63 protein-coding genes (2 of these 63 cut by a window edge) are annotated in these 54,499 nt (G+C 70.7%); 54 read left to right on the top strand and 9 right to left on the bottom strand.

Features of this window, described 5'->3' with window-relative positions:
- From rplW to truA, 31 genes are all read left to right on the top strand, one after another.
- Positions 1-140, top strand: the 3' end of a protein-coding gene (gene rplW / locus AB0M80_RS02530; RefSeq protein WP_003102087.1) for a 50S ribosomal protein L23. Its footprint begins 172 nt before the window's first position; the window shows 140 of its 312 coding nt (coding positions 173-312); its start codon lies beyond the left edge, outside the window; it ends in the stop codon at positions 138-140.
- A gap of 15 nt (positions 141-155) precedes the next feature.
- Entirely contained in the window at positions 156-992 is an 837-nt protein-coding gene (gene rplB / locus AB0M80_RS02525) for a 50S ribosomal protein L2 (RefSeq protein WP_364514463.1), read from the top strand.
- Between the two features lie 18 nt (positions 993-1,010).
- The gene (gene rpsS / locus AB0M80_RS02520; protein WP_003102083.1) at positions 1,011-1,292 is read left to right on the top strand and encodes a 30S ribosomal protein S19; all 282 of its coding nucleotides are present in this window, start codon (positions 1,011-1,013) and stop codon (positions 1,290-1,292) included.
- Between the two features lie 31 nt (positions 1,293-1,323).
- Positions 1,324-1,743, top strand: a complete 420-nt coding sequence (rplV, locus tag AB0M80_RS02515) for a 50S ribosomal protein L22 (protein ID WP_364557769.1) — start codon at positions 1,324-1,326, stop codon at positions 1,741-1,743.
- The gene (gene rpsC / locus AB0M80_RS02510) at positions 1,743-2,567 is read left to right on the top strand and encodes a 30S ribosomal protein S3 (RefSeq protein ID WP_364557768.1); all 825 of its coding nucleotides are present in this window, start codon (positions 1,743-1,745) and stop codon (positions 2,565-2,567) included. Before rplV ends, rpsC begins: the two co-directional genes overlap by 1 nt.
- A 3-nt stretch (positions 2,568-2,570) precedes the next feature.
- A complete protein-coding gene (rplP, locus tag AB0M80_RS02505) occupies positions 2,571-2,990 on the top strand; it encodes a 50S ribosomal protein L16 (RefSeq protein WP_004558864.1) in 420 nt (139 codons plus the stop codon).
- Positions 2,990-3,238, top strand: a complete 249-nt coding sequence (gene rpmC / locus AB0M80_RS02500; RefSeq protein ID WP_013222608.1) for a 50S ribosomal protein L29 — start codon at positions 2,990-2,992, stop codon at positions 3,236-3,238. The genes rplP and rpmC overlap by 1 nt, the downstream gene beginning before the upstream one ends.
- Positions 3,235-3,513, top strand: a complete 279-nt coding sequence (rpsQ, locus tag AB0M80_RS02495) for a 30S ribosomal protein S17 (RefSeq protein ID WP_043781942.1) — start codon at positions 3,235-3,237, stop codon at positions 3,511-3,513. The genes rpmC and rpsQ overlap by 4 nt, the downstream gene beginning before the upstream one ends.
- 88 nt (positions 3,514-3,601) lie before the next feature.
- Complete coding sequence (gene rplN / locus AB0M80_RS02490; protein WP_004558867.1) at positions 3,602-3,970, top strand: 50S ribosomal protein L14; 369 nt, start codon at positions 3,602-3,604, stop codon at positions 3,968-3,970.
- The gene (gene rplX, locus AB0M80_RS02485) at positions 3,970-4,284 is read left to right on the top strand and encodes a 50S ribosomal protein L24 (protein WP_013222610.1); all 315 of its coding nucleotides are present in this window, start codon (positions 3,970-3,972) and stop codon (positions 4,282-4,284) included. Before rplN ends, rplX begins: the two co-directional genes overlap by 1 nt.
- Positions 4,284-4,847: a 50S ribosomal protein L5 gene (gene rplE, locus AB0M80_RS02480; protein WP_364557765.1), complete on the top strand. Its 564-nt coding sequence runs from the start codon at positions 4,284-4,286 to the stop codon at positions 4,845-4,847. The genes rplX and rplE overlap by 1 nt, the downstream gene beginning before the upstream one ends.
- A 4-nt stretch (positions 4,848-4,851) precedes the next feature.
- On the top strand, positions 4,852-5,037 hold the full coding sequence (locus tag AB0M80_RS02475) for a type Z 30S ribosomal protein S14 (protein ID WP_284745392.1): 186 nt from the start codon (positions 4,852-4,854) through the stop codon (positions 5,035-5,037).
- A gap of 89 nt (positions 5,038-5,126) precedes the next feature.
- Positions 5,127-5,525: a 30S ribosomal protein S8 gene (rpsH, locus tag AB0M80_RS02470; RefSeq protein WP_364557762.1), complete on the top strand. Its 399-nt coding sequence runs from the start codon at positions 5,127-5,129 to the stop codon at positions 5,523-5,525.
- 16 nt (positions 5,526-5,541) lie between these two features.
- Complete coding sequence (rplF, locus tag AB0M80_RS02465) at positions 5,542-6,081, top strand: 50S ribosomal protein L6 (protein ID WP_364557759.1); 540 nt, start codon at positions 5,542-5,544, stop codon at positions 6,079-6,081.
- A gap of 2 nt (positions 6,082-6,083) precedes the next feature.
- Entirely contained in the window at positions 6,084-6,482 is a 399-nt protein-coding gene (rplR, locus tag AB0M80_RS02460) for a 50S ribosomal protein L18 (RefSeq protein ID WP_167441519.1), read from the top strand.
- Positions 6,483-6,516: 34 nt separating this feature from the next.
- Entirely contained in the window at positions 6,517-7,164 is a 648-nt protein-coding gene (rpsE, locus tag AB0M80_RS02455) for a 30S ribosomal protein S5 (protein WP_328445515.1), read from the top strand.
- Between the two features lie 4 nt (positions 7,165-7,168).
- The gene (gene rpmD, locus AB0M80_RS02450) at positions 7,169-7,354 is read left to right on the top strand and encodes a 50S ribosomal protein L30 (RefSeq protein WP_013222615.1); all 186 of its coding nucleotides are present in this window, start codon (positions 7,169-7,171) and stop codon (positions 7,352-7,354) included.
- Positions 7,351-7,797: a 50S ribosomal protein L15 gene (gene rplO, locus AB0M80_RS02445; protein ID WP_364557756.1), complete on the top strand. Its 447-nt coding sequence runs from the start codon at positions 7,351-7,353 to the stop codon at positions 7,795-7,797. Before rpmD ends, rplO begins: the two co-directional genes overlap by 4 nt.
- Positions 7,798-8,154: 357 nt before the next feature.
- A complete protein-coding gene (locus AB0M80_RS02440; RefSeq protein WP_364557753.1) occupies positions 8,155-8,916 on the top strand; it encodes a hypothetical protein in 762 nt (253 codons plus the stop codon).
- Between the two features lie 499 nt (positions 8,917-9,415).
- Entirely contained in the window at positions 9,416-10,720 is a 1,305-nt protein-coding gene (secY, locus tag AB0M80_RS02435; RefSeq protein ID WP_364557751.1) for a preprotein translocase subunit SecY, read from the top strand.
- Entirely contained in the window at positions 10,717-11,271 is a 555-nt protein-coding gene (locus AB0M80_RS02430; RefSeq protein ID WP_364557748.1) for an adenylate kinase, read from the top strand. Before secY ends, AB0M80_RS02430 begins: the two co-directional genes overlap by 4 nt.
- 44 nt (positions 11,272-11,315) lie before the next feature.
- Positions 11,316-12,092 carry a type I methionyl aminopeptidase gene (gene map / locus AB0M80_RS02425; protein WP_364557746.1) on the top strand — a complete coding sequence of 259 codons (777 nt, stop codon included), beginning with the start codon at positions 11,316-11,318 and terminating at the stop codon, positions 12,090-12,092.
- A gap of 257 nt (positions 12,093-12,349) precedes the next feature.
- Entirely contained in the window at positions 12,350-12,571 is a 222-nt protein-coding gene (gene infA / locus AB0M80_RS02420) for a translation initiation factor IF-1 (RefSeq protein WP_004558881.1), read from the top strand.
- 100 nt (positions 12,572-12,671) lie between these two features.
- Entirely contained in the window at positions 12,672-12,785 is a 114-nt protein-coding gene (rpmJ, locus tag AB0M80_RS02415; protein ID WP_004558882.1) for a 50S ribosomal protein L36, read from the top strand.
- Positions 12,786-12,990: 205 nt separating this feature from the next.
- On the top strand, positions 12,991-13,371 hold the full coding sequence (gene rpsM / locus AB0M80_RS02410; RefSeq protein ID WP_364557744.1) for a 30S ribosomal protein S13: 381 nt from the start codon (positions 12,991-12,993) through the stop codon (positions 13,369-13,371).
- Positions 13,368-13,553, top strand: coding sequence for a hypothetical protein (locus AB0M80_RS02405; RefSeq protein WP_004558884.1), 186 nt, complete (start codon positions 13,368-13,370; stop codon positions 13,551-13,553). The genes rpsM and AB0M80_RS02405 overlap by 4 nt, the downstream gene beginning before the upstream one ends.
- A gap of 18 nt (positions 13,554-13,571) precedes the next feature.
- Positions 13,572-13,979 carry a 30S ribosomal protein S11 gene (rpsK, locus tag AB0M80_RS02400; protein ID WP_020643222.1) on the top strand — a complete coding sequence of 136 codons (408 nt, stop codon included), beginning with the start codon at positions 13,572-13,574 and terminating at the stop codon, positions 13,977-13,979.
- Between the two features lie 23 nt (positions 13,980-14,002).
- Positions 14,003-14,608, top strand: a complete 606-nt coding sequence (rpsD, locus tag AB0M80_RS02395) for a 30S ribosomal protein S4 (protein ID WP_329052440.1) — start codon at positions 14,003-14,005, stop codon at positions 14,606-14,608.
- 93 nt (positions 14,609-14,701) lie between these two features.
- Positions 14,702-15,772 (top strand): DNA-directed RNA polymerase subunit alpha, encoded by a 1,071-nt coding sequence (locus AB0M80_RS02390; RefSeq protein ID WP_360279801.1) that lies wholly within the window; start codon positions 14,702-14,704, stop codon positions 15,770-15,772.
- A 44-nt stretch (positions 15,773-15,816) separates the two neighbouring features.
- Entirely contained in the window at positions 15,817-16,368 is a 552-nt protein-coding gene (rplQ, locus tag AB0M80_RS02385; protein ID WP_364557740.1) for a 50S ribosomal protein L17, read from the top strand.
- A 73-nt stretch (positions 16,369-16,441) separates the two neighbouring features.
- The gene (gene truA / locus AB0M80_RS02380; protein WP_364558557.1) at positions 16,442-17,272 is read left to right on the top strand and encodes a tRNA pseudouridine(38-40) synthase TruA; all 831 of its coding nucleotides are present in this window, start codon (positions 16,442-16,444) and stop codon (positions 17,270-17,272) included.
- A gap of 58 nt (positions 17,273-17,330) precedes the next feature.
- Here the strand turns inward: truA and AB0M80_RS02375 are convergent, their stop codons facing one another.
- Genes AB0M80_RS02375 through AB0M80_RS02365 form a run of 3 tightly spaced genes read right to left on the bottom strand, consistent with a single transcriptional unit; the run spans position 17,331 to position 19,662 of the window.
- A complete protein-coding gene (locus AB0M80_RS02375) occupies positions 17,331-18,050 on the bottom strand; it encodes a hypothetical protein (RefSeq protein WP_364557737.1) in 720 nt (239 codons plus the stop codon).
- Positions 18,047-19,228, bottom strand: a complete 1,182-nt coding sequence (eccE, locus tag AB0M80_RS02370; protein ID WP_364557734.1) for a type VII secretion protein EccE — start codon at positions 19,226-19,228, stop codon at positions 18,047-18,049. Before eccE ends, AB0M80_RS02375 begins: the two co-directional genes overlap by 4 nt.
- A gap of 50 nt (positions 19,229-19,278) precedes the next feature.
- Positions 19,279-19,662, bottom strand: coding sequence for a hypothetical protein (locus AB0M80_RS02365; protein ID WP_364557731.1), 384 nt, complete (start codon positions 19,660-19,662; stop codon positions 19,279-19,281).
- 280 nt (positions 19,663-19,942) lie between these two features.
- Here AB0M80_RS02365 and eccB point away from each other — a divergent pair, with 280 nt between their 5' ends.
- From eccB to AB0M80_RS02350, 3 genes are read left to right on the top strand one after another with little or no spacing between them, the layout of a single operon-like run.
- On the top strand, positions 19,943-21,580 hold the full coding sequence (gene eccB, locus AB0M80_RS02360; protein ID WP_364557728.1) for a type VII secretion protein EccB: 1,638 nt from the start codon (positions 19,943-19,945) through the stop codon (positions 21,578-21,580).
- A gap of 49 nt (positions 21,581-21,629) precedes the next feature.
- A complete protein-coding gene (locus tag AB0M80_RS02355) occupies positions 21,630-21,962 on the top strand; it encodes a hypothetical protein (protein WP_364557725.1) in 333 nt (110 codons plus the stop codon).
- Positions 21,959-23,011: a WXG100 family type VII secretion target gene (locus tag AB0M80_RS02350; protein WP_364557722.1), complete on the top strand. Its 1,053-nt coding sequence runs from the start codon at positions 21,959-21,961 to the stop codon at positions 23,009-23,011. The genes AB0M80_RS02355 and AB0M80_RS02350 overlap by 4 nt, the downstream gene beginning before the upstream one ends.
- A 77-nt stretch (positions 23,012-23,088) precedes the next feature.
- Here AB0M80_RS02350 and AB0M80_RS02345 read toward each other — a convergent pair whose 3' ends face one another.
- Together AB0M80_RS02345 and eccD are read right to left on the bottom strand one after the other, a co-directional pair.
- On the bottom strand, positions 23,089-24,711 hold the full coding sequence (locus AB0M80_RS02345; protein ID WP_364557719.1) for a S8 family serine peptidase: 1,623 nt from the start codon (positions 24,709-24,711) through the stop codon (positions 23,089-23,091).
- Between the two features lie 20 nt (positions 24,712-24,731).
- On the bottom strand, positions 24,732-26,096 hold the full coding sequence (gene eccD / locus AB0M80_RS02340; RefSeq protein WP_364557716.1) for a type VII secretion integral membrane protein EccD: 1,365 nt from the start codon (positions 26,094-26,096) through the stop codon (positions 24,732-24,734).
- A gap of 314 nt (positions 26,097-26,410) precedes the next feature.
- Between eccD and eccCa the strand changes: the two genes are divergently transcribed.
- The 5 genes from eccCa (at position 26,411) to AB0M80_RS02315 (ending at position 33,922) form a co-directional block, all read left to right on the top strand.
- Positions 26,411-30,424, top strand: coding sequence for a type VII secretion protein EccCa (gene eccCa, locus AB0M80_RS02335; protein WP_364557713.1), 4,014 nt, complete (start codon positions 26,411-26,413; stop codon positions 30,422-30,424).
- Between the two features lie 208 nt (positions 30,425-30,632).
- Complete coding sequence (locus tag AB0M80_RS02330) at positions 30,633-32,630, top strand: type VII secretion-associated protein (RefSeq protein ID WP_364557710.1); 1,998 nt, start codon at positions 30,633-30,635, stop codon at positions 32,628-32,630.
- A gap of 14 nt (positions 32,631-32,644) precedes the next feature.
- A complete protein-coding gene (locus tag AB0M80_RS02325) occupies positions 32,645-32,992 on the top strand; it encodes a hypothetical protein (protein ID WP_364557707.1) in 348 nt (115 codons plus the stop codon).
- Positions 32,993-33,248: 256 nt separating this feature from the next.
- Entirely contained in the window at positions 33,249-33,575 is a 327-nt protein-coding gene (locus AB0M80_RS02320; RefSeq protein ID WP_364557704.1) for a WXG100 family type VII secretion target, read from the top strand.
- Between the two features lie 56 nt (positions 33,576-33,631).
- On the top strand, positions 33,632-33,922 hold the full coding sequence (locus tag AB0M80_RS02315) for a WXG100 family type VII secretion target (protein ID WP_364557701.1): 291 nt from the start codon (positions 33,632-33,634) through the stop codon (positions 33,920-33,922).
- Between the two features lie 77 nt (positions 33,923-33,999).
- Here the strand turns inward: AB0M80_RS02315 and AB0M80_RS02310 are convergent, their stop codons facing one another.
- Both AB0M80_RS02310 and AB0M80_RS02305 read right to left on the bottom strand, forming a co-directional pair.
- Positions 34,000-34,713: a DUF4333 domain-containing protein gene (locus AB0M80_RS02310; protein WP_364557699.1), complete on the bottom strand. Its 714-nt coding sequence runs from the start codon at positions 34,711-34,713 to the stop codon at positions 34,000-34,002.
- A 29-nt stretch (positions 34,714-34,742) separates the two neighbouring features.
- Complete coding sequence (locus tag AB0M80_RS02305; RefSeq protein WP_364557696.1) at positions 34,743-35,636, bottom strand: hypothetical protein; 894 nt, start codon at positions 35,634-35,636, stop codon at positions 34,743-34,745.
- Between the two features lie 263 nt (positions 35,637-35,899).
- Here AB0M80_RS02305 and rplM point away from each other — a divergent pair, with 263 nt between their 5' ends.
- The 3 genes from rplM (at position 35,900) to glmM (ending at position 38,515) form a co-directional block, all read left to right on the top strand.
- Positions 35,900-36,352: a 50S ribosomal protein L13 gene (gene rplM / locus AB0M80_RS02300; RefSeq protein WP_308669948.1), complete on the top strand. Its 453-nt coding sequence runs from the start codon at positions 35,900-35,902 to the stop codon at positions 36,350-36,352.
- Between the two features lie 14 nt (positions 36,353-36,366).
- Positions 36,367-36,972 (top strand): 30S ribosomal protein S9, encoded by a 606-nt coding sequence (gene rpsI, locus AB0M80_RS02295; protein ID WP_364557693.1) that lies wholly within the window; start codon positions 36,367-36,369, stop codon positions 36,970-36,972.
- Positions 36,973-37,180: 208 nt separating this feature from the next.
- Complete coding sequence (glmM, locus tag AB0M80_RS02290; protein ID WP_364557690.1) at positions 37,181-38,515, top strand: phosphoglucosamine mutase; 1,335 nt, start codon at positions 37,181-37,183, stop codon at positions 38,513-38,515.
- On the opposite strand, the gene AB0M80_RS02285 is transcribed toward glmM, so the two are convergent.
- Complete coding sequence (locus AB0M80_RS02285) at positions 38,501-39,388, bottom strand: cytochrome P450 (protein WP_364557687.1); 888 nt, start codon at positions 39,386-39,388, stop codon at positions 38,501-38,503. The two genes, glmM and AB0M80_RS02285, sit on opposite strands and share 15 nt — an antisense overlap.
- A gap of 29 nt (positions 39,389-39,417) precedes the next feature.
- Here AB0M80_RS02285 and AB0M80_RS02280 point away from each other — a divergent pair, with 29 nt between their 5' ends.
- The 5 genes from AB0M80_RS02280 (at position 39,418) to AB0M80_RS02260 (ending at position 44,695) form a co-directional block, all read left to right on the top strand.
- On the top strand, positions 39,418-40,965 hold the full coding sequence (locus AB0M80_RS02280) for a fatty acyl-AMP ligase (protein WP_364557684.1): 1,548 nt from the start codon (positions 39,418-39,420) through the stop codon (positions 40,963-40,965).
- Positions 40,958-41,218, top strand: coding sequence for an acyl carrier protein (locus AB0M80_RS02275; protein ID WP_364557682.1), 261 nt, complete (start codon positions 40,958-40,960; stop codon positions 41,216-41,218). The genes AB0M80_RS02280 and AB0M80_RS02275 overlap by 8 nt, the downstream gene beginning before the upstream one ends.
- 153 nt (positions 41,219-41,371) lie before the next feature.
- A complete protein-coding gene (locus tag AB0M80_RS02270; RefSeq protein ID WP_364557679.1) occupies positions 41,372-41,686 on the top strand; it encodes a hypothetical protein in 315 nt (104 codons plus the stop codon).
- The gene (locus AB0M80_RS02265) at positions 41,686-44,211 is read left to right on the top strand and encodes a WXG100 family type VII secretion target (protein WP_364557677.1); all 2,526 of its coding nucleotides are present in this window, start codon (positions 41,686-41,688) and stop codon (positions 44,209-44,211) included. Before AB0M80_RS02270 ends, AB0M80_RS02265 begins: the two co-directional genes overlap by 1 nt.
- Before the next feature lie 19 nt (positions 44,212-44,230).
- Positions 44,231-44,695, top strand: a complete 465-nt coding sequence (locus AB0M80_RS02260; RefSeq protein ID WP_364557674.1) for a hypothetical protein — start codon at positions 44,231-44,233, stop codon at positions 44,693-44,695.
- A 21-nt stretch (positions 44,696-44,716) separates the two neighbouring features.
- Here AB0M80_RS02260 and AB0M80_RS02255 read toward each other — a convergent pair whose 3' ends face one another.
- A complete protein-coding gene (locus tag AB0M80_RS02255; RefSeq protein WP_364557671.1) occupies positions 44,717-45,541 on the bottom strand; it encodes an alpha/beta hydrolase in 825 nt (274 codons plus the stop codon).
- A 339-nt stretch (positions 45,542-45,880) separates the two neighbouring features.
- On the opposite strand from AB0M80_RS02255, the gene glmS reads away from it, so the two are divergent.
- The 7 genes in view from glmS to AB0M80_RS02220 are tightly spaced (at most 56 nt apart) and all read left to right on the top strand, a layout consistent with a single transcriptional unit that may run on beyond the window.
- On the top strand, positions 45,881-47,743 hold the full coding sequence (gene glmS / locus AB0M80_RS02250; protein WP_364557668.1) for a glutamine--fructose-6-phosphate transaminase (isomerizing): 1,863 nt from the start codon (positions 45,881-45,883) through the stop codon (positions 47,741-47,743).
- 26 nt (positions 47,744-47,769) lie between these two features.
- The gene (locus AB0M80_RS02245; RefSeq protein ID WP_364557666.1) at positions 47,770-49,209 is read left to right on the top strand and encodes an NAD(P)H-hydrate dehydratase; all 1,440 of its coding nucleotides are present in this window, start codon (positions 47,770-47,772) and stop codon (positions 49,207-49,209) included.
- 56 nt (positions 49,210-49,265) lie between these two features.
- Positions 49,266-50,099: a DeoR/GlpR family DNA-binding transcription regulator gene (locus tag AB0M80_RS02240; RefSeq protein ID WP_364557663.1), complete on the top strand. Its 834-nt coding sequence runs from the start codon at positions 49,266-49,268 to the stop codon at positions 50,097-50,099.
- The gene (xylB, locus tag AB0M80_RS02235) at positions 50,089-51,534 is read left to right on the top strand and encodes a xylulokinase (protein WP_364557660.1); all 1,446 of its coding nucleotides are present in this window, start codon (positions 50,089-50,091) and stop codon (positions 51,532-51,534) included. Before AB0M80_RS02240 ends, xylB begins: the two co-directional genes overlap by 11 nt.
- A gap of 3 nt (positions 51,535-51,537) precedes the next feature.
- The gene (gene ugpC / locus AB0M80_RS02230) at positions 51,538-52,629 is read left to right on the top strand and encodes a sn-glycerol-3-phosphate ABC transporter ATP-binding protein UgpC (RefSeq protein ID WP_364557659.1); all 1,092 of its coding nucleotides are present in this window, start codon (positions 51,538-51,540) and stop codon (positions 52,627-52,629) included.
- Positions 52,630-52,658: 29 nt separating this feature from the next.
- Complete coding sequence (gene alr, locus AB0M80_RS02225) at positions 52,659-53,774, top strand: alanine racemase (protein ID WP_364557656.1); 1,116 nt, start codon at positions 52,659-52,661, stop codon at positions 53,772-53,774.
- Positions 53,771-54,499, top strand: partial view of an alpha/beta hydrolase gene (locus AB0M80_RS02220; RefSeq protein WP_364557653.1) — the 5' portion only. 462 nt of this gene lie beyond the right edge of the window; 729 of the gene's 1,191 nt are visible here — the first part of the coding sequence; it begins with the start codon at positions 53,771-53,773; its stop codon lies beyond the right edge, outside the window. The genes alr and AB0M80_RS02220 overlap by 4 nt, the downstream gene beginning before the upstream one ends.

The following is a 54,499-nucleotide window of genomic DNA, read 5'->3' as shown; positions in this document are numbered from 1 at the left end:
GTGTCAACACGGCCAACCGCCAGGGCAAGCGGAAGCGGACTCGCGCCGGCTTCGGCAAGCGCAAGGACACCAAGCGCGCCATCGTGACTCTTTCGCCCGAAAGCAAGGCGATCGAGATCTTCGGCGGACCCACCGCGTAAAGGACTGAGCTGACAATGGGCATCCGCAAGTACAAGCCGACGACCCCCGGTCGTCGCGGTTCGAGCGTCTCGGACTTCGCCGAGATCACCCGCTCCACTCCCGAGAAGTCGCTGCTTCGTCCGCTGAGCGGTTCGGGCGGTCGCAACTCGTCCGGCAAGATCACCACCCGGCACAAGGGTGGCGGCCACAAGCGTGCTTACCGCGTCATCGACTTCCGTCGCAATGACAAGGACGGCATCCCGGCCAAGGTCGCGCACATCGAGTACGACCCCAACCGGTCGGCGCGCATCGCGCTGCTGCACTACGCCGACGGCGAGAAGCGCTACATCATCGCGCCGGAGAAGCTGAAGCAGGGCGACACCGTCGAGAACGGCCCCCGGGCCGACATCAAGCCGGGTAACAACCTGCCGCTGCGCAACATCCCGGTCGGCACCGTGATCCACGCGATCGAGCTCCGCCCCGGCGGCGGCGCGAAGATGGCGCGGTCCGCGGGCGCGAAGGTGCAGCTCGTCGCCAAGGACGGTCCGTACGCCCAGCTGCGTCTCCCCTCGGGCGAGATCCGCAACGTGGACGTGCGCAACCGCGCCACGGTCGGCGAGGTCGGCAACTCCGACCACGCCAACATCAACTGGGGCAAGGCCGGCCGCAACCGCTGGCGCGGCAAGCGCCCCACGGTCCGTGGTGTCGTCATGAACCCGGTCGACCACCCGCACGGTGGTGGTGAGGGTAAGACCTCCGGTGGTCGCCACCCGGTCAACCCGAACGGTAAGCCCGAAGGTCGTACGCGTCGCCGCAAGGCATCCGACGCGATGATCGTCCGCCGTCGCCGTACTGGCAAGAACAAGCGCTGAGCAGGGAGGTAGAACAACATGCCACGTAGCCTCAAGAAGGGCCCGTTCGTGGACGACCACCTGCTCAAGAAGGTGGACGCGCTGAACGAATCGGGCAAGAAGACCGTGATCAAGACTTGGTCGCGGCGTTCCACGATCATCCCGGATTTCCTGGGTCACACGATCGCGGTGCACGACGGCCGCAAGCACGTCCCGGTGTTCGTCACCGAGGCGATGGTGGGTCACAAGCTGGGCGAGTTCGCCCCGACGCGGACCTTCAAGGGCCACATCAAGGACGACCGCAAGTCGCGCCGCCGCTGAGCGGGCACGATAAGAGACAAGGGAAGTAGCGATGAACGCCCAGAACGACGCGACGACCGAGGCTGAACTGCCTACGGCGTACGCGCGGGCTCGCTTCGTCCGGGACTCGCCCACCAAGGTGCGCCGGGTGATCGAGCTCATCAAGGGACGTAGCGCCGCCGACGCCTTGGCCGTGCTCCGGTTCGCCCCCCAGGCGGCCAGCGAGCCGGTCGCGAAGGTGCTCGCCAGCGCCGTGGCCAACGCCGAGAACAACCTTCAGCTGGACCCGGAGACGCTCTGGGTCAAGAACGCGTACGCCGACGAGGGCCCCACTCTCAAGCGCATCCGCCCGCGGGCCCAGGGCCGCGCGTACCGGATCCGCAAGCGGACCAGCCACATCACCGTCGAGGTGGAGTCGCGTCCGGCCGTCGCGCCGAAGGCTCAGAGCAAGAAGAAGGCAGGTGGCCGGTAGTGGGCCAGAAAATCAACCCGCACGGTTTCCGCCTGGGTATCACCACGGACTGGAAGTCGCGCTGGTACGCCGACAAGCAGTACGCCGAGTACGTGGCCGAGGACGTCAAGATCCGCAAGCTGCTGGCGACGGGCATGGAGCGCGCCGGCATCTCCAAGGTCGAGATCGAGCGCACTCGTGACCGCGTCCGCGTCGACATCCACACCGCCCGGCCGGGCATCGTCATCGGCCGCCGCGGCGCGGAGGCCGACCGGATCCGTGGCGCGCTGGAGAAGCTGACCAAGAAGCAGGTCCAGCTGAACATCCTCGAGGTCAAGAACCCCGAGGCCGACGCTCAGCTGGTCGCCCAGGCGGTCGCGGAGCAGCTCTCCAACCGCGTGGCGTTCCGCCGCGCGATGCGGAAGGCGATCCAGACCTCCATGCGCTCGCCGCAGGTCAAGGGCATCCGCGTGCAGTGCGGCGGTCGTCTCGGCGGTGCCGAGATGTCCCGCTCCGAGCACTACCGCGATGGCCGCGTCCCGCTGCACACGCTGCGCGCCGACATCGACTACGGCTTCTTCGAGGCCAAGACGACGTTCGGCCGCATCGGCGTCAAGGTGTGGATCTACAAGGGTGAGCTCGTCGGTGGCCTGAAGGCTCGCGAAGCCCGCGACGCCGCCGAGCGCGCGCCGCGTCGCGACCGTGACCGCAGCGACCGGCCTTCCCGCCCGCGTCGTTCCGGCGCCTCGGGCACGACCGCCACCTCGACCGAAGCCGGTCGCGCCGCCGCTGCCGCCACCGAGGCGGCCCCGGCCACCGAGACCGCAGAAAAGACGGAGGGCTGAGACGTGCTCATCCCGCGCAGGGTCAAGCACCGGAAGCAGCACTCCCCGAAGCGCCACGGCGCCGCCAAGGGTGGCACGAAGGTCAGCTTCGGCGAGTACGGCATCCAGGCGCTTGAGCACAGCTACGTGACGAACCGGCAGATCGAGTCCGCTCGTATCGCCATGACCCGTCACATCAAGCGTGGTGGCAAGGTGTGGACGACCATCTACCCGGACCGCCCGCTGACCAAGAAGCCGGCCGAGACCCGGATGGGTTCCGGTAAGGGTTCGCCCGAGTGGTGGATCGCCAACGTGAAGCCGGGCCGCGTGATGTTCGAGATCAGCTTCCCGAACGAGGAGACGGCTCGCGAGGCGCTCCGCCGCGCGATCCACAAGCTGCCCATGAAGTGCCGCATCGTGACCCGTGAAGGTGGTGAGTTCTGATGGCCAACGCAGGTGCCGCCCAGGCATCGGAACTGCGTGAGCTCACCGCGGAAGAGCTCGTCCTGCGTCTGAAGGAATACAAGGAGGAGCTGTTCAACCTCCGCTTCCAGATGGCGACCGGGCAGCTCGACAACAACCGCCGTCTGCGCACCGTCCGCACGGACATCGCGCGGATCTACACGGTCATGCGCGAGCGCGAACTCGGCCTGTCCGTTGCCCCCGACGCCGAGAGTGAAGGTGCCGCATGAGCGAGCCCACCACCGAGACGCCGGCCCGGAACGACCGCAAGGTCCGCGAGGGCTACGTCGTCTCGGACAAGATGAACAAGACGATCGTGGTCGAGCTCGAGGACCGCAAGAAGCACCCCCGCTACTCGAAGGTCGTCCGCAGCACCTCCAAGGTGAAGGTGCACGACGAGAACAACGAGGCGGGCGTGGGCGACCGGGTCACCCTGATGGAGACCCGCCCGCTGTCGGCGACGAAGCGGTGGCGCCTGGTGCAGATCGTGGAGAAGGCCAAGTAAGCAGGGCTCTTCGGAGTCTTTAGTTCCGCAAGGCTCGCCATGTGACCTCACAAGCGGGCGAGAACCGGCGCGACATACAGGAGTTGACGTGATCCAGCAGGAGTCGCGGCTTCGGGTAGCCGACAACACGGGTGCGAAGGAAATTCTCTGCATCCGCGTTCTCGGTGGCTCCGGGCGGCGCTACGCCGGCATCGGCGACATCATCGTCGCCACCGTGAAGGACGCCATCCCGGCCGCCGGGGTGAAGAAGGGCGACGTCGTCAAGGCCGTCATCGTCCGCACGGTCAAGGAGCGCCGTCGTCCGGACGGTTCCTACATCCGGTTCGACGAGAACGCCGCCGTGCTCATCAAGAACGACAACGAGCCCCGCGGCACCCGCATCTTCGGTCCGGTGGGCCGCGAGCTGCGCGACCGAAAGTTCATGAAGATCATTTCGCTCGCGCCGGAGGTGCTGTGATGAAGGTGAAGAAGGGCGACACGGTCGTCGTCATCGCCGGCAAGGACAAGGGCGCCAAGGGCAAGGTCATCCAGGCTTACCCGGAGCGCGAGCGCGTGCTGGTCGAGGGCGTGAACCGGATCAAGAAGCACACGCGGATCAGCCAGACCCAGCGCGGTGCGCAGTCCGGCGGCATCGTCACGCAGGAGGCGCCCATCCACGTCTCGAACGTGATGGTCGTCGACTCGGACGGCAAGCCGGCTCGGGTGGGTTACCGCATCGGCGAGGACGGCAAGAAGGTCCGGATCTCGCGCCGGAACGGTAAGGACATCTGATGACCACCGCAGAGAAGACCTCGCCGCGCCTCAAGGTGCGCTACCGCGAGGAAATCAAGGGCCAGCTGCAGGCTGAGTTCTCCTTCGCCAACGTCCACCAGATCCCGGGCGTCGTGAAGGTCGTCGTGAACATGGGCGTCGGTGACGCCGCCCGTGACAGCAAGCTGATCGAGGGCGCGGTCCGCGACCTCGCTTCGATCACCGGCCAGAAGCCGGAGGTCCGGAAGGCCCGCAAGTCCATCGCGCAGTTCAAGCTGCGCGAGGGTCAGCCGATCGGCGCGCGCGTCACGCTGCGCGGCGACCGGATGTGGGAGTTCCTCGACCGGCTGCTGACCATCGCGCTGCCGCGTATCCGCGACTTCCGCGGGCTTTCGCCGAAGCAGTTCGACGGCCACGGCAACTACACGTTCGGTCTCAACGAGCAGTCGATGTTCCACGAGATCGACCCCGACTCCATCGACCGCCCCCGCGGCATGGACGTCACCGTCGTCACGACCGCCACGAACGACGACGAGGGCCGGGCGCTGCTGCGCAAGCTCGGCTTCCCGTTCAAGGAGAACTGAGCCGATGGCCAAGAAAGCACTGGTCCACAAGGCCGCGAAGAAGCCGAAGTTCGCCGTGCGCGGCTACACCCGCTGCCAGCGGTGCGGCCGACCGCACGCCGTGTTCCGCAAGTTCGGGCTCTGCCGGATCTGCCTTCGCGAGATGGCGCACGCGGGCGAGCTGCCCGGCGTCCGCAAGTCCAGCTGGTAAGAGCGTTTTCTAACTCCACTTCGCCACAGGCCCCGCCGCCCGCACTCCGGGCGGCGGGGAACCAGGGCGAGAAAGGTTGACAGGTCACCATGACGATGACCGACCCGATCGCAGACTTCTTGACGCGTCTGCGTAACGCGAACTCGGCGTACCACGACGAGGTCAAGCTCCCGCACTCGAAGCTCAAGGCGAACATCGCCGAGATCCTCAAGCGTGAGGGCTACATCGCGGGTTACCGCGACGAGCCGGGCGAGAAGCACAAGAACCTCGTCGTCGAGCTCAAGTACGGCCCGAACCGCGAGCGCAGCATCGCCGGCCTTCGGCGCGTTTCCAAGCCCGGTCTGCGGGTCTACGCAAAATCGACCGAACTGCCGTCCGTTCTCGGTGGCCTCGGCGTCGCGATCATCTCGACGTCCTCCGGCCTCCAGACCGACCGTCAGGCCAAGCGCAACAGCGTGGGCGGCGAAGTCCTCGCCTACGTCTGGTAAGGAAGGGGGCACAGACATGTCACGCATCGGAAAGCTGCCGGTCGCCGTCCCCTCCGGGGTCGAGGTGACCATCGATGGTCAGCACATTCAGGTCAAGGGGCCCAAGGGCACCCTGGAGCACACCGTCGCCGAGCCGATCACCGTCGAGCGCGACGACGACGGCACGCTGCTGGTCAAGCGCCCGGATGACGAGCGCACCAGCAAGGCGCTGCACGGGCTCACCCGCACGCTGGTGAACAACCTCGTCGTCGGCGTCACCGCCGGCTACGAGAAGAAGATGGAAATCCACGGAGTGGGTTACCGCGTGCAGGCCAAGGGCTCGGACCTCGAGTTCGCCCTCGGTTACTCGCACCCGGTGAAGATCGAGGCCCCCGAGGGCATCACCTTCAAGGTGGAGACCCCGACGCGGTTCTCGGTCTCGGGCATCGACAAGCAGAAGGTCGGCCAGATCTCGGCCGTCATCCGCAAGCTGCGGCGCCCGGACCCGTACAAGGGCAAGGGCCTGCGCTACGAGGGTGAGAAGATCCGCCGCAAGGTCGGAAAGACGGGTAAGTGATCATGAGCGACACGACTACGAAGCGCAAGCCGGTGGGCAAGGACATCTCGACCCGCCGCCGCGTTGCGAAGGCCCGTCGGCACTTCCGGCTCCGCAAGAAGGTCTCGGGCACCGACCAGCGTCCGCGCTTGGTCGTCAAGCGGTCCTCGCGGCACATCGCCGTGCAGGTGATCGACGACCTCGCCGGCCACACGCTGGTGTCGGCGTCCACCCTCGAGGCGGACGTCCGAGCGGTCGACGGTGACAAGAAGGCCAAGGCCGCCAAGGTCGGGGAACTCGTCGCCGCACGGGCCAAGAACGCCGGGATCTCGGCTGTGGTGTTCGACCGTGGGGGCAACGCCTACCACGGCCGCATCGCCGCGCTCGCCGACGCCGCCCGTGAGGCGGGGTTGGAGTTCTGACGATGCAGAAGCTTGTTAACGGAAGGAAAGCCTGATGCCGGGACGTACACGGCAATTCGGCGGCGGACAGGGCGGACCCGGCGGGCAGGGCGGCAACGACCGCAATGACCGTCGCGGTGGCGGCCGGGACCGGCGCGACAGCGGCCGTGGCGGGGCCGGCCAGGACAAGACCCCGCACCTCGAGAAGGTCGTGACGATCAACCGCGTCGCCAAGGTCGTCAAGGGTGGTCGTCGCTTCAGCTTCACCGCCCTGGTGGTCGTCGGCGACGGCGACGGTCAGGTCGGCGTCGGCTACGGCAAGGCCAAGGAAGTTCCCGCGGCGATCGCCAAGGGCGTCGAGGAAGCGAAGAAGAACTTCTTCCGCGTCCCGCGCGTCGGCGGCACCATTCCCCACCCGATCACGGGTGAGGCGTCCGCCGGTGTCGTGCTGCTCCGTCCGGCGTCCGCCGGTACCGGTGTCATCGCCGGTGGCCCGGTGCGCGCCGTGCTGGAGTGCGCGGGTGTCCACGACGTGCTGTCGAAGTCGCTTGGCTCCGACAACGCGATCAACATCGTGCACGCGACCGTGGCGGCCCTGAAGGGTCTGCAGCGTCCCGAAGAGGTGGCGGCCCGCCGTGGCCTGCCGCTCGAGGACGTCGCTCCGGCCCGGATGCTGCGCCAGCGTGCCGGCCAGGGGGTCTGATCTCATGGCTCAGCTGAAGGTCACCCAGGTCAAGAGCAAGATCGGCACGAAGCACGCTCACCGCGAGTCGCTGCGCACCCTCGGGCTGCGCAAGATCCGCCAGAGCGTCGTGCGTGATGACACCCCCCAGGTGCGCGGCCTGATCCACACCGTCCGCCACCTGGTGGAGGTCGAGGAGGTCCAGGCATGACGGCCATCAAGATCCACCACCTGCGTCCGGCTCCGGGCGCCAAGCGCGACAAGATGCGCGTGGGCCGTGGTGAGGGTTCGAAGGGCAAGACGGCCGGTCGCGGTACGAAGGGCACCAAGGCCCGGAAGAACGTGCCCGCCCGGTTCGAGGGTGGGCAGATGCCCATCCAGATGCGGCTCCCGAAGCTGCGTGGCTTCACGAACCGCTTCCGCACCGAGTACCAGCCGGTGAACGTGGGCGACATTGCCCGCGTCTTCCCGGACGGCGGCAAGATCGGCGCCGAGGAGCTCGTCAAGGGCGGTCTGGTCCGCAAGGGCAAGCTGGTGAAGGTTCTGGGCAACGGCGACCTCAACGGCGTCAAGCTGGACATCACCGCGGACGCGTTCTCGGGTTCCGCCAAGGAGAAGCTCGAGGCGGCCGGCGGTTCGGCCACCACCAACTGAGCGCAGTCACCAACCGGAAGGCCCGCCTGGTTCAGCCAGGCGGGCCTTTTGGCGTTCTCTGGGGCCGTCCAGCCCAGCACCTTGCCGCCGCGGGGGATCCCGACGGAGGATCACCAGGTGGACAGACGATCGCAAGAGCCGCCCGAGCCGTCGGCCTCGCCGCCCGACGCGGCGGAGTCGCCGCTGAGCTTCCCCGTCGAAGCGCCGTGGCCCGCGGGCCCCGAGCCGGGCTCTGAGGTGTCGCCACAGGGGGAGCCACTGCAGTTTCCGGACGAGGCTGCGCGATCGGGGGAGGGGGTTGCGGGGCCGCCGTCCACGCCCGTTCCGCCGTCCGCCGTGTCGCCGCAGGCCGAGCCGTTGCGGTTCCCAGCCGAGGCACCGCGACCCGCCGAACCACCCGCCGAACCCCTCCAGCCCGTTGCCTCGCTGCCGTACCCCGTCGCGCACATCCCCGGAGCCGTCCAGCCGCACCCGCAGGCCGAGCAGCCCCAAGCTCCCCTGCCGCCGCCCCCGGCACCGGTACTGCGGTTCCTTCCGCCCACCCTCGCCGTCGTCGCCGCCTTCATGGCCGCCCTCGGCTCCTTCCTCCCGCTGTTCCGGATCCGGCAGCAGCTCGGTGCCGGCCAGCAGTTCCTCGACAGCCAGATGGTCGTCACCGAGACGGCCTGGGGCAGCACCTTCGAGCTCCCGGGCCAGGAGATCGCCGACCAGAGCGGCTCCCCGGTCGGTATCCCGCTCCTCATCGCGGTCGTCCTGCTGACCGCCGCCGCGCTGACCACGTTCTCGCGGCCGGACCACCGTCTCGGCCGGTGGCTGCTCGCGGCGGGGGCCGTCTTCGCCGCCGGGGTGGTCACCACCATCGGCATGAGCGGGATCGGGTGGTCGGTTATGACCGGCGACGACCGGCTGGAGGTCGACACCGCGCCGGGCATGTGGCTGCTGATCGCCGGGACCGTCGTGGCCGCCGCCGCGGCGGTGCTGGCCCACTTGCCCGTGCGGACCTACGCCACCGGCGACTGGGCCGACCCGGCCGTCGCCTACGCCGACACCCCGACGCCACCCTCGGGCGTCGCCATCACCGTCCTGCCGCCGGAGCCGGAAGACGACCGGCGCGGGTGATCCGCCCGGCGCGAACGGGATGACGCACGGTGTCCGGCACCTCCCGGCCGCGGCCGGGACCGGGCCGGCGATCATCGAGCGGCCGAGGGCCCACGGCCGCTCGATCGGCCGAAACGGCGTCGCCTGCACGGCCCGGCGGCGGGGCTGATCTTCACCGCCGTCCCCGAGCCAGGTCGAAGCGGCTTTCTCCCGCCGCTTTCCGGGGTCGGGTGCGGCACCCGCCGGCCCGCGAGCCGCACCCACGGCGAGCCGGTGTGTCAAGGAATACGGCCAAGACGGCGATGTCGATCAACCCGCCGGAGCAACCTTGGTACGGAAAACGCACACGCACTGCGGACACGCCCTGTGAAGCTGTTAGAGTCGGCGACACGCTTCGGGACGAGTGTGCCCCGAAGCGTTCCTGGCTTGCGTGCCAGTAGTGATGTGTGTTCCTGCCGGCTCCGTGCCGGCCAAGCCGATCGTCGGTAGGACAGCCGACGACGCCGAGGAGGTCTCCCGCGTGTTCAGCGCCTTCCGCTCGGCTCTCGCGACGCCGGATCTACGCAAGAAGATCCTGTTCACGCTAGCCATCGTCGCGGTATACCGAATCGGTGCGACCATCCCGGCGCCCGGGATTTCGTATTCCGCCGTCCAGGCGTGCAGCACGCAGTCGCCGGAAGGCGTCTACGCGCTGCTGAGCCTGCTGAGCGGTGGCGCGTTCCTGCAGCTGTCGCTCTTCTCGACGGGCATCATGCCGTACATCACGGCGAGCATCATCGTCCAGCTGCTCACCGTGGTCATCCCGCGGTTCGAGGAGCTGAAGAAGGAAGGGCAGTCCGGGCAGAGCAAGCTGACGCAGTACACCCGGTACCTGACGATCGCGCTGGCGATCCTCCAGGCCACCGGTGTCGTCGCGCTCGCGGACCGCAAGCAGCTCTTCCCCGACTGCGACTCGGCGATCATCCCGGACAACAGCGTCTACTCGCTGTCGCTCATCGTGATCACGATGACCGCGGGCACCGCCGTCATGATGTGGCTGGGCGAGCTGATCACCGAGCGCGGTATCGGCAACGGCATGTCCGTCCTGATCTTCCTGAACATCGCGGCGCGCATCCCGGCCGAGGGCGGCAACATCCTCAGCAACGGCGGTGGCCTCGCGCTGACGATGATCTGCGTGTTCGGCCTCGTCATCATCGCGAGCGTCATCTTCGTCGAGCAGGGCCAGCGCCGGATCCCGGTGCAGTACGCCAAGCGCATGATCGGCCGCCGGATGTACGGCGGCACGTCGACCTACCTGCCGATCAAGGTCAACCAGGCCGGCGTCATCCCGGTCATCTTCGCGTCGTCGCTGCTCTACCTGCCGGACCTGATCAGCCGGCTGATCGGCAACCAGAACGAGAACTCCTGGTGGAAGTCGTTCATCCAGAACTACGTGGTCAACCAGGGCAACTGGGTGCACATTGCGCTGTACTTCGCCCTGATCATCTTCTTCACGTACTTCTACATCACGATCACGTTCAACGTGGACGAGCGCGCGGACGAGATGAAGAAGTTCGGTGGCTTCATCCCGGGCATCCGCCCGGGCCGTCCGACGGCGGAGTACCTGAGCTTCGTCCTGGGCCGCATCACCCTGCCGGGTTCGCTGTATCTGGGCATCGTGGCCATCCTTCCGAACTTCTTCCTGTCGCTGACCGGGAGCGGGAACAACCAGAACTTCCCGTTCGGCGGTACGTCTGTGCTGATCATGGTCGGTGTCGGTCTTGACACCGTGAAGCAGATCGAAAGCCAGCTGATGCAGCGCAACTACGAAGGGTTCTTGAAGTGACGCGCCTGGTTCTCGTCGGTCCGCCAGGTGCGGGCAAGGGCACCCAGGCGGTGGCCCTGTCCGAGCAGCTGCGCGTTCCGCACATCTCCACGGGCGACCTGTTCCGCGCCCACGTCGGCCAGGAGACGCCGCTCGGCCAGGAGACGAAGCGCTACCTGGACTCGGGTGAGCTGGTACCCGATTCGGTGACCAACGAGATGGTCCGCGAGCGGCTCGCCGAGCCGGACGCGAAGGTCGGCTTCCTGCTCGACGGCTTTCCCCGCAACACCAAGCAGGCCGAGGTCCTCGGCGAGATCCTGGGCGACGCGGACGTCACGCTCGACGCGGTGATCCAGCTGCAGGTCCCGGAGGACGTCGTCGTCGCGCGGCTCATGTCGCGCGGCCGCGCGGACGACACCGAAGAGGTCATCCGCCGCCGTCAGCAGATCTACGTGTCCGACACCGCGCCGCTGCTCGAGTACTACGCCGACATCCTGGTGACCGTCGACGGCGTCGGCAGCGTCGAGGAAATCTCCGGCCGGGTGCTGAAAGCGCTGCGCGACCGCACGTGAATCTCGGAGGATTGCGTGTTCTGCAAGTGCTCCGCCGTGGGCGCATGATCGAAGTCAAGACGCCTGACGAGCTGCAGGCGATGCGGGCCGCGGGCCTCGTCGTCGCCCGCACGCTCGCGGCCGTCCGCGCCGCGGCGAAGCCGGGTGTCAGCACCGCCGAGCTCGACGAGCTGGCGGAGCAGACGATCCGGGACGCCGGCGCGGTGCCGTCGTTCAAGGGCTACCACGGTTTCCCCGCGTCGATCTGCGCGTCGGTGAACGAGCAGATCGTCCACGGCATCCCGGCGAAGACCCAGGTGCTGGCCGACGGTGACATCATCTCCGTCGACTGCGGTGCCATCCTCGACGGCTGGCACGGCGACTCCGCCGTGACGCTGGCCGTCGGCAAGGTCTCCGACGCCGACCTGGCGCTGTCCGCGGCGACCGAGGCGGCGATGTGGGCCGGCATCGAGGCAGTCAGGGCCGGTAGCCGGCTGACCGACATCTCCTACGCCGTCCAGTCCGCCGCCGAGCGCGCGGGCCGCGACGACGGCGTCGAGTACGGGATGATCGTCGAGTACGGCGGGCACGGCATCGGCCGCGAGATGCACATGGACCCCTTCCTGCCGAACGTCGGCAAGCCGGGCAAGGGCCCGCGGCTGAAGCCCGGCATGGCGCTGGCGATCGAGCCGATGCTGACCGGCGGCGGCGGCGAGACCCGCGAGCTGGACGACGGCTGGACGGTCGTCACGGCCGACGGCTCCCGCGCGGCCCACTGGGAGCACACGGTGGCGATCACCGAAGAGGGTCCCTGGGTCCTGACCGCGCCCGAAGAGTCCTGACCAGCGGTTTCATCCTTTGGCGCCGCGTCAACGCGGTGATCTCCTACCATGGTCACCCCCGGTTTGGGGGTCGCGACACGGGTTGCGTACACTGTCAAGTCGGCGCACTTATCGCGCCCGGATCCTGCGCGCTCGTGAATTCACGGTACTGGGACTCGGGCACCAGTGTGTCGACGCACCGCCCAACTCAGCACTAGTGCTCTGGTTGGTCACAGAATGTAGCGACAGACAGTGTCGACAAAGGAAATGCGGAGGACATGGCGAAGAAAGACGGGGCCATCGAGGTCGAAGGCCGCGTAGTCGAGCCGCTCCCCAACGCGATGTTCCGCGTCGAGTTGGAGAACGGTCACAAGGTCCTGGCACACATCAGCGGCAAGATGCGGCAGCACTACATCCGCATCCTGCCCGAGGACAGGGTTGTCGTGGAGCTCTCGCCCTACGACCTCTCTCGTGGTCGCATCGTCTACCGCTACAAGTGATCACGAAGAGCAGCTCAGCGGAGGTTTCGGGGGTCCGGGTGGCGGAGCCCCCGGCCCGGGGCGAAGCCCCGGCTGTTACAGAAGCAGGAGAGCAGAAGACGTGAAGGTTCAGCCGAGCGTCAAGAAGATCTGCGACAAGTGCAAGGTGATCCGCCGTCACGGCCGGATCATGGTGATCTGCGAGAACCTGCGGCACAAGCAGCGGCAGGGCTGATCACCCGCACTCGACCAGAGCGGATTGACGGCTACACAACCTCCCCGCACCTGCCGGTCCACGCGAGTGGGCCGGTTCACCCCCGGGCTTCAGGCCGGGGCCGGGACACCCGAAGCGCAAGCCGAGGGCACGACAGGCGAGTCGGTCCCGGAACCGGACGGGGAGCAGACCTGAAGATGAAACCCATGAAGGAGCATCAACGCCAATGGCACGACTCGCTGGCGTAGACCTCCCCCGCGAAAAGCGGCTGGAGATCGCGCTTACCTATATCTACGGCATCGGCCGTACCCGCTCGAAGCAGCTCATCAAGGCTGCCGAGCTCAACGCGGACACCCGCGTCAAGGACGTCAGCGATGACGACCTCGCGAAGCTGCGTGTCTACATCGAAGAGAACTTCAAGGTCGAGGGTGACCTTCGCCGCGAGGTGAACGCCGACATCCGTCGGAAGATCGAGATCGGGTGCTACGAGGGCCTTCGGTGGCGCCGCGGACTTCCCGTCCGTGGTCAGCGCACGAAGACCAACGCCCGTACCCGCAAGGGTCCGAAGAAGACGGTCGCCGGCAAGAAGAAGGCTGGCAAGAAGTGAGCGTCCAGGGCAAGAAGGTCGTGCAGATGGGTGGCGTTCACCGCCGCGGCTCGGCTTGTGTCTCGCCCAAGGCGCTCTACGCCCGCCCGATGGCGCTCCGCAACCTGTACACCGACGCCGGGTCGATCATCCGGCGCGGACAGGCCGAAGCGGTCGCCGCTCACCAAGAGAACGCGCGCTAACAGGAGAACCCTCAAAACATGCCACCGAAGTCTCGTACTGCGGCCGGGGCCAAGAAGGTCCGCCGCAAGGAAAAGAAGAATGTCGCGCACGGTCACGCGCACATCAAGAGCACCTTCAACAACACCATCGTCTCGATCACGGACCCGACCGGTGCCGTGATCGCGTGGGCGTCGAGTGGGCACGTGGGCTTCAAGGGCTCGCGCAAGTCCACCCCGTTCGCCGCGCAGATGGCCGCCGAGAGCGCTGCCCGCAAGGCCGCCGAGCACGGCATGAAGAAGGTCGACGTCTTCGTGAAGGGCCCGGGTTCGGGCCGCGAGACGGCGATCCGCTCGCTGCAGGCGGCCGGCCTCGAGGTCGGCACCATCCAGGACGTGACCCCGCAGCCTCACAACGGCTGCCGCCCGCCCAAGCGGCGCCGGGTCTGAGGAACGGGGAGGAGTAAGAAGAAATGGCTCGTTACACCGGCCCCGCGACGCGTATTTCGCGTCGCCTCAAGGTTGACCTCATCGGCGGCGACCAGGCTTTCGAGCGTCGCCCCTACCCGCCGGGCCAGCACGGCCGCGGGCGCATCAAGGAGTCCGAGTACCTCCTGCAGTCGCAGGAGAAGCAGAAGGCTCGCTACACCTACGGCGTTCTCGAGCGTCAGTTCGTCCGGTACTACAAGGAAGCCGTCCGGCGTCCGGGCAAGACCGGTGAGAACCTGCTGCAGATCCTCGAGTCCCGCCTGGACAACGTGATCTACCGCGCCGGCATCGCCCGCACCCGCCGTCAGGCGCGTCAGCTGGTGAGCCACGGCCACTTCCTGGTCAACGGCGTCAAGGTCAACGTCCCGTCCTACCAGGTCTCGAAGTGGGACATCATCGACGTGCGACCGAAGTCGTTCTCGATGCTGCCCTTCGTCGTGGCGAAGGAGTCCTTCGGCGACCGCCCGATCCCGGCGTGGCTGCAGGTCGTCCAGTCCAACCTCCGCGTGCTGGTCCACCAGCTGCCGGAGCGTGCGCAGATCGACGTTCCGGTTCAGGAACAGCTGATCGTCGAGCTTTACTCGAAGTAATCGAGTTACGACGGCGGCGCCCTCCGGGCGCCGCCGCCGCGCCATCCCTTCGACGTCATATGGCGGGCGTCGTCTGGAAAGGAATTAGGAAGAATGCTGATTTCCCAGCGGCCGGCTCTCGGCGAAGAGACGGTCAACGAGACCCGTTCCCGGTTCACCATCGAACCGCTGGAGCCCGGCTTCGGCTACACGCTCGGCAACTCGCTGCGGCGCACGCTGCTGTCGTCCATCCCGGGCGCGGCCGTGACGAGCATCCGCATCGACGGCGTGCTGCACGAGTTCACCACCGTCCCGGGGGTGAAGGAAGACGTCACCGACGTCATCCTGAACCTCAAGGAGCTCGTGGTGTCCTCGGAAGAGGACGAGCCGGTCACCATGTACCTGCGCAAGCAGGGCCCCGGTGAGGTCACGGCGGCCGACATCGTGCCGCCGGCGGGTGTCACCGTGCACAACCAGGACCTGCACATCGCGTCGCTGAACGGCAAGGGCAAGCTCGAGATCGAGCTCGTCGTCGAGCGCGGCCGCGGGTACGTTCCGGCCCTGCAGAACAAGCAGGCGGGCGCGGAGATCGGCCGGATCCCGGTCGACTCGATCTACTCGCCGGTGCTCAAGGTGACCTACAAGGTCGAGGCCACCCGTGTCGAGCAGCGCACCGACTTCGACAAGCTGATCCTGGACGTCGAGACCAAGCCGTCGATCACGCCGCGCGACGCGGTCGCGTCGGCCGGCAAGACGCTGGTGGAGCTGTTCGGTCTCGCCCGCGAGCTGAACGTCGACGCCGAGGGCATCGAGATCGGCCCGTCGCCGCAGGAGGCGGACACCATCGCCGCCTACGCGATGCCGATCGAGGACCTGGACCTCACCGTCCGGTCGTACAACTGCCTCAAGCGCGAGGGCATCCACACGGTGGGCGAGCTCGTCTCGCGCAGCGAGGCGGACCTGCTCGACATCCGCAACTTCGGCGCCAAGTCGATCGACGAGGTCAAGCTCAAGCTCGTCGGCCTCGGCCTCGCGCTGAAGGACAGCCCGCCCGGGTTCGACCCGACCGCGGCGGCCGCCAGCTACGACGGTGAAGGCTGGTCGGAGGGTGTCGGTGGCATCGCCGACGGGATTTCGGACGGCCACGACGATGGCCAGGACTACGCAGAGACCGAGCAGCTCTAGGGCTCTGTGCCTGGACGCTGCGAGCTGAACTAGTAGGAGAACCAATGCCCACCCCTACCAAGGGAGCCCGGCTCGGCGGGTCCTCCGCGCACGAGCGGCTGATCCTGGCCAACTTGGCCACGCAGCTGTTCGAGCACGGCAAGATCACGACGACCGAGGCGAAGGCCCGCCGGGTCCGCCCGCTGGCCGAGAAGCTGATCACGAAGGCGAAGCGGGGCGACCTGCACAACCGTCGTCAGGTTCAGCGCGTCGTCCGTGACAAGGACGTCGTCCACAAGCTGTTCGCGGAGATCGGTCCGCACTTCGCGGAGCGCGCGGGCGGTTACACCCGGATCACCAAGACGATGCCGCGCAAGGGCGACAACGCCGCCATGGCCGTCATCGAGCTGGTGGCCGAGAAGACCGTGACGTCCGAAGCCGAGCGGGCTCGCAAGACGAAGTTCGCCAAGGACGAGAAGGCCGCCGCTCCGGTTGCCGAGGAGACCACCACCGAGGCTCCGGCCGAGGAGGCTCCCGCTGCCGAGGAGGCCAAGGCCGAGGAGACCACCGAGGCTCCCGCTTCGGAGGAGACCGACGCCGACGCCAAGAAGGACTGACGTCCTGACGGCCGATTCGACACCGGACGAGCCCGCCACTCCCCACGGGGAGGGCGGGTTCGTTCGTCTGCGCCTGGACGTCTCCTACGACGGCACGGACTTCTCGGGCTGGGCCCGGCAGCCGGGCCGCCGGACGGTCCAGGGCGTCCTGGAGGAGGCCCTGCAGCGGCAGCCACCGGGGGCCGCGGTGCCGAAGTCCGTCGTCGTGGCGGGCCGCACGGACGCCGGGGTGCACGCGACCGGCCAGGTGGTGCACGTCGACGTCGTCCCGCTCCCGCCTGCCGCCGAGGGCCGGATCCCGGTCTCCGCGGAGGGCATTCCGGACCTGACCCGGATGACGGGCCGCTGGAACCGCCTCCTACCGGGCGATGTGCGCGTGCTGGGTGCCCGGGCGGCCCCCGAGGGTTTCGACGCGCGGTTCTCGGCGATCCGCCGTCACTACCGCTACCGGGTGTCGGACGCCCCGTGGGGCGTGGACCCGCTGCGCCGCCACGACACACTGGCGTGGAACCGTCCACTGTCGACGGACGCGATGAACGCGGCGGCGGCGGAACTGCTGGGCCTGCACGACTTCGCCGCCTACTGCAAGCAGCGCGACACGGGCACGACGATCCGTGAGCTGCAGCGGCTGGAGTGGCAGCGGGTGGACGAGCACCTGCTGGAGGTCCGGGTCTCGGCGGACGCGTTCTGCCATTCGATGGTCCGCAGCCTGGTGGGGGTGCTGCTGTTGGTCGGCGACGGCCGCCGTACCGACGCGTGGCCGTCGAAGGTGCTGGAGAGCGGCATCCGCGACAGCGCGGTCGCCCCGGCGCACGGCTTGACGCTCCTGGGCGTGGACTACCCCCCGGTCGAGGAACTCGCGGCGCGGGCCGAACAGACCCGCAACGTCCGCACTGCGCCCTGACCGAAAGCGGGTGGCTCCCCGAGGGGAACCACCCGCTTTCCGGCTTTCGGAGCCGACGTCAGTCGCCGCGGCGGACCGGGCCGAGGAGCTGCTGCTCCTTGCCCGTGGTCACCAGGCGGAGGGGACGCCAGAGGTTGCGGCCCAGAGCCACCACCTGGTCGTCCTTCAACGTCGTCAGCTGGCGCATCATCTGCGGCGGCAGGCGCCAGATGCGGGCGGCCAGTTCGGCCTGACCCGCCGGGAGGCGCTGCATCAGCACCAGGTCCGCCGCGTTGGCCGTCGCGCCCGCCTGCGGGTGCAGGTACGGGAGCACGTAGATCGTCGTCTGCCAGGGCGAGCGGGGCGGGAACAGGTCCTGCGGCGTCGGGCCGCCGTCGGTCACCACGAGCAGCGGCGCGTCCTCCGACGGCCGGGGCAGCTCGACCGGCGACAGCCGGCGGATCTGCACCAGCGGCGACGGCCGCCCGTCGCGGCTGCCGGCCGCCCGGGAGAGCACCTGCCACTCGGTCGGGCGCCCGGTCGCGACCACGACCCACGCGCCGACCGCCATCGCGCGCATGGCCACCTGGCGGGCCAGGTACAGCCCGCCCACCAGCACGATCCGGGTGGGCGTCGAGCGCAGCGCCGAGATCGTCAGCGGCTCGCCCTTCAGGCCCGAGCCCAGCACGATGCCGCCGCGGTCACCCGAGGGGCTGATGGCGTCGAGCATCGCGGCATCCACCGTGAACTCGGGCGCCACGCCGCTGTTCTGCCCGGCGTCACGGACGCGGGAAGTCATGCTGTGCCTCCGATCGGCAACGTCGCGGCGAACGCGGAGACCTGCAGCCCGCGCAGCGGGGTCAGGTCCACCCCCAGCCGCTCGGACAACCCGTGCAGCCGCTGGTCGGCGGCGTCGAGCTCACGCGGGTTCCGCGCGCTCAGCCGGACCACGCCGCGCAGCCCGATCTTGCCCTCGTCGGACGCGGGGGAGATCGACATCGCGAGCGTCGCCGACAGCGCGCGGACGCTCGTCAGCGCGTTCAGGCTGCCGGTGATCTTGCCCTTCGGCCAGCCGGTGATGGCGTAGCTCGCGTGCCCGATCCCGGCCGCCGTCACGCCGGACCAGCGTTCCTGCAACGTCACCTTGCTGGGCGAACCGGCGACGGAAGTCAGTTCCGCGGCCGAAATGCTCGCCCGCAGCAGCTCGTCGGGGTCGAGCGGCCGCGTCGGCACGCCCTGGGACTCCAGCGCGTTGCGCACCCGCGACAGGGCGCCGATCAGCGCGCGGTGGGCGCCGACGACGCCGCCGCCGCGCTCCCGGATCGCCGCCGGGCACCGCTTCGGGTCGAGCCGGATCGCCACCCACGTCGTCCGCCGCGCGGCCGCGGGCAGCGGCCCCAGCACCTCCATGTAGGAGCTCAGCGCCGGCGAGTCCGACGGCAGCGCCGCGCTGCCCGGGTAGCAGTGCCAGATCATCTGGATCGAGTCGAGGACCACACCGCGGTCCTCGAGGCAGGGCGCCAGGGCCGACAGCGGCAGGCTCGGCGCCCCGTCGGCCTGGGTGATCAACGCCGGCGCCGGCTCGACGAGCAGCACCGCCGTCCACGTGCCGTCGTTCCAGGCGAGCCCGACCTGCTGGCGCTCGTGGTCGACGCCGTGCGCGACGACGAGGTCCGGCACCGCGATGCGCAGCAGGTTCACCCGGGCGTCGTCGGGGCCGGTCACCGTGGTCTCTTCGGCGGCCATGGCCTCGACGGTGCTCGGCGGCAGCGGGTCCGCGACCCGGTCGTGCGAGCGGAAGGTGTAGCGCAGCGTCAGGCCGACCCACTGGGTGAACCAGCGGCCGCGCCAGCGCAGCAGCGCGACGATGAGGGCGAAGGCGAGGATGCCGATCGCGACGTACTTCAGCGACATGTCGATCGCGAGCAGCACGAGCCCGATCGCGAGGCCGACTTCGAGGACGACGAGGTTCGCCACGGGCAGCGGGCCGAGGGTGACGCCGGAGGACCGGCGCCGCGCCGGCGGGGCTACCCGAGCCGGGCCGGACGGGGGAGTGGCGGGACCGCTGTCGTCGGGCCCCTGGGGACCGCCGGGGCCGCCGCCGGGACCGCCCGGACCACCGGGGCCACCGCCTCCGGGGCCGCCAGGACCACCTGGGCCGCCGCCACCGGGACCGCCAGGGCCACCGGGACCGCCGCCACCGGGACCGCCGCCTCCGGGACCGCCAGGGCCACCGGGACCGCCGCCACCGGGGCCGCCCGGACCGCCGGGACGCCCACCGGGACCAGGTCCGCCGGGAACGGGGCCACCGGGACCACGCGGAGGCATGCCAGGGCCGCCGGGAACGCCAGGACCACCACCGGGTCCACCGGGCACCCCACCGGGGCCGCCAGGGGCACCGGGAACGCCACCAGGACCGCCCGGAGCTCCTCCCGGACCGCCGGGTCTGCCCGGCCGCGGCGGCGGGCCCGGCTGGCGACCGGGTGGCGGGGGCCCCGGCGGGCCAGGCGGACGTGGAGGAGTGGTGACGGACATCCGCGCTTTCTCTTCCCCTCGTGCTTGCTGCGTACCCGGAAGCCGGGTCCCGGGGTGCTCGACCCTAGCTTGAGTTGGTAGAAACCCCACACCAGACGGTCCCCGTACGGCTATCCTGCGGAACCGTACCGCGACGGGGAGAGCTGTAGGTCGAGAATGCCATCAACACCCACGACTAAGTCTCAGGTCCAGGCGTATCAGTTCGTCCTCCGGCGGATGCAGTCGGCGCTGGTCCGGCGGGACGCCGTGATGCTGCACGACCCGATGCGCACCCACACGCGGGCCACGATCGTGGGGGTCGTGCTGGGGGTGCTGGGCATGATCGTGTTCGTCGTCTGGGGGCTGCTCAGCCCGGCGCCGTCCGTGCCCGAAGCCGGGAACATCGTGATCGGCGAGCAGTCCGGCACCGTCTATGTGGTGGCGGGCAACCCGAAGAAGCTCATCCCGACGTTCAACCTCGCGTCGGCGCGGCTGCTGCTGCTGGCCCAGCAGAAGCAGCCGGCCGCCGGTGCCGGCGGTGCGACCGCGGCGCCCGCTCCCGCGCCGGCGAGCGCGGCGAGTGTGAAGAATCCCACGGTCGTTTCCGACGAGCAGCTGAAGAACATTCCGCGCGACAAACTCACCGGAATTCCGGACGGTCCGCAGCTGATCCCGGTGGATTCCCAGCGCATTTCCCCCAATTGGTCGGTCTGCGACCAGGTTCAGCTCGAACCGTCGCTGCCGAACCCCGACACGGGCCGGACCAACACCTACGTTTTCGGCGGGATCGCGCCGGGTGGCCTCGGCACCGAGCTGGGTGAGAACGAGGCGTTGCTGGCGAAGGCCGACAACGGGAAGACGTACCTGGTCTACCGGCTGCCGAGCTCCCGGAACCGCCCGAACGCGAACACCGTGCGCGCCGAGATCGACGTCGACAACCCGAACGACGCCGTCCGGACGGCGCTGCAGCTGCCGCCGACGCCGCGGAAGATCACGCAGGGGCTGCTGAACGCGATCCCCGAGGTCGCGAAGCTCAGCCCCCCGAAGATCCAGAGCGGCCCGGCCCCGGCGGACTTCGACGGCCTGACCGCGGGCGACGTCTTCGCCACGCAGCAGGCCGGCGAGACGACGCTGAACTACTGGGCGATCACCAAGACCGGCATCCAGCGGGTGTCCAACGCGGTGGCCGACATCATCCGCGTGGCGAAGAACGGCAGCTCCGGCAAGATCCAGACGCTGGGCCTCGACAAGCTCGCCGGGGTGCACACGCTGCAGCCCACCGACCCCGACTACATCCCGGTCGACGACTTCCCGCGCTCGGTGCCCACGGTCCTCGACGCGACGAAGAACTCGTCGGTCGCGTGCCTGGGCTGGTCGCTGGTCGGCTCCGGCTCCGACCAGGACGCGCACACCTCGGTCTACGTCGACACGCAGCTGCCCGGGCAGAAGAGCACCGGGGACAAGTTCACCCCGATGACGGTGACCACGCCGGGCCCGAACCGGGTGCCGATCAACGGCTTCTACCTCAAGCCCGGGTTCGCCGCGGTCGTCCAGTCCGCCACCGGCAAGGCCAGCTTCGGCAAGGGTCAGATCCAGCTGATCTCCGACCGGGGCGTCCGCTACAGCGTCCCGGACGCGCAGACCGCGGACGCGATCGGCCTGAACAACCGGCAGCCGGCGCCCGAGTCGATCATCGGGCTGCTGCCGACCGGGGCGTCGCTGAACACCCAGGACGTGCTGCGGCAGTTCGACTCGGTGCCGATCGACCCGAACGCCGGCGCGTACCCGACCCCGAGCCAGCAGCCCGGGAACTGAGCGGAACCGCCGGCCCGCGGCAGGCGTCCCACGCCCGAAGGTCTTTCTCGTGAGCGGAGGTGCCGTGGCCGGCTTGAGGATGGACGGCGTCGTCGTCGCCCGGTACGCCGTGACGGCCGAGGCCGCCGCGGACGACCTGGACGCGGCGGCGGCCGAGGTCGGTGGCGACGTCACCGCGGAGTCCTACGGGGCGTTGGGGGCGCAGATCGGCCTGGGTGCGTCCTACGGCCGCGCCACTGGCGCGTTGCGGCGGCAGCTGGCCGACGGGGCCGAGGCGCTGCGCTCGGCCGCGGAGGCGCTGCGGCAGGTGACCGTCCGGCACAGCGGGCAGGACGCGGAAGCCGCGGAACTGATCCAGCGGGCCGGGAGGCTCGACGGATGATGGCCGAAAGCTCGACCGAGTCCATCCCGCACCCGCTGGCGGCTCCGGTGCCCGTGCCCGGCGGCGACGGCATCACGGCGGCGGCCGAGCCGTACCTGGCCTACCTCACGGACCTCGCGCGGCAGCTCGGCGTGCTCGACCCCGTCGAGACGTACTTCCGCCCGCTGCTCGGCCGCTGGGCCGACCTCGGCGCCGAGGCGGACAGCCTCCGCCGGGCCGCCTCGGTCGCGGCCGGGGTTTCGGCGCACCTGGACGACCAGCTCGGCCGGCTCGACGCGGGCTGGGAGGGCCGCGACGCGGACTCGTTCGTCGCGTACATCCGGGAGATCGGTGCCGCGGGCGGCGACCTCCGTGAGGCGCTCGACACCCTCGCCGGCGCGCTGGACGAGCTGGTGACCACGCTTCGCCAGGTGGTCGTCGACCTCGTCGAGGTGCTGGTGGACGCGGCGGAGCTGACGTCGGAGACGATGCTGCTCCCGAGCGGCGGCACCAAGCGGGCCCGGGCGCAGCTGCAGGAGACGCAGGACTCGGCGAAGGCGCTGTACGAAACGGCGCGCGACGTCATGGAGGCGTTCGACCGGCTGTGCAACGGCGTCGACGACCCCGACGCGGCTTCCCGCACCATCGAGATCCGGCACCGGTACCCGCAGGACCGCTTCAAGCTGCACGACGACGCCCTGAACGACGCGAACGAGCAGGCCACCACGGCCACCACGGCCGCGGCTTCGGCCGACGAGGTCATGACGCCGTCGGCGGCGGCCGACCCGGCGGAGGGACGCCACACGGGCGCCGCGACCCCGGACCACGGCCAGCCCGCCGACGCGCAGCCGGCCCCGCCCGCGGAGCAGAACCACAGCAGCACGTCGGGCGGAGTCCCGATGATGCCGATGATGGGCTTCGGCGCGTTCGGCTCCGGCGGCCAGGCCCGCCGCCCCTCGAAGACGCGCCCGGTCACGAAATCCTCGGACCTCTTGGGCGAGCCCGGCTTGGTGGCACCACCGGTGATCGGCGCGGACGAGAACCCGCCGCCGGACAAGAAAAAGCCGTGAATGCCACCTTGAGGGACTCGAGGTGGCATTCACGGCTTTGGTGGGTCAGCGGCGGCAGGCGTCCGGCGCGGCGCGGGTCAGCGGCGGGGGGTGTCGGACTCGGCCGGGCGGTTGCGGCGGATCGTGTGCATGACGAACAACGTGATCAGCAGCGCCACCACGCCGCCCGCCGTGCCGGCCAACGCCACGACGACCGGCGTCGAGCTGTGGTCGTTCGCCGGGGGTAGCTGGGCCATTTGCGGGGCGGGCGCCGATGCCTGGTTCCCGACCTCCGACGGCAGGACCTGCGTCAGCGCCGCCACCGGGTCGATGACCCCGTAGCCGACGAAGTTGTCGCGGCCGCCCGGGGCCGCCGGGTGCTGGGCCGTCTCCTTGATCCGGTTGATGATGCCCTTGGCGTCGAGCTGCGGGTACTTCGCCTTGACCAGCGCCGCCAGGCCCGCGACGTACGGCGCCGCGAAGCTCGTGCCCTGGATTTCGCTGGCCTTGTCACCGTTCTCGAACGTCAGGTTCGCCAGGCTGCTGGACCCTTCGGCGGGGTCGAGCGAGATGATCTTCGTGCCGGGTGCCGCGACGCCGACCCACGGGCCGTGCACGCTGAACGGCGCCACGCTGCCGAACTCGTCGATCGCCCCGACCGACAGCACGTCGTCGGCGAACCACGGGGGCGTGACGATCGTCTTCGGCTTCCGCGCGTCCGGCTGGTCGTTCTGCGGGCACGTGTCCGTCGCGTTGCCGGCGGCGGCGACGATCACGATGCCGGCCTGCGCCGCGAAGCGCACGGCCGCCTGGACCTGCTGCTCGCCCTCGGTGATCGACCCGGTGGCCGGGCGGCAGTTGTCGACCGACATGTTGATGACGTCGGCCTCGTGCCGGTCGGCGATGCCGCGGATGATCTCGGCCAGCGTCTTCAGCGTGCCCGCCGTGCCGGCCTTCTCCAGCTGACGCCCGCCGTTGGACTGCCCGGGAGACGTCTCGTCGCCCTCCGCGCTCCCGCCGCCACCGCTCGGCGGCAGTTCCGTGTTGGTCCCGGACGGCGGGTTCGTGCTCGACGACGGCGCGCCCCCGCCGGCGCTGCTCGCCGGCGGCGTCGCGGTCGAAGTGTCGGGCTCGTAGTTCTCGCTCAGCTGGCGGTAGGACACGATCGTCGCGTCCGGGGCGACGCCGACGAACCCGACTTCGGGGTTGTCCGGCTTCGCCCCGATGATCCCGGCGACTTCGGTGCCGTGACCGTCGCAGTCCTCGAGCCCGTCGGGCTGGTTCTTCGTCGGCTTCGCGACGTAGTCGCCGCCGGGCTTGATCCGGTCCTGGAACCACGGGTGCCGCGTCACGCCGGTGTCGATCACCGCGACCCGGACACCCCCGCCGGCACTGCCCGTGGCCGCCTTGACGATTTCCTGCGCCTTGGAGATCTGCAGGTACTCCTGGCCCCACGGCCGGTTCTTGATCTCGATGTTCTGGCCGAGGGTGCTGCGCTGCACGCAGCCCTTCGTCTGCTTGTACTTCTTGTCGGGCTGGCGCGAGTCCTGGACCAGCTTGCCCATGTCGACCGGCGGTGGAGCCGCGAAGTAGCCGTCGTTCGGTGCCGCCTGCGCCCACGCCGGCACCGCGAGCGTCAGCGGCGACAGGAGGCCGAGCGTGCCGGCCAGCAGAGTCGTCGTGGTCCGTCGCGTGGCGCCGGGACGCCGTGCTGCTGCCATCGGAGATTCACCCGATCCAGTCAGTTGAAGTTCAGGTGCCGCAGGGTGGTGTAGAGGTCCATCACACCGAGGGCGAGGGGCAGCACGGACGCGATGCAGATCGCTTCGATGATCTCCACCGTGCGCCGCAGCGGCGGCGAGAACCGCTGGTTCGGGAAGATCACGCCGACCACGAGCGCGCCCGCGGCGAGCAGGATCAGCAGGCCGAAGACGTAGAGCAGGCGGTTCTGGGCGCTCGCCGAGACCAGCCAGCCGATGGCGATCCCGGTGGCCGAGACCAGGCCCGTGGTGAGCAGGGCGATCGCCTGGCTGCCGTTGGCGTACGCGCGGGCGCGCAGCAGCAGGACGAGCGTCGCGACGACGCCGAGGATGATCCCGAACGCCCCGGGCGCGCTCGCGGCGATGATCGCCGAGATCGCCACCGTGGCGCCGCAGCCGACCATCAGGCCGGTCATGTAGTTGTGCGCGATCGCCGTGCGGCGCTCGATCGCCCGGTAGTCGGGGAAGCCCGAGTCTTCCTTGAGCTCCTCCGCGCTGCCCGGGACGTGCGGCAGCGGCAGTTTCGCGAGCCAGATCGTGGCGCGCGGCAGGATCGAGATGCAGGCGAGGGCGACGGCGACCGTGCCGGCCGCGATGCCGGCCGCCGGGTGCGCGACGAGCGTGCCGAACAGGAAGGCCAGCCCGCCGAAGGTGCCCGCCGTGGCCGCCGCGATGAACGTCGTGATGCCGGCGCCGATGACCATGATGCAGACCGAGGCGACGATGATCACCAGGACCGCGCCGAGCAGCAGGTTCGCCCGCAGGGAGAGCCCGGGCACGATGTAGAAGCCGCTGACGAACGCCAGCGGCAGCCCGCCCGCCGCGGCGATCAGCACGCCGGTCGGCTCCGCCTGGTACGCCTTGGCGAGCGTCGCGCCGATCGCGACGCACGCGATCGCGCCGATGCCGCCGGCGATGGCCGCGCCCAGCGCGCTGCCGCCGTAGAGCGAGCCGCTCATGAACAGCGCCACGGCCGCGGTGAACAGCGCCAGCCCGCCCGCGACGTGCCCGAAGCGGTTCGCCGTCTCCTTGGTCCACGGGCGGAAGCTGTCGGGGGACGACTCCGCGATCGCGTCGACGACGTCGTCGTACAGCGGCGGCGGCGGGTTCTCGTTGCGCTTGCGCAGCTGGAGCAGTTCGCCGTCGACCACGCCGAGAGAAGCCAGCGTGCGGCTCGGGTCGAGCGGCGCGTCCCCGAGCTTCGCCAGCGCCCAGCCGCCGTGGCGGGCACCGCCGTCCGGCGACGTTTCCTTGGCCATGTCCAGCAGCATCGGCAGCAGATCGGCCACCGCGACGTCGGCGGGCAGCGCCACGTCGATCCGGGTGGACGGCGCGACGACCGTCACCCTGCTGAAAACTGTCGTGCCCGTAGCCACTGCACTGCCCCCGCTCGGTCGATGCTGCTCCCGGGGAACTTATACCGAACCCCGGTGCGGGCATCATCGAACGTCCGAAATTCACCACCGGCCGCAGCTCACGGCCGGTACGGCCCGATTACTGTCGGTGCCCCGCCGTACACTCGTCAGGCGAGGTCAGGACGGGCTCACGAGGGCGTTACGGCATCCGCCGGAATTCCACCGCGGCGTTCGATAGGTTGTTCCGCGCACCTTGCGCACTAAACGGTGGCCGCCATCGTCGAGTTTGAATGAGGGGTCCTTCGATGAGCACGCTGCAGTTCAAGAAGTCGCCGCGGCTGGCGGCACCGCGCCCACCGGGCGGCGAGGTGCACCTCGAGCCGCCGCCCGAGGTGCCCCGGGTCATTCCCGGCAACATCGTGATGAAGGCGCTTCCGGTCGTCATGATCGTCGCGTCGCTCGGGATGATGGTCTTCATGTTCCAGGCCAGCAACCGGAACCCGATGATGATGGCCATGGGCGGCATGATGGTCGTCGGGACGCTCGGGATGATGGCCGGCGGTGGCGGCAAGGGCGGCGGCGCCAAGCGCGCCGAGATGGACGAAGACCGCAAGGACTACCTCCGCTACCTGGGCCAGATGCGCGACCGCGCCCGCGAGGCGATGGTCGACCAGCGCGCCGCGCTCGAGTGGGTGCACCCCGACCCGCAGTCCCTGTGGTCGCTGGCCGCCAGCCGCCGCATGTGGGAGCGCCGCCAGAACGACCAGGACTTCCTGCACCTGCGCGTCGGGCGCAGCTCGCACCGCCTCGCGACGCGGCTGGTCCCGCCGCAGACCGGGCCGGTCGACGAGCTGGAGCCGATCGCCACCCTCGCGCTGCGCCGGTTCGTGCGCGCGCACTCGATCGTGCCGGACCTGCCGACCCAGATCACCCTCCGCGGGTTCGCCGCGGTGAGCATGCAGGGCGACCGCGCGCTGACCCGCGGCCTCACCCGCGCGATGCTCGCGCAGCTCGTCACCTTCCACAGCCCCGACGACGTGCTGATCGCGGTCGCCACCGCGGGGCGCGCGAAGGAGGAGTGGGAGTGGGCGAAGTGGCTCCCGCACGCCCAGCACCCGACGCTGGCCGACGGCATCGGCCAGCTCCGCATGATGGCCGGTTCGCTGGCCCAGATCGAAAACTGGCTCGACGAAGAGCTGCGTGACCGCCAGCGCTTCTCCCGCAACGCCACCCCGGCGCCGGACCAGCCGCACGTCGTGATCATCATCGACGACGCCGAGGTCACCCGCGAGGAGCAGATCCTCCTCGAGGAGGGCCTGGTCGGCGTCACGCTGGTCGACCTGTCCGACTCCCTCGGCAACCTCGCCGCCCGCCGCGGTCTCCGGCTGGTCGTGGAGGCCGACAGGCTGGGCGCGCGCAGTGCCGGCGGCGTCGAGTGGTTCGGCCGCCCGGACACCCTCAGCCTGGTCGAGACCGAGTCGCTGGCCCGGCTCATCTCGCCGTACCGCGTCGGCGGCGCCGCGGGCCAGGACGTCGGCGACGAAGAGCCGCTGCTGTCCAACCCGTCGCTGCTGGAACTGCTCGGCATCCCGGGCGACCCGATGACCTTCGACGTCCAGCAGGCGTGGCGGCCGCGGCCGATCCGCGACCGCTACCGCGTGCCGTTCGGCGTGGGGGAGTACGGCCAGCCGGTCGAGCTGGACATCAAGGAAGCCGCCGCCGAAGGCATGGGCCCGCACGGTCTCTGCATCGGGGCGACCGGTTCCGGCAAGTCCGAGTTCCTCCGCACCCTGGTGCTGGGCCTGCTGGCCACGCACTCGTCGAGCACGCTGAACTTCGTCCTCGTCGACTTCAAGGGTGGCGCGACGTTCATGGGCCTGGACAAGGCCCCGCACGTTTCCGCGGTCATCACGAACCTCGCGGACGAAGTCACGCTCGTCGACCGCATGAGGGACGCGCTGGCCGGCGAGATGAACCGGCGCCAGGAGGCGCTGAAGAACGGCGGCAACTTCAAGAACGTCTGGGAATACGAGAAAGCGCGCGAAAACGGCGCCGACCTCGACCCGCTGCCGGCGCTGTTCATCGTCTGCGACGAGTTCTCCGAGCTGCTGTCGGCGAAGCCGGACTTCATCGACCTGTTCGTCGCCATCGGCCGGCTGGGCCGGTCGCTGCAGATGCACATGCTGCTCGCCTCGCAGCGCCTGGAGGAAGGCAAGCTGCGCGGCCTGGACTCGCACCTGTCGTACCGGATCGGCCTCAAGACGTTCTCGGCGGCGGAGTCCCGCGCCGCGATCGGCGTGCCGGACGCGTTCGAGCTGCCGTCGGTCCCCGGTGGCGGGTACCTCAAGTACGACACGTCGACCCTGGTGCGGTTCAAGGCGTCCTACGTCTCGGGCCCGTACCGGCCGGCCGGCCTCAAGGTGGCGGGCCCGGCGGCGACCGTGGTCCGCGCGGACAAGCGGCCGCAGCTGTTCGTCCCGGACTTCGTCGAGCTGCCGAAGGAGCCGGAGCCGCAGTTCGTCGAGGCGGCCCCGAAGGAAGAGCAGCGGCAGCCCGAAGAGGCGGTCGAACCCAGCGAGCTCGACGTCATCGTGTCGCGACTGGTCGGCCAGGGCCCGCCGGCGCACGAGGTGTGGCTGCCGCCGCTGAAGGACCCGAACTCGCTCGACACCCTGCTGCCCAACCTGAACCCGACCGAAGACCGCGGCCTGTCCCCGGTGGGCTTCTTCGGCAACGGGCGGCTGCAGGTGCCGCTGGGCATCATCGACCGGCCGTACGAGCAGCGCCGTGACCCGCTCTGGGCGGACTTCTCCGGCGCGGCCGGCCACGGCGTGATCGTCGGCGGCCCGCAGACGGGCAAGTCGACCATGCTGCGGACGCTGATCATGTCGATGGCGCTGACGCACACGCCGGAGGAAGCCCAGTTCTACTGCCTCGACCTCGGTGGTGGCACCTTGTCGGGGCTCGCTGACCTGCCGCACGTCGGTGGCGTCGCGGTCGCGCGGCGCGAGCCGGACAAGGCCCGCCGGATCGTGGCCGAGCTGACCACCCTGCTCACCGAGCGGGAAGGCCGGTTCGGGGCGATGGGCATCGACTCGATGACCGAGTTCCGCAACCGCAAGCGCCGCGGGGAGATCCGGCCGGACCAGGACCCGTTCGGCGACGCGTTCCTGGTCGTCGACAACTGGCGGGCCCTGCGCGACGACTTCGAAGAGCTCGAAACCTCGATCACCCGGCTCGCCACGCAGGGTCTGTCCTACGGCGTGCACGTGATCATCGCCGCCAACCGGTGGGCCGACATCCGGCCGGCGATCAAGGACATGCTGGGCACCCGGTTCGAGCTGCGCCTCGGTGACCCGACCGAGTCGGACATCGACCGGCGCGTCGCGGTGAACATCCCGGCGGGGCGGCCGGGCCGGGGCCTGACCCGCGAGAAGCTGCACATGCTGGGCGGCCTGCCGCGGATCGACGGCTCCAGCGACCCGGAGACGATCGCGGCCGGCGTGGCCGACGCGGTGGCGAAGATCAAGGCCGCGTGGCGCGGCCGCGTCGCGCCGCAGGTCCGCCTGCTGCCGGAGCTGATCACCTACGAAGACGTCCTCAAGCTCGACACCGCGCGGGACTCCAAGCTCATCCCGATCGGTGTCAACGAAGAGGACCTGCAGCCGATCTACATCGACTTCAACGCCGAACCGCACTTCTACGCCTTCGCCGACGGCGAGTCGGGCAAGACGAACCTGCTGCGGCAGATCGCCCGGGGCATCTCGGAGCGCTACACCGCCAAGGAAGCGCTCATCCTGCTGGTCGACTACCGGCGCACGATGCTCGGCTTCATCCAGGGCGACTCGCTCCTCGGGTACGCGGTCTCGGCCGCGCAGCTGGAGAGCATGGTCGGCGACGTCTTCAACTCGATGACCCGGCGCCTGCCGGGCCCGGACGTCACGCAGGAGCAGCTGAAGACGCGGTCCTGGTGGAAGGGTCCGGAGCTGTTCATCCTCGTCGACGACTACGACCTGGTGGCCACCTCGAGCACCAACCCGCTGCGGAAGATCTCCGACTTCCTGCCCCAGGCCAAGGACGTCGGCCTGCACCTGGTGGTCGTGCGGCGCACCGGTGGCGCGAGCAAGGCGATGTACGACCCGATCATCGGCAAGCTCAAGGAGATCGCGGCCCCGGGCATGGTGATGAACGGCTCCCGCGACGAGGGTGCGCTGGTCGGCAACATCAAGGCGAGCGCGATGCCGCCGGGCCGGGGCAACCTGCTGACCCGCAAGAACGGCAAGCAGCTCATCCAGGTCTCGTGGATCCAGCCCGACTAGGCTGTGCCGTTCGTTCCCAATCCGACCACAGTCACGGCCGAATGGTTTCGTGGAACGGTTACGTGCTTCGGGGGTGGCGGCCTGCTTTTGGCCGGATTGGGAACAGGGCGGCGGGGCACCCGGCGGCGAAGGGTAGGTTCCTTCCCGGGGGCGCGCCCCGCCGGCCGGGCGTGGGAAATGAACACTGGGCATTCTTCGGGAGCTGCTGGTGACGGTCCGGGTTGCGGTGGACTTCGGGACATCGAGTACCTGTGTCGTCGCCTCGGTGAACGGGCGCGAGCCGCAGGTGGTGGTGATCGACGGCCAGCCGCTGATGTCCTCGGCGGTGTACGCGGCGGCGGACGGCACGCTGTTCGTCGGCCAGGAGGCCGAGCGGCAGGCGGCGGTCGACCCGTCGCGGTACGAGCCGCACCCGAAGCGGCGGATCGACGAAGGCGAACTGCTGCTCGGTGACAGCGTCCTGCGCGTCACCGATGTCGTGCACGCCGTGCTGGGACGCGCGGTCGCCGAAGCGCGCCGGCTGGCCGGCGACGCCGAGATCGACCTGCTGGTGCTGACCCACCCGGCGGACTGGGGCGCGATCCGCACCCGGCTGCTGCGGCAGGCCGCGGGCGGGCTGGCGCGCGAGGTCGCGCTGGTGCCGGAGCCGGTCGCGGCGGCGGTGTACCACGCGGCGACGTTCGCGCCGCAGGACGTGACGAACGACCGCACCGTGGAGTTCAGCGGCCGCCCCGGCGACGCGCTCGCGGTGCTGGACCTCGGCGGCGGCACGGTCGACGTCAGTGTGGTGCGGCGGCTGCCGCCGGACACCGCGCGGGACCGCGCCGGCCGTCCGCAGCGCGGTGGCTTCCAGGTGCTCGCCGCCCGCGGCGACCCCGGCTTCGGTGGTGCGGACATCGACCAGGCGCTGCTGGAGCACGTCGGTTCCCTGGTTTCCGCCGCGGACCCGGACGCCTGGCGCGAGCTCGTCGAAGGGCGCGAGCTGGTCGACCGGCGCCGGCGCCGCGTGCTGCGCCAGGACGTGCGCGGCGCGAAGGAGACGTTGTCGCGGCACGCCTACACGGATGTGCCGATGCCGCCGCCGTTCGCCGACGCGCACGTCACCCGCGAAGACCTCGAGCGGCTGATCGCGGCGCCGCTGGGCCGGGCCGTCGAGCTGACGGTCGCGGCGATCGGCGACGCCGGCCTGCGGCCGAAACAGCTCACGGCGATCTTCCTGGTCGGCGGGTCCAGCCGGATCCCGATGATCTCGCGGCTGGTGCACGAACGCACCGGTGTCGTGCCGACGAGCCTCGACCAGCCCGAGACGGTCGTCGCGCGCGGCGCGCTGCGGGCGGTGCTGGTGGATCCGGACCGCACCGGCGCGCTCCCCGGCGAAGCGATGGCGCGGCTGGGCGCGGCGCCGGGCGGCGCCCTCGGCCCGGCGGCGCAGCGCACGGAGGTCGTCCGCCCCGGCGACCTCGCCCCGCGTCCGGGGGACGCGGGGTCGCGCCCGGCGCCGCCGCGCACGCCCCGGCCCACCGGATTCCCGAACCGTGCGGCCCCGCCGCCGTCGCCGCCCCACGGGCAGCCGGCGGCCCGGCCGTGGACCCCGTCCGGGGGCCCGCCCCCCGGCGGCCCGTCCGGCAACCGGCCCGGCGGCGCCACCGCGCAGCCGGAAGAGAAGAGCCGCAAGAAGCTCTGGGGGATCGTCGGCGTCGCGGTGGCCGTCGTGGCCGCGCTCGTCGTCACCGGGTTCTTCGTGTTCGACGACTCCGAGAGCGGCCGGATACTTTCGCAGTACGACTTCAAGTTCGTCGCGCCCGAAGACTGGGTCCAGACCGACGACCGGGTCGCCGACCGCCAGGTCGTCATCCACCCGCAGGAGTCCCGCGACGGCAACGACCTCCTGGTCGCGCAGGAGTTCGTCATGGACTACGACGCGACCGCGAACCCGCAGAAGCTCGTCGACGAGCTGAACGGGATCGCCGAAAACCGGCCGGACCGCTGGAGCGCGATCAACCCGAACCTGTCCTACGCCGGCAAGACGGTGATCGGGTACCACGAGACCAAGCCGGACCGGCCCGATCTCCAGGTCGACTGGTACGTCGTGGCGAAGGGCCGCATCCGGGTCCACGTCGGCTGCCAGTACGCCACCGCCCCGCTGCGGGAGCGGGTCGGTGCCGCCTGCGCGCAGGCCGTGCGCACGGTGGAAATCCTCAACTGAGAGGAGGGCACGCGGTGCCGTCCGAAGAATTCGAAAGCGCCGCGGCGTCCTTCAAGCGGATCGGTCAGGATGCGGTGACGCACGCGCGGCGCGTCGCCGGGAACGCGAAGGCGCGCAACCAGCGGCACCACAGCGAAAACGCCGATCTCCTGAAGCGGAGCGGACGCGGCGCGAAGACCGGCGATCCGACGCCCGGCACGCTGCGCGCGGCCGCCGAACGGTTCCGCCGTGCCCGGGGGCTGTCGGTTCCGGTCGTTCCCGATCCGGTTCCTTCCCGTTCGCAATCTCCGGTCCGGACCCCTCGACCGGGTGACGACGACGAAGACTTTTCCCAGATGCGAATCATGCAACGCGATCAGTGAAATCGGGCCGCCGGTCGCTGTGCGCGTGCTAATCCTGCTGGTGGGGACGGCGTTTTCGGGTGCTGCGCCCCTGGTTCGGCGCGTTCCCCGCATACCCACGGCGACCGGTTCCCGGCCTGGGCGTTAACGCAAGCAACTACTTCCGGGCAAACGACGACAAGGGGGAACCGGACGTGGCAGTGTCTGCGTCGTAGGGCCGTACGAACGAACAAGCTTGGTTACGGCCAACCATCACTTCACAGAAGGGGGTCCCGGCATGAGCGGCGGGCCAGGATTTCAAGGGACAGTTGCGCAGTTCACCGACGCCGAGGGCAGGGTGACCGAGGTTCGCGCCCAGATGGACCGGAACCTCTCGACGCTGCGCGACCGCATCGAGGCCACCCGCGCCGGCTGGCGGGGTGAGGCGCAGAAGGCGTTCGACCACGTGATGCTGCGCTTCGACGAGGACGCTCGTGGCATGAACCAGGCGCTGCAGCGCATTGGTGAGCTGCTCCGCGAGGCCGGCTCCAAGTACGAGCGTTCCGAGCAGCAGCAGCAGGAGATCCTCGGCGCCGTGAACCGCGGCTTCGACGCTCTCGGCTGAACATCTCCCGAATCTTTCCCGACCGTCCAGCATCTTCAGCTCAAAAGGAGTAGGCCATGTCCGACGCCGGCATTGTCGTCAATTATGCCACCATCCGCGCGGCCGCGGACGACTGCACGCAGACCGGGGGTGAGCTGCAGGCCGCGTTCGACCGTCTCAAGGACGACCTCAAGCCGCTGGTCACCACCTGGACCGGTTCCGCGAAGGAGCAGTACGACCAGGCCCAGCGCAACTGGGACCAGAAGTTCGAGGACCTGAAGCAGGTTCTGGCGCAGATCGCCGCCGCCCTGCCGCAGATCGCCGACGGTTACCAGTCGACGGACAACGCCGTCGAAGGCCTGTTCTGAGCCGGTAGTCCCGGAAACCACGGCGGGCCCGCACTCCGGTGCGGGGCCCGCCGTTTTCTGTTGACGGGCAAGGAAAGTCAGTGCGGGGCGCCGACCTCGTACTCGGGCCGGTCGTTGAGGACCCGCACGGTCACCTTCTTCTGCTGCCCGCCGATCGTCACCGTGCAGTCGAAGGTCGTGCCGTTCGTCGCGGCTTCGTTCGCCGGGCACTGCGCGTTCTTCACGTCGGGCTCGCCGTAGTTCTCGTTCAGGACCTTCACCACACCGTCCTGAAGGGACTGTTGCTCCAGGACGTCCCCGCGGAACGCGCCCAGCAGCCACGCGGTCCCGCCGCCGACGGCGAGCACCAGGACCGCCGCCGCGGCGATCAGCAACGGCTTCTTCGACTTCGGCTTCTTCTCCGGCTCGACGGCGAAAGCGCCGAGACCGCCGTACTGCGCCGGCTGGAACCCGCCGCCGTACTGCTGCTGTTGCGGCCCCTGGCCGGGCGTCGGCGGCTGCTGCGGCGTCGGCTGGGACGGTGGCGACCACGGCCCGCTGTTCGGCTGCCCCGGCTGCCACGGTCCCGAGAACGACCCCGTCGTGCCGGGCTGCGGCGCCTGGTTCCACTGGCCGGTGTAGGACCCGGTGGCCGGGTCGGGGTGCTGCTGCTGCCATTGCCCGGCGTGCGGGCCGGTCGCCTGCTGCTCGGGCTGCCACGCGCCGGGCTGCGGCGGCGCACCCGGCGTGCCGGGTGGGTTCGCCGGTGGCAGCCACCACTGCGGCTGCCGCGGGTCGGGTGGCTGGGTCATCGGAGATCACCTCGGGTCGTGGTCACGCGTCAGCTGCCCTGCGCTTCGCCGAGCCGGCGGTAGAACTCGTCCATCGCCGCCCGGTCCGGCAGCACCGTGATCTGGCTCGCGTCCGGCAGCTTCGGCAGGTCCTGCAGGCTCGCCTTGCCGGTGAACCGGAATTCGTACTTGAGTTCTACCTGGTGGCCGTCGCCGGCGAACTTGGCCTCCATCGCGAAGGAGACCAGGCTGCCGTCGGGGTTCAGCGTGATCGTGGCCGGGACCGCGGCCTTCTTCAGCTCCGGCCCGATCTGGTCGGTGATGCTCGGCGGCAGGATCTCGACCCTGTTCTTGACGAAGATCTCGAACGGCACGTTCACGGTCAGCGCGGTCTTGCCTTCGCCGAGGCTCTTCGCCCCGCGGACGGCGCGCTTGTCGGCCTCGTAGGCGGTCACGGTCGAGTCCGCCATCCGGCACGGGGTGAGCACCCCGCCCCAGGCGCACGGCACGACCAGGCCGGCCTCCGGCTTCGGCATCGACACCCACGCCGTCGGCGAGACGCCCTTCTGCACGTAGACCGGGCCGAGGTAGGTGTACTCGACCGTGCCGTCGGCGGGCGTGTACGTGTCGATGATCTCGTCCGGGTTCTTCAGCGAGCGGTGCCGCACGGCGCGGTTCTCCGGGGAGCCGGTGCGGGCCGAGGTGACGACGCTGTGGACCCACTTGTCGTCGAACTTGAAGTAGGCGTCCAGCGAGTTGGTGACGTCGCGCGTGTCGGTGATGGCGTCGCCGAGCTTGCCGATCACCTGTTCGAACTTGCCGCCGACGTAGTCCGCCGCGTCGTCGCCCTTCGGCAGCGCGGTGCCCGCCTTCGCCTGGCCGCAGGCGCTGACCAAGGCCAGCAGGGCGCCCAGGACGAAGATCGCCGTCGGTCGTTTCCTCATGCCGTCCCCTGCTCGACTGTGCCTCGGTCCCGGGCCCCATCCTCGCGTGTCGCGGCGACGCGTGCAGGCGCTTCCAGGGAAAACTCAGGTAGAGTCCCGGCTGCGTCCGGGCCGCCCGGAGCCTAGTATGGGCGCTTCCACCACCCCCCATGCGCGGGTGCGGTGACCGTGGGGGTATCTTCATATGTCGTTGTGCGTTGCGGCGCATCAGCGCGCTAGGCCCGCACAGAACCCACACGCAATGTTGACGACGAGGTAGACCCTTGCCCACGTACAGCCCCAAGCCCGGCGACGTCACTCGTGCCTGGCACGTGATCGACGCCGAGGATGTCGTGCTCGGACGGCTGGCGACCGAGGTCGCCACGCTGCTGCGCGGCAAGCACAAGCCGACCTACGCCCCGCACGTGGACACCGGTGACTTCGTCATCATCGTCAACGCCGAGAAGGTCGCGCTCACCGGAAACAAGCGCGAGCAGAAGTTCGCGTACCGGCACAGCGGTTACCCGGGCGGTCTGCGGAAGCGTTCGTTCGGCGAACTGCTGGACACCAAGCCCGAACACCTTCTCGAGAAGGTCGTCAAGGGCATGCTGCCGAAGAACAAGCTCGGCCGCGCCCAGGCGAAGAAGCTGAAGGTCTACGCCGGCCCGCAGCACCCGCACGCCGCGCAGCAGCCGCAGGCGCGCGAGATCACCAAGATCGCGCAGGTCGCGCAGTGAGTGAGGAACAGTCTGTGACCAGCCCCGAGACCGAGACCCCCGAGGTCGCTGAGGCCCCCGAGGCGACCGAGACGGGCGCCGTCGAGACCAGCGAGACGCCTGCTGCGACCAGCGAGACTCCCGCCGCGACCAGCGAGACGCCTGTCGCCACGAGCGAGACGCCTGCTGCGACCAGCGAGACCCCCGTCGCCACCAGCGAGAGCACCGCTGCGCCGCGTCCGTCGCGCGCCGCGGGTGGCAACGCGCAGACCGTCGGCCGCCGCAAGGAAGCCGTCGTCCGCGTACGCGTCGTGCCGGGCACCGGTCAGTTCAAGCTCAACGGCCGCACCCTCGAGGAGTACTTCCCGAACAAGGTGCACCAGCAGCTCATCAAGGACCCGCTGGTCCTGGTCGAGAAGCCGGACTCGTTCGACATCTTCGCCAACCTGCACGGTGGCGGCGTCTCGGGTCAGGCGGGCGCGCTGCGCCTGGCGATCGCCCGTGCGCTCATCGAGGTCGACGCCGACGACCGCCCGGCCCTCAAGAAGGCCGGCTTCCTGACCCGTGACGCGCGCGCCACGGAGCGGAAGAAGTACGGCCTCAAGAAGGCCCGCAAGGCCCCGCAGTACAGCAAGCGCTGATCGCGCCCCGAGGCGCAACCCACCGGAGCGCCCATCCGTCCATCGGATGGGCGCTCCGGCGTTTTTGCCGGGTGTTCGTGTCGGTTCCGGGCTTGTGTCATTTCCAAGACGGGGAGCGACATCCCGGGGTGGGGGAAGGCGGCCCGCACGGGTCGCTACGTTTGTCGTGGTGGCTGCGCTGCCGCAGCCGCACTGAGGAGGTCGATCGATGGCACGCCTGTTCGGGACCGACGGGGTCCGTGGCCTGGCCAACGCCGAGCTGACGCCGGAGCTGGCGCTGGCGCTGGCGGCCAGCGCCGCCCGCGTGCTCGCCGCGCACGACCGCTCGCACCGGCCGGTCGCGGTCGTCGGCCGCGACCCGCGCGCCAGCGGTGAGATGCTCGAAGCCGCGGTCGTGGCGGGCCTCACGTCCGCCGGGGCCGACGTGCGCCGCGTCGGCGTCCTGCCCACGCCGGCCGTCGCCTACCTGGTCGGCGCGCTCGAGGCCGACCTCGGCGTGATGATCTCCGCCTCGCACAACCCGATGCCCGACAACGGCATCAAGCTCTTCGCCGCGGGCGGGCACAAGCTCCCCGACGGCATCGAGGACGAGATCGAAGCCGGCCTCGCGGCCGGCAAGGTCCGCCCGACGGGCGCCGGTGTGGGCCGCGTCACGGACGTCGAAGACGCCCTCGACCGCTACGCCACCCATCTGCTCGACGTCACGCCGCACCCGCTCGCCGGGCTCAAGGTGGTCGTCGACTGCGCCAACGGTGCCTCCGCCGCAGCCGCGCCGGAGATCTACCGCCGGGCCGGCGCCGAGGTCGTCGCGCTCCACGCCGACCCGGACGGCATCAACATCAACGAGCACTGCGGCTCCAACCACCCGGAGAAGCTGCGCGAGGCGGTCGTCGCCCACGGCGCCGACCTCGGCATCGCGCACGACGGCGACGCCGACCGCTGCGTGGCCGTCGACTCCGCCGGCGAGCTGGTGGACGGGGACCAGATCATGGCGGTCCTGGCGCTCGCGCTGGCCGAGTCCGGCGAGCTGGCCAAGGACACGCTGGTCGCCACCGTGATGAGCAACCTCGGCCTGCACCTGGCCATGAAGGCGCACGGCATCCACGTCGTCACGACCGCGGTCGGCGACCGGTACGTCCTCGAGGAGCTGCGGGCCGGCGGGTTCGCGCTCGGTGGCGAGCAGTCCGGCCACGTCGTGCTCCCGGCGCACGCCACCACCGGCGACGGCCTGCTCACCGCGCTCCGCCTGATGAGCCGCATGGCCGAGACGGGCAAGTCCCTGGCCGACCTGGCGGCCGTGATGAACCGGCTACCGCAGGTGCTGGTCAACGTCCGGGTCGCCGACAAGGCCGCGGTCGCCGGTTCCTCCGAGGTCCGCGACGCCGTCGGCGCGGTCGAGGCCGAGCTGGGCGAGGAAGGCCGGGTGCTGCTGCGCCCGTCCGGCACCGAACAGCTGGTCCGCGTGATGGTCGAGGCCCCGGCGCAGGCGATCGCCCAGGCCGCGGCCGACCGCCTGGCCGGCGTCGTCTCAGCGGTTTCCTGACGGGAGGGTGACCACGGCCTTCGCCAGGCCGTGGAACACCGGGTGGGTCTTCCACCGCACTTCGCCCACCCGGCACCCGCCGTGCAGGACTTTCGCCAACGCGCCCAGCGCGATCTCGCCCTCGGCCACCGCGACCCCGGAGCCGGGGCACGCGTGGCGGCCCAGACCGAACGGCAGGCCGTCGGCCAGCGAGATCGCCACCGGGCCGTCCGGGCCGAAACGCAGCACGTACCGGGCCGGGCAGATCGCCGTCGCCAGCTCGCGCACACTCCGCGGCTCCGGCGCCGAAGCGAGCTCCAGCCCGGCGCAGGCCAGGAAGTTCAGCGAGTTTTCGTAGGCCGCGTGCGCGAGCACGACCGGGGTGAACATCAGCTCGTCGTCGTCGAGCCGCCCGGCCGCGTGCGCCGCACGCAGGGCCGTCAAGCCGCCCGGCCCGGCCGGGGCCCGGCTCAGCTGCACCGCCAGCCGGAACGCGGCCGCCTGCCCCGCCCGGTCGGTGCCGCCGAAGACGTCGAGGTTCGCCGTCGTGGCCTCCAAGCGGTCCAGGAACGCGTCGTCGAGGTCCAGGCCCAGCACCGCCGCCGTCACCGAACCCGCGATCGGCCGCGCGAAGTCGCGCACCAGGTCGAACGCCGGGCCCAGCCCGGCCACCACGGTTTCGATCCCGGCTCGCAGGGCTCCGGGGAACGGTTCCAGCCCGGCGATGATCTCTCTCAGCACCCCGCGCACCCGTGCGTGGTCTTCGCCGTCACGCAGGAGCAGGCTGGGGGAGCCGCCGCCCGGATCCGACGTCAGCTCGCGAGCGCGCAGGGCCCGCGCGCTCGCGTCACGTCCGGACACCACGCGGATGCCGTGCCGTTCGAACTCCTCCATCGCCGCACACGGTAGGGCAGGATGAGTCCGTGCCGCCCGCAGCAGTCCCGGACGAGGTCCTGACCACGCCGCTCACGGGCTACCTGCTCCGCAACGCCGCCGAGGACCGCCCCGCGTTCACCTGCCGCACCTTCCCGGGACCGGCCGACCACACCCTGACCTGGCCGCGGCTGCTCGCCCGCGTCCGCGGGGTCGCCCGCGAGCTGCGACGCTTCACTCGCCCGGGTGACCGCGTGGCGATCGTCGCCCGGCAGGACCTCGACTACGTCGTCGCTTTCCTCGGCACGCTCTACGCGGGCCGCGTCGCGGTGCCGCTGTCCGTCCCGATCGGCCGCACGAGTCGCGCCCGGATCGAGTCGGCCTTCGCGGACGCCACCCCGACGGCCTGCTTGACCTCGAAGAACCTCGTGGAGAAGGTCCCGTCGCCGCCGGCCGTCGTGCTCGCCGTCGAGGACATCGAGCCCGCCGACGCCGAGCCGCCCGCCGCGGTGGCGATGACCGATCCGGCGTACCTGCAGTACACCTCCGGCTCGACGCGCCGCCCCGCCGGCGCGGTGATCTCGCACCGCGCGCTGGTGGCCAGCTGCTGGCAGACCACGCGGTGCTACCACGCCGACGCGTCGACCCCGCTGGCCGGCTGGGTCCCGTTCTTCCACGACATGGGCCTGGTTCTGCTCATCGCCACGCCCGTCTTCCTCGGGTCGCGGTCGGTGTTCTTCACGCCGATGGAGTTCGTGCGCGACCCGCTGCGCTGGATCCGGCTGCTGGCCGAGCACCCGGGTGTCATCAGCGCCGCGCCCAACTTCGCGTTCGACCTGGCTTCCGAAGCGGCAGGGGACCTCGAAGCCGTCGACCTCTCGCGCGTGAACTCGGTGCTGAACGGCAGCGAGCCGGTCCGCGCGGCCACCGTCGAGGCCTTCGAACGGGCCTTCGCCCCGTTCGGGCTGCCGCGCGCGGCGCAGAAACCGGCTTACGGATTGGCCGAGGCGACGGTGTTCGTCACGAGCGCGGGCGACGAGGGCCCCACCGTGCGGACGTTCGACGACGGCGAGCCCCGCGTGTCGGTCGGTCGGCCGTACGGCCAGCGGATCCGCATCGTCGACGAAGAGATCTGGGTCTCCGGTCCCAACGTCGCCGACGGTTACTGGGGCCGGCCGGACGACGCTGACACCTTCACCGAGGACGGCTGGCTGCGCACCGGCGACCTCGGGTTCGTCCACGACGGACTGCTGTACGTCGCCGGCCGGCTCAAGGACCTGATCATCGTCGACGGCCGCAACCACTACCCGCAGGACATCGAGGCGACGGTCGAGGCCGCGCACCCGAGCGTCCGGCGCGTCGCCGCGTTTGCCGTGCGGGACGGCCGCGGCGAAGGCGTCGCCGTCGTCGCCGGGTGCACCGCGCCGGACGAGTCGGTCGAGACGGCCGTGCGGCGGGCGGTCTCGGCTGGCCACGACCTGCCGCTGCGCGCCCTGTGGCTGGTGCGGCCGGGCGAGGTGCCGCGGACTTCCAGCGGCAAGGTCTCCCGCGCCGCGGCCCGCGAGCGCTGGTGGGGCGAGAATGAGCGGCATGGCTGACCCGGGCACCTACGTCGACCAGATCCGGCGGATCATCTGCTTCGCGCTGGAGCTCCCGCCCGAACGGCTCACCGACACCACGCCGTTCGACGACCTCGGCATGACCTCCCGGCAGCGGATCCAGCTGCTTTCCCGGGTCGAGGTGACCTACGGCGTCTCGGTCGACCTCGACGAGCTCGACCGGCTGGTGGACATCCGCGGCGTCGCCGAGGTGCTCTCCGAGGCGGTCGCGGCGCAGCGCCTCGGAGAGTAGGTCCCGGGCGGGTGCACTTCGCGGAAGCCCAGGTCCGGCGCCCGGGCGACCGCTAGACTCTGTGTGCATCTGCGACGGCACCGAACGGTGTCCGGGCGCGTCACAGTCTTGGAACCCGAGCCAGGGACTGTGGGATCGAAGGGGGCAGCGACCATGCCAGACGGGTATGCAGCGAGTTCGGAGGCGATGACGCGGGCGCAGATCCGCCTTGCGGACGCCGCCGACGACCCGGCGGCCGAAGCGAAGAAAGTCGCGCCGACCGAGATCGCCGCCGCGGACTTCGGCCGCGTGCACCAGGAGAGCTTCGGCAAGTACAAGGCCGGGATCGACGAGATCGGCGCGGGCATGACCGGGCTGTCGAACGCCCTCATGAACCTGGGCAGCGGGATCGGCACGGCCGGCTCCAAGTACACCTCGCAGGAAGCGAACGCCGGCGCGCAGGCGAACCAGGCCGGAGGCAACCGCTGATGGCCGAATGGGCTGACATCAAGAAGGTCCTCGACGACCCGAACGTCTCCATGGACGCGAAAACCAAGCTCATGGAGGAGTACAGCGAGGACACCTTCAACTTCAGCGATGAAGAAGAAGAGTACGCGAAGAGGTACATCGAGGGTTATTCCGACGATTTCTTCGGCAACGACTGGCTGCCGGGATCGTCCTCCGACGTCGACGAAGCGCTGAAGGAAGCGCAGCAGGAAGCGTCGGCGAAGAACCAGGAGCACCAGCGCGCGACCGACCAGCGCGACCAGGCGAAGAAGAACCTCGACGGAATCGGCACGCCGACGCTGGGGGCCGGCGCGAAGACTTCCGACGAGCTGCTCGACCAGGGCAACGTCGCGGTCGACATGCTCGCGAAGTGGACCGACGAGATCTGGAACCAGATCAAGGGCGGCGAGGGGAAAACCGATTCCCAGAAGGACCTCAAGGACAAGTTCCACGAGAACCGCGGGATCCAGTTCCAGAAGTTCCTCACCGAGGCCGACGACCTCGGCAAGGCGCACAAGGTCGTCGAAGACGCGCTGACCAAGAGCGACACCGAGCTCCAGACCCTCTTCGGGGAGTGGAAGGGCAAGGGCGCCAACGCGGCGGAGATCAAGTACGACGAGACGATCAAGCCGCACGCCAAGGAGCTGTCGCAGCAGATCGACGGGGCCGCGAAGCTGATCCCGCAGACCGTGACGCACGTCTACGACGCCGTCAAGAAGAAGGTCGACGAGGTCCTGCAGCTGCACCGCCCGGTGATCGCCGAGGCCGACATCCCGATGGCCAAGGACGTCCTCAAGATCGCCAACGGCGAAACCGAGGAGTTCGACGACTTCATGAAGGTCGCCGGCTGGATCGACGCGGTCAACGCGAAGAACAACAACCCGTCGAACCTCGCCGAGCGCCTCCAGAACGACGACTGCGGCTTCAACGACGAGAACAAGGAATACGGCCGCCAGGTCTGCCGGTACTGGCGCGACGGGGCCTTCTCGAAGGAGTACAAGGGCCTGATCAACGCCTTCAACGGCTCCTGCAAAACCGCCAAGGACACCATCGACCAGCAGTTCGGCGCGCTGGCGCGGTTCATGGACGGCTACCGCAACCAGCTGACCGAGGCGAAGAACGAGAGCAAGCCCGACACCGGCGGTGGTGACAAGGGCGGCAACACCGGCGGTGGCGACAAAGGTGGCAACACCGGTGGGGGCACCGGCGGCGGCAACACCGGTGGCGGCACCGGTGGTGGCGGCACGACGCCGTCGGCGACCGAACCCCCGAAGGCCGAGGAGCCCGCGAAGCCGGAGACGGGCACGAACCCCGTCACCGGCAAGCCGCTCGAAGTCGACCCGGCGACCGGCGAGCCGTACCCCATCGACCCGAAGACCGGCGAAGCCATCAAGGACATGGACGACACGGACACGGTGTCGGTCAAGAAGGGCGACAACACGATCACGATGTCCGAGCCCGATGCGCAGGGCAAGCAGGACATCTCCGTGGACGACGGCCAGGGCCACAAGAAGGACTACCACCTCGACTGGGGTGCCGACGACAAGGCCGAGGCCAAGGGTGCGGACGGCAAGGACGGCGCGGACAAGGCCGCCTTCGGCCCGCAGGGCAGCCAGCAGGCGGTCAAGGACGGCCAGCCGTCCGCCGACGGGTCCTACAAGCCGGGGGCGGACGGCAAGATCCACATCCAGGACGGCAACCTCAAGATCACCGCGGAGCGGCCGGAAGGACCGGACGGCCCGACGATCGTGACCGTCGACGACGGCAAGGGTGAGCCGACCACCTACACCCTGGACGAGAAGGACGACCCGAAGGCCGGCGACCTCAAGGCGGACGCCAAGCCGGGTGCCGACGGCACCACCGGTACGTCCGGCGCCGGCTCGGACATCCGGCACGACGCGAACGCGGAGTCCGCGCTGACGAAGGACCCGGCGCCGGCCAACCCCGATCCGGGCTTCACGCGCAGCGAAGCGGCCTCGGGCGGGGGCGGGTTCAGCGCACCCGGCGGCTTCGAGGGTGACCTCGGCGGCGGGGGCGGCGTCGCGGCGGAGCCCGCGGTGGCGACGGCCGACGCGGGCGCCGGGGCCGGTGCCGCCGCGAGTGCCGGTGACGCGACGACGACGGCCGGTGCGAGTGACTTCGGTTCCGCCGTCACCGGCGCCGGGTCGCCGGACTTCGCCGCTGCGGTGTCGCTCGACCCGGGCGCCCAGACCGGCACTGACACGTCGCTGCCGATGTCCGACGGCGGCGGGCTCGGTGCCACTCCGGTCGACCCCGGCCTGCACCAGGCCGCCGCGAGCTCGTCGGGCATGAGCGGGATGTCCGGCATGGGCATGATGGGCGGCATGGGCGGCGCGCCCGGCGGTGGCGGTGGCGGTGGCGACCAGCAGCGCGGGCCCAGCCAGTACCGCATCGAGGGCGGCGTGTTCGAAACGAGCGGCGCGAAGGGCCGGATCAGCGGCTCGCTCGACGACGAGGGTGACCGTTCGATCCGGTACGACCGGTGACTATGGCCGAGGAGGGGCGATGAGCAGCGCCGAAGACCGGTATCGCGCGGCGATCTCGACGATGGAGTCCGCAGCGCGGGAGCAGGACGAGCAGCGGGGGCTGCGTGAACGCCGGGTCGCCGAGGCCACCGAGCAGGCGCGCGCCGGGCTGCAGCAGGAGATGGGGGCCGCGCAGAAGTACGCCGAACACATGGACGAGCTCAACAAGCGCAAGCAGAGCGCGGGTGGCTGGGCGACGGAGAAGACGCTGGCCGACAAGTCCCGTGAGTCGCTGATGGAGTTCAGTGTCGCCGACGAGGAGGCGGACACCGGCTACACGAACTACCCGACGCCGAACTACGGAACCCCGGCCGCGGCGGTCCCGCCGCGCCCGGAACCGGCGCCGGAACCGCCGGCCGCGGCACCCGAGCCACCGCGGCGTGGACGGCACGCGCGTCCGCTCGATGACGAGGACGACTTCTCGAGCACCAGCTGGCTGGTCTGAGACCGGAAGGGCCCGTCCGCCTCAGCGGGCGGGTTCTTCTTCCCGCTCGATGGGGGCGCGCTTGACGTCCGCCTCGAGCAGGGGCCGGTACTTGTCGGTGCCGGTCAGGTGGGTCAGGAAGAAGGCCGTGAACAGCGCGCGCGTGAGCTGCTGCGTCTTGCGGTGCGGCTTGCCGTGCAGGAACAGCTGAGACCAGTGCCTGCCCTCGGTGACGCCCAGGTGCGACGCCTTGCCGAGGAAGCGCAGCTGGACGTCGTCGCCGCCCCAGGCGCCCGCGATCGCTTCGGCGTGCGCGACGGCGGGGGCGACCAGGTCGGCCTCGGCGGCGAGGTGCAGGCCGGGAACGGTGATGGTCTTCGCCGACTCGGTCGCCGGCGGCAGCGTCTGGGCGGCGGTGATGGTGGCGACCGCCTTGATCCGCGGCGTCGCGGACCCGGCGTCCTGCGCGGCGGCGAGGACGGCGGACCCGCCACCGGTCGAGTGCCCGGCGAGGCCGAGCTTGGCGGGGTCGACGCTGATGCCGTCCGGGCCGAGCCGCACGGTGGTGACGACGTCGAGGGTGGTCAGCAGATCGGCGGCGAGCAGCCGGTGCGACGGCAGCGGCCCGCGCTGCGTCGCCGGCGCGGCGGCGACGATGCCCCAGCTCGCGAGGTGGCGCAGGAGCTGCCGGTACCGATCGGGCGGCTGCAGCCAGCCGTGCCCGAAGGCCACGGCCGGCAACCCGAGCCCGGCGCGCGGCGTGAAGACCACGCCGGGCAGGCCGACCAGGGCGAGGTTGCCCCGCAGGACCTCGTGCGGACCTGGGTGCGTCAACTCCGCGAGCAGCTGCTTGGGCTTGCTGGCCATGGCCGGAACCCTACTGTGCGGACCCGGCCGGGGCTCGTCCGCCGCCCCGGCGTGCCGCCCGGAGCCACGACACCGGCCGGCTCGCGTACCCGGCCGGCCGACTCGCGTACCCGGCCGGCCGACTCGCGTACCCGGCCGGCCGGGTCGCGTACCCGGCCGGCCGGGTCGCGTACCGGCAGGGTCGGTTCGCCAGCCGACCCTCCCGGCACGCGCCCCGGCCCTCCGGGTCCGCCGGGCGATCCGCATTGGTCCGGACCACAGTGGACGGTGTTCGCGCAGGTCATCGGCCCTTCTTGGACCCCGTCAACCGCGTCTGTGTCCCTCGTTAGGCTGGTGCGCGTGTGTGGAATCGTGGGATATGTCGGGCACCGCCCGGCGCTGGACGTCGTCCTCGGTGGGCTTCGGCGGATGGAGTACCGCGGTTACGACTCCGCCGGGGTCGCGGTCCTCGACGGCGCCGGTGCGCTGACCGTCGAGCGCAAGGCGGGCCGGCTCGCCAACCTGGAAGGCCGGCTCGACGAGGTCGGCCGGGAGAACTTCGGCGGCACCGCCGGCATGGGGCACACCCGCTGGGCCACCCACGGTGCGCCGATCGACCGCAACTCGCACCCGCACCGGGACGCCTCGCAGCGCGTTGCCGTCGTGCACAACGGCATCATCGAAAACTTCGCCTCCCTCCGCGCCGAGCTCGAAGCCGACGGCGTCGAGATGGCCAGCGACACCGACAGCGAGACCGCCGCCCACCTCATCGCGCGGGCGTACACCGAAGGCGACACCAAGGGCGACTTCACCGCCAGCGTGGCGGCCGTCTGCCGCCGCCTCGAAGGCGCGTTCACCCTGGTCGTGACGCACGCCGACCACCCGGACACCATCGTGGCCGCGCGCCGGTCTTCGCCGCTGGTCGTCGGGGTCGGCGAGGGGGAGCACTTCGTCGCCTCCGACGTCGCCGCGTTCATCGAGCACACCCGGGAGGCCGTCGAGCTCGGCCAGGACCAGCTCGTCGTCATCACCCGCGAGGGCTACGACGTCCTGGACTTCCACGGCGACGCGGCCCAGGCCAAGCCGTTCACCGTGGACTGGGACCTGTCGGCCGCCGAGAAGGGCGGCCACGAGTACTTCATGCTCAAGGAGATCGAGGAGCAGCCCGAGGCGCTGGCCAACACGCTGCGCGGGCACTTCGAGTCCGGCCGGATCATCCTCGACGAGCAGCGCATCTCCGACCAGGACCTCCGCGACGTCGACAAGGTCTTCGTCGTCGCCTGCGGGTCGGCCTACCACTCCGGCCTGGTCGCCAAGTACGCCATCGAGCACTGGACGCGCCTGCCGGTCGAGGTGGAGCTGGCGTCGGAGTTCCGCTACCGCGACCCGGTCCTCGACCGCGACACGCTGGTCGTCGCCGTCTCGCAGTCCGGCGAGACGGCGGACACGCTCGAAGCCGTCCGGCACGCCCGCGAGCAGAAGGCGCGTGTCCTGGCCGTCTGCAACACCAACGGCGCGCAGATCCCGCGCGAGTCGGACGCCGTGCTCTACACGCACGCCGGGCCGGAGATCGGCGTCGCGTCGACCAAGGCGTTCCTCGCCCAGATCGCGGCCAACTACCTGGTCGGCCTCGCGCTGGCGCAGGCCCGCGGCACGAAGTACCCGGACGAGGTCGCGCGCGAGTTCGCCGAGCTGGAGGCCATGCCCGCGGCCGTCCAGAAGGTACTGTCCACTGTGGATCAGGTGCGCGACCTCGGCCGCCGGATCGCGGACTCGAAGGCGATCCTGTTCCTCGGCCGCCACGTCGGCTTCCCGGTCGCCCTCGAAGGCGCGCTGAAGCTCAAAGAACTCGCGTACATGCACGCCGAGGGCTTCGCCGCCGGCGAGCTCAAGCACGGCCCGATCGCGCTGATCGAAGAGGGCCTGCCGGTCGTCGTCGTGATGCCGTCGCCCAAGGGGCGCGCGGTGCTGCACTCGAAGCTGGTGTCGAACATCAGCGAGATCCAGGCGCGCGGCGCCCGCACGATCGTCATCGCCGAAGAGGGCGACGAGACGGTCCGGCCGTTCGCCGACGAGCTCATCGAGGTCCCCGCGGTGCCGACGCTGCTGCAGCCGCTGGTGTCCACGGTGCCGCTGCAGGTGCTGGCCGCGGAGATCGCCCGCGCCCGCGGGTACGACGTCGACAAGCCGCGTAACCTGGCGAAGTCCGTTACCGTGGAATAACACAGCGTAAGAGCGGGGGCCGAGCCGTGCAGGGAATCTGGACCACGGAACGGATTCGCGAGGCGGAGGGGCGGGCGTTCGCCGTCACGCCCGAAGGCGAGCTGATGCGCCGGGCGTCCTTCGGGCTCGCGGTGCAGATCGCGGACCTGCTCGAAGACCACACCGGCGGGGTGTCCGGACGCCGGGTCGTCCTGCTCGTCGGCTCCGGGGACAACGGTGGTGACGCGCTGTGGGCCGGGGCCTTCCTGCGTCGGCGCGGCGTCGCCGTCACGGCGATCCTGCTCAGTCCCTCGAAGGCGCACCCGGCCGGGTTGGCGGCGTTGCGCCGGGCCGGGGGCCGCGTGGTGCCCGCCCCGGACGGTCCACAGTGGATCGCCCGCGCCGACGTCGTGGTCGACGGGATCATCGGGATTTCCGGGAAGGGCTCGCTGCGGCCGGACGCCGCGCGGCTCGTGGAGCTCGTGGAAGCGCCGATCGTGGCGGTCGACCTGCCCAGCGGCGTCGACCCGGACACCGGCGCGGTCGACGGCCCCGCCGTGCGCGCGACCCGGACGGTGACCTTCGGCGCGCTCAAGCCGGTGCACGCGCTGGCGCCGTCGTGGTGCGGCGAGGTCGTGCTGGTGGACATCGGCCTCGAGCTGGCCGATCCCGACCTGCGGCGGCTCGACATCGTCGACGTCGCGGCGGCGTGGCCGGTCCCGGGACCGGAGGACGACAAGTACAGCCAGGGGGTCGTCGGCGTCGCGGCGGGCTCGGCGACGTACCCGGGCGCGGCGGTGCTGGCCGCGGGCTCGGCCGTCCGCGCGACCTCGGGCCTGGTGCGGTACGCGGGGCACGCGGCGGACGTCGTCCGGGCGCAGTGGCCGGAGATCATCGCGACCGGCACGGTGGCGGACGCGGGCCGCGTCCAGTCGTGGGCGGTCGGCCCGGGCATCGGCACCGGCTCGGAGGGTCGCGAGGTCCTGCGGCACGTGCTCGGCCAGGGCGTCCCGGTGTGCGCGGACGCCGACGCGACGACGATCATCGCGAAGTCCCCGGAGGTCCTCGACGCGCGTGACCCGGACACGCCGCTGGTCCTGACCCCGCACGCGGGCGAGTACGAGCGCCTGATGGGCCGCAAGCCGGGCGCGGACCGCGTGAGGGCGGCGCGCGAAGCCGCGAAGAAGTACGACGCCGTGGTGCTGCTGAAGGGGCACGTCACGGTGGTCGCGGCCCCGGACGGCCGGGTCGCGGTGAACACGCCCCGAGGAGCCTGGCTGGCGACGGCGGGCTCGGGCGACGTGCTGTCCGGCCTGGTGGGAGCGGTGCTGGCGGCGGGCTTGGACCCGTGGCTGGCCGCGGCGGCCGCGGCCCACGTGCACTCGCTGGCAGGGGCAATCGCGGCGCAGAACGCCCCGACCTCGGCGTCCGGTCTGGTCCACGCGATCCCGGAGGCCATCCGGTCGATCCGCTCGCTAACGTCCTGAGAAGACTTATCGAGTTCTCTGTTAACTTCGGGCGATAGATCTGGTAAGAATGCCGTGTGAGCGGCGGCACAGGAGCGGGAGACCGGAAGACCCGGCCCTCCGACGCCGTCGTCGAGCAGCGGCGGCAGGACATCCTCGACTACGTCATCGAGGAGGGCGAAGCACGCATCGACGACCTTACCGCCCGCTTCAAGGTCAGCCTGATGACCATGCACCGCGACCTCGACGACCTGGCCGAACGCCGGCTCCTGCGCAAGCTCCGCGGCAAGGTCGAGGCCTACCCGGCCCTCACCATCGAGACCGCCGCCCGCTTCCGGGACACCCTCCACCACGGCGAAAAAGAGGCCCTCGGCGACGCGGCCGCCAACCACGTCCAGCCCGGCCAGACCGTCTTCGTCGACGACTCCACCACCCTCCTCCCGCTGGTCAAGCGGCTCGCCGAGATCGACGCCCTCACCGTCGTCACCAACTCGCTGCACGCCGCCCGCCTGCTCGGCCCGAAAAACGACGTCGTGCTCGCGGGGGGCCGCTACAGCTCCGAGTACGACTCCTGCGCCGGCCCCGAGGTCATCAACCTGCTCGACAGCATCCGCGCCGACGTCTCGTTCGTCTCGGTCACCGCCGTCGCCGTCGGGCGCCTGTTCCACCCCGATCGCGACTACGCCGAGCTCAAGAAGGCCGCGCTGAAGGTCGCGAACCACAACGTCCTGGTCGTCGACCACTCGAAGTTCGGCCGCACCGCCACCTACGCGCACGGCGACGTCGGTGACTACGACCTGCTGATCACGGGCCAGGCCACGCCCACCGAGGAGATCGAGGCCGCGCTCAACGCCGGTACCGCGATCGAGATCGTCGAACACGTCGCAGAGGGGCAGCCCTATGACAGCTGAACTGGTCGCCGGCATCGACTCGTCCACCCAGTCGACCAAGGTCGTCGTGTGTGACGCCGAAACCGGCGAGATCGTCCGCACCGGCCGCGCGCCGCACCCCGACGGCACCGAGGTCGGCCCCGCCGCCTGGTGGGACGCGTTCCGGGAGGCGACGAACGGCCTGCTCGACGGCGTCAAGGCCATCGGCGTCGGTGGTCAGCAGCACGGCATGGTCACGCTGGACGAAAACAACGACGTCGTCCGGCCCGCGCTGCTGTGGAACGACACCCGCTCCGCGCAGGCGGCGCTCGACCTGATCGACGAGCTCGGCGGGCCGTCGGCCTGGGCGAAGTCCGTCGGCTCGGTGCCGGTCGCCAGCTTCACCGTCACGAAGCTGCGCTGGATGGCCGAGCACGAGCCGGAGCTCGCCGACCGCGTGACGCGCGTGCTGCTGCCGCACGACTGGCTGACCTGGAAGCTCACCGGCGGCGACCCGGTCACCGACCGCGGCGACGCGTCCGGCACCGGCTACTTCTCGCCGTCCGACAACGCCTACCGCCTCGACGTCCTGAGCCACGCCTTCGGCGGCCGGACGCCGGAGCTGCCGACCGTGCTCGGTCCGGCCGACGCCGCCGGTCACACCCCGGACGGGGTGCTCGTCTCGGCCGGCACCGGCGACAACATGGCCGCCGCGCTCGGGCTCGAACTGCGGCCCGGCGACGTCGTCGTGTCGCTCGGCACCAGCGGCACGGTGTTCGGCGTAGCGGAAGCCGGCGCGGCCGACGCGTCCGGCGAGGTCGCCGGGTTCGCCGACGCCACCGGCCGCTTCCTCCCGCTCGCCTGCACCCTCAACGCCGCCCGCGTCCTCACCGCGACGGCCGCGATGCTCGGCGCGACGCTCTCGGAGTTCGACCGCCTCTCCCTGACCGCCGAACCCGGCGCCGGCGGCCTGACCTTCCTGCCGTACCTGGACGGCGAGCGCACGCCGAACCTGCCCGGCGCCACCGGGTCACTGGCCGGGCTGACCAGGGACAACATGACCCCGGAGAACCTCGCGCGCAGTGCCGTCGAAGGCATGCTCTGCGGCCTGGCCGCCGGCCTCGACGCCGTGCGCGCGCACGGCCTCGACGTCCAGCGCGTGTTGCTGATCGGCGGGGGCGCGCAGTCGCGTGCCGTCCGCGCGGTCGCGCCGCTGGTGTTCGGCGTGCCCGTGCAGCTGCCCGAAGTCGCCGAGTACGTCGCGATCGGCGCGGCGCGGCAGGCGGCGTGGGCCCTGTCTTCGTCGGCGCAGTCTTCCAGTGCGGAACCCCCGTCCTGGCAGGAAAACCAGAAGCTCCGGCTCGAGCTGGACGAGCCGACCGAGGCGCAGCGCGCCGAGGGCCACCGGATCCAGCAGCGCCACCTCGAAGCCCGCGAAGCGGCTTACGGGGTCCGGCGGAATCTCGGAGAGGACTGACCGATGGCTTCCATCACCTACGACAAGGCGACCCGGCGCTACCCGGGTTCGGAGCGTCCCGCGGTCGACGCGCTGGACCTGGAGATCGCCGACGGCGAGTTCCTCGTGCTGGTCGGCCCGTCCGGCTGCGGCAAGTCGACCAGCCTGCGCATGCTCGCCGGCCTCGAGGACATCGACGACGGCGCCGTCTGGATCGGCGACCGCGACGTCACCCAGCTGCCGCCGCGTTCCCGCGACATCGCGATGGTGTTCCAGAACTACGCGCTGTACCCGCACATGACGGTCGCGCAGAACATGGGCTTCGCGCTGAAGATCGCCGGGCGGCCCGCGTCCGAGATCAAGCAGAAGGTCCTGGAAGCGGCGAAGCTGCTCGACATCGTGGACTACCTCGACCGCAAGCCGAAAGCGCTCTCCGGCGGTCAGCGCCAGCGCGTCGCGATGGGCCGCGCGATCGTCCGCGAGCCGCAGGTCTTCCTGATGGACGAGCCGCTGTCGAACCTCGACGCCAAGCTGCGCGTTTCGACGCGTACGCAGATCGCCGCGCTCCAGCGCCGCCTCGGGGTCACGACCGTGTACGTCACGCACGACCAGGTCGAGGCCATGACGATGGGTGACCGCGTCGCCGTGCTGTCGGACGGCCTGCTGCAGCAGTGCGACACCCCGCGCGCCCTGTACGACCGGCCCGCCAACGCTTTCGTGGCCGGGTTCATCGGCTCGCCCGCGATGAACCTGGTGACCGCGAAGCTCACGGCCGACGGTGCCGAGGTGGGCGGCGCGCGCGTGCCGCTGACCCGCGAGACCATCGCCGCGGCCGACGGCGACACCGTGACCCTCGGCTTCCGCCCGGAGGCCCTCGAGGTCGCGGCCACCGAGGACGGCTCCCTGCCGATCAAGGTGGACCTGGTCGAGGAGCTCGGCTCGGACGCGTACGTCTACGGCAAGCTCGCCGAGACCGACGCCGCCGACAACAAGTCCAACGTCGTCGCCCGGGTCGACCCGCGCACGCCGCCGGCCATGGGCGACACCCTGCACCTGCGGATCCGTCCGGACGAGCTGCACGTGTTCTCCGCCACGTCCGGGCTGCGCCTGCCCTGACCTCGGCGCATGGGAAACTGGGAGTCGTCATGACTCCCAGTTCTCCCCGCGCCCAGGTCGACATCGACCTCGACGCGATCCGCCACAACCTCACCCTGCTGGGCGCCCGCGCGCCCGGCTCGCAGGTGATGGCCGTGGTGAAGGCCGACGCCTACGGCCACGGCGCGCTGCCGGTGGCGCGCGCCGCGGTCGAGGCCGGGGCGAGCTGGCTGGGCACCTGCTCGCTCGGCGAGGCACTGGGTCTTCGCGCGGCCGGGATCACCGCCCGGCTGTTCAGCTGGCTGGACACCCCGGACGTCGACTTCGCGCCGGGCATCGAGGCCGGCATCGACCTCGCGGCCAGCTCGCTGGGTGAGCTACGCCGCATCGCGGCCGCCACCGAAGCGGGTACCCGGGCTCGTGTGCACCTCAAAATCGACACCGGGCTCTCCCGCAACGGCTGCCCGCCGTCCGCCTGGCCCGAACTGGTCGAAGCGGCGGCCGCCGAACCGCGGGTCGAAGCCGTCGCGGTCTGGTCACACCTCGCGTGCGCCGACGAACCCGGGCACCCCTCGATCGACCTGCAGGCCAAGCGGTTCGCCGACGCCTACGACGTCGCCCGCGCCGCCGGACTCGACCCGATGCGGCACCTGGCGAACTCGGCGGCCCTGCTGACCCGGCCGGACCTGCACTTCGACGTCGTCCGGCCCGGCATCGCGATGTACGGGCTCAACCCGGTGCCGCAGGACGAAGACCTGCGCCCGGCGATGACGTTCCGGTCGGCGGTCGCGCTGGTCAAGCGGATCGAGGCCGGCGAATCGGTGTCCTACGGGCACACCTGGACCGCTTCACGGGACACGAATCTGGCGCTCGTCCCGGCCGGGTACGCCGACGGCGTCCCGCGGTCGCTGTCCGGACGCATGGACGTCTGGATCGGCGGCCGGCGGCGGCCGGTCGCCGGGCGGGTCTGCATGGACCAGCTGGTCGTCGACTGCGGCGACCACGAACCGGCCGTCGGCGACGAGGTCGTCCTGTTCGGCCCTGGCACGCACGGCGAGCCGACCGCCCGGGAATGGGCCGACAAGCTGGGCACCATCGACTACGAGATCGTGACCTCGATGTACCGGCCGCGGGTGCGGCGCCGGTATCTGGGGGAGCGGTCGTGACACCTTCACGTCGACTACTGGCCATCGCCGGCGGGGTCGGGGCCCTGGCCACCGGGACCGCCGCCGTCATCGCCGTCGCCGCGCAGCAGCGTCGGCACAGTGAGGCTTATTCAGCCGTCGGCCGCCACACGGCTTCTGCGCTGACCAGGAGCACGCCGGTGGGCGGCGGCGGCCTAACCAGAATAAGCCTCAGTGAGGATCCGTACGTGGACGAGCCGCTGGGGGAGCTGAGGGCGGACCGGACTTCCACGGTCGCCGCCGAGGACGGCACGCCGCTCTCGGTCGAGGAGATCGACCCGGAAGACGGCGGGGAACCCGAACTGACGGTCGTGGGAGTGCACGGCTTTGCGCTTTCACGGCGTTGCTGGCACTTCCAGCGCCGCGACCTCGCGTCGTTGCGGCTGCCCCGCGTGCGGCAGGTGTACTACGACCACCGCGGCCACGGGCTTTCCGGCGCGGCTTCCACCGAGACGTCGACCATCGAACAGCTGGCGCGGGACCTGGACTGCGTGCTGCGGTCCGTGGTCCCGGAGGGGCCGGTCGTGCTGATGGGGCACTCGATGGGCGGCATGGTGATCATGGAGCTGGCCGCCGAGTTCCCCGAGATCTTCGAAGACCGGGTGTGCGGCGTCGCGTTCATCGCGACCGCGGCGGGCGAAGTGGGCGCACGCGGGTTGCCGCGTTCCCTGCTCTCGAAGTACAACCCGCTGACGCGCGCCGCCGGC

The sequence above is a fragment of the Amycolatopsis sp. NPDC051045 genome, from assembly GCF_040682955.1.
Taxonomy (GTDB): domain Bacteria; phylum Actinomycetota; class Actinomycetes; order Mycobacteriales; family Pseudonocardiaceae; genus Amycolatopsis.
Note: the sequence above shows the minus strand (reverse complement) of the source record. Positions and strands in the feature narration are given on the sequence as shown.

Excerpts from the sequence above, each read along its gene's own strand:
- rplQ (WP_364557740.1), top strand. The coding sequence starts at position 15,817 with ATGCCCACCCCTACCAAGGGAGCCCGGCTCGGCGGGTCCTCCGCGCAC.
- AB0M80_RS02275 (WP_364557682.1), top strand. The coding sequence starts at position 40,958 with ATGGCTGACCCGGGCACCTACGTCGACCAGATCCGGCGGATCATCTGC.
- AB0M80_RS02285 (WP_364557687.1), bottom strand. The coding sequence starts at position 39,388 with ATGGAGGAGTTCGAACGGCACGGCATCCGCGTGGTGTCCGGACGTGAC.
- AB0M80_RS02345 (WP_364557719.1), bottom strand. The coding sequence starts at position 24,711 with ATGGCAGCAGCACGGCGTCCCGGCGCCACGCGACGGACCACGACGACT.
- AB0M80_RS02255 (WP_364557671.1), bottom strand. The coding sequence starts at position 45,541 with ATGGCCAGCAAGCCCAAGCAGCTGCTCGCGGAGTTGACGCACCCAGGT.
- xylB (WP_364557660.1), top strand. The coding sequence starts at position 50,089 with ATGACAGCTGAACTGGTCGCCGGCATCGACTCGTCCACCCAGTCGACC.
- AB0M80_RS02305 (WP_364557696.1), bottom strand. The coding sequence starts at position 35,636 with ATGAGGAAACGACCGACGGCGATCTTCGTCCTGGGCGCCCTGCTGGCC.
- AB0M80_RS02310 (WP_364557699.1), bottom strand. The coding sequence starts at position 34,713 with ATGACCCAGCCACCCGACCCGCGGCAGCCGCAGTGGTGGCTGCCACCG.
- rpmD (WP_013222615.1), top strand. The coding sequence starts at position 7,169 with ATGGCTCAGCTGAAGGTCACCCAGGTCAAGAGCAAGATCGGCACGAAG.
- rplF (WP_364557759.1), top strand. The coding sequence starts at position 5,542 with ATGTCACGCATCGGAAAGCTGCCGGTCGCCGTCCCCTCCGGGGTCGAG.
- alr (WP_364557656.1), top strand. The coding sequence starts at position 52,659 with ATGACTCCCAGTTCTCCCCGCGCCCAGGTCGACATCGACCTCGACGCG.
- rplE (WP_364557765.1), top strand. The coding sequence starts at position 4,284 with ATGACCACCGCAGAGAAGACCTCGCCGCGCCTCAAGGTGCGCTACCGC.
- rplV (WP_364557769.1), top strand. The coding sequence starts at position 1,324 with ATGAACGCCCAGAACGACGCGACGACCGAGGCTGAACTGCCTACGGCG.
- AB0M80_RS02390 (WP_360279801.1), top strand. The coding sequence starts at position 14,702 with ATGCTGATTTCCCAGCGGCCGGCTCTCGGCGAAGAGACGGTCAACGAG.
- rpsQ (WP_043781942.1), top strand. The coding sequence starts at position 3,235 with ATGAGCGAGCCCACCACCGAGACGCCGGCCCGGAACGACCGCAAGGTC.
- AB0M80_RS02315 (WP_364557701.1), top strand. The coding sequence starts at position 33,632 with ATGTCCGACGCCGGCATTGTCGTCAATTATGCCACCATCCGCGCGGCC.
- AB0M80_RS02260 (WP_364557674.1), top strand. The coding sequence starts at position 44,231 with ATGAGCAGCGCCGAAGACCGGTATCGCGCGGCGATCTCGACGATGGAG.
- eccB (WP_364557728.1), top strand. The coding sequence starts at position 19,943 with ATGCCATCAACACCCACGACTAAGTCTCAGGTCCAGGCGTATCAGTTC.
- rpsM (WP_364557744.1), top strand. The coding sequence starts at position 12,991 with ATGGCACGACTCGCTGGCGTAGACCTCCCCCGCGAAAAGCGGCTGGAG.
- AB0M80_RS02270 (WP_364557679.1), top strand. The coding sequence starts at position 41,372 with ATGCCAGACGGGTATGCAGCGAGTTCGGAGGCGATGACGCGGGCGCAG.
- glmM (WP_364557690.1), top strand. The coding sequence starts at position 37,181 with ATGGCACGCCTGTTCGGGACCGACGGGGTCCGTGGCCTGGCCAACGCC.
- AB0M80_RS02375 (WP_364557737.1), bottom strand. The coding sequence starts at position 18,050 with ATGACTTCCCGCGTCCGTGACGCCGGGCAGAACAGCGGCGTGGCGCCC.
- rpsE (WP_328445515.1), top strand. The coding sequence starts at position 6,517 with ATGCCGGGACGTACACGGCAATTCGGCGGCGGACAGGGCGGACCCGGC.
- rplB (WP_364514463.1), top strand. The coding sequence starts at position 156 with ATGGGCATCCGCAAGTACAAGCCGACGACCCCCGGTCGTCGCGGTTCG.
- infA (WP_004558881.1), top strand. The coding sequence starts at position 12,350 with ATGGCGAAGAAAGACGGGGCCATCGAGGTCGAAGGCCGCGTAGTCGAG.
- eccCa (WP_364557713.1), top strand. The coding sequence starts at position 26,411 with ATGAGCACGCTGCAGTTCAAGAAGTCGCCGCGGCTGGCGGCACCGCGC.
- rpsS (WP_003102083.1), top strand. The coding sequence starts at position 1,011 with ATGCCACGTAGCCTCAAGAAGGGCCCGTTCGTGGACGACCACCTGCTC.
- ugpC (WP_364557659.1), top strand. The coding sequence starts at position 51,538 with ATGGCTTCCATCACCTACGACAAGGCGACCCGGCGCTACCCGGGTTCG.
- rplO (WP_364557756.1), top strand. The coding sequence starts at position 7,351 with ATGACGGCCATCAAGATCCACCACCTGCGTCCGGCTCCGGGCGCCAAG.
- rplX (WP_013222610.1), top strand. The coding sequence starts at position 3,970 with ATGAAGGTGAAGAAGGGCGACACGGTCGTCGTCATCGCCGGCAAGGAC.
- AB0M80_RS02265 (WP_364557677.1), top strand. The coding sequence starts at position 41,686 with ATGGCCGAATGGGCTGACATCAAGAAGGTCCTCGACGACCCGAACGTC.
- map (WP_364557746.1), top strand. The coding sequence starts at position 11,316 with ATGATCGAAGTCAAGACGCCTGACGAGCTGCAGGCGATGCGGGCCGCG.
- rplR (WP_167441519.1), top strand. The coding sequence starts at position 6,084 with ATGAGCGACACGACTACGAAGCGCAAGCCGGTGGGCAAGGACATCTCG.
- rpsD (WP_329052440.1), top strand. The coding sequence starts at position 14,003 with ATGGCTCGTTACACCGGCCCCGCGACGCGTATTTCGCGTCGCCTCAAG.
- rpmC (WP_013222608.1), top strand. The coding sequence starts at position 2,990 with ATGGCCAACGCAGGTGCCGCCCAGGCATCGGAACTGCGTGAGCTCACC.
- AB0M80_RS02350 (WP_364557722.1), top strand. The coding sequence starts at position 21,959 with ATGATGGCCGAAAGCTCGACCGAGTCCATCCCGCACCCGCTGGCGGCT.
- AB0M80_RS02475 (WP_284745392.1), top strand. The coding sequence starts at position 4,852 with ATGGCCAAGAAAGCACTGGTCCACAAGGCCGCGAAGAAGCCGAAGTTC.
- rpsK (WP_020643222.1), top strand. The coding sequence starts at position 13,572 with ATGCCACCGAAGTCTCGTACTGCGGCCGGGGCCAAGAAGGTCCGCCGC.
- AB0M80_RS02320 (WP_364557704.1), top strand. The coding sequence starts at position 33,249 with ATGAGCGGCGGGCCAGGATTTCAAGGGACAGTTGCGCAGTTCACCGAC.
- rpsH (WP_364557762.1), top strand. The coding sequence starts at position 5,127 with ATGACGATGACCGACCCGATCGCAGACTTCTTGACGCGTCTGCGTAAC.